Genomic DNA, 57,671 nt, shown 5'->3' on the forward strand with positions numbered 1-57,671 from the left:
CACGCACTCACCATCTCCCAGATTTTCATCTGTTCGATCGGCGAGGCAACTTTTCCAGCTTAGCTCAACCATCGGACCCGAACCAAATCGGGGTCTCGGTCGAACCAGTGTGAGCGTCAGGCGCTCCCCGTACTACCTCGTTGTCCCCTTGCCTCTCGGCCCGGGGTTGGTGTCCGTGTCGCTCTGACCTGGAATAAGTTACGTGGCGGTTGATTCTATGTCAAATCGCCTGGTCAGGAAGGTCTTTCGGATGTACGGCGGACTACGCCGGCGTTCCGACCCGTTCCACCTCGGCGCCCAGCGAGCGCAGATTCTCGACGAAGTCGGGGTAGCCGCGGTCGATGTGGAAGACGTCGTGCACCTCGGTGACGCCGTCGGCGACGAGACCCGCGAGCACCAGACCCGCGCCGGCGCGGATATCGGACGACCACACCGGCGCACTGGACAGCCGCGGGATGCCGCGAACCACGGCGTGGTGGCCGTCGGTGCGGGCGTCGGCGCCCAGGCGGATCATCTCCTCGACGAAGCGGAAGCGCGCCTCGAAGATGTTCTCGGTGATCATGGACGTCCCGTCGGCGATGGTCGCCAGGCCGATCGCCATCGGCTGCAGATCGGTGGGGAAGCCCGGGAAGGGCAGGGTGGAGAAATTCACCGCAAGCGGCCGCTCCGGTTGTTCCACCCGGAAACCGTTGGGTTCGAACGTGATTCGCGCGCCCGCCGAACGCAGCTTGTCCAGCACCAGCGAGAGGTGTTTGGGGTTCAGGCCGGTGACGCGGACGTCACCCCTCGTCATCGCGGCGGCGATTCCCCAGGTCGCGGCGACGATCCGGTCGCCGATCACCTGATGGGTGGTGGGCGCGAGTTTGCGCACGCCGGAGATGGTGAGGACCGAGGTGCCGGCGCCGTCGATACGGGCACCCATCCGGGTGAGCATGGTGCACAGGTCGACGATCTCGGGTTCGCGCGCGGCGTTGTCGATCACCGTCTCCCCCTCCGCGAGGACCGCGGCCATGAGGATGTTCTCGGTCGCACCGACCGAAGGGAAATCCAGCCGGATCCGCGCACCCTGCAGCTCGTCCGCGCGAGCGACCAGGCAGCCGTGCTCGATTTCGCTGGTCGCGCCGAGCAATCTCAGGCCGGCCTGGTGCATATCGAGCGGACGGGAACCGATCGCGTCGCCGCCGGGCAGGGCGACGACGGCGCGCTTACACCGCGCCATCAGGGGTCCGAGGACGCAGACCGACGCGCGGAACTGAGTCACCGCCGGGAAGTCGGCGTGATATTTCGGCTCGGCCGGGGTGGTGATGGCGACCACCGATCCATCGACGGTGACATCGCAGCCCAGACCACGCAGGACCTCCGCCATCAGCGGCACATCCAGGATGTCCGGGCAGTTGGTGATCGTCGTCGTGCCTTCGGCCAACAGGGCGGCGGCCATCAACTTGAGAACGCTGTTCTTCGCACCACCCACTGCGACCTCGCCGACCAGCCGACTGCCCCCGGTCACCAGAAACCGTTCACTCACGGGGGCCAGCCTAACGGGAGGGCTGGTCGGTCGCGGCCGGTCCGCCGGTCTCCGATCCGCCGGGCCGCCACAGCACGTCGCCGTCCGGGTTGGCCACCCGGCCGAGAATGAACAGCAGATCGGAGAGCCGATTGAGGTATTTCGCGGGCAACACGCTGATGTCGTCCGGATGCGCGTCCACGGCCGCCCACGCCGCGCGTTCCGCCCGGCGCGCCACGGTGCGGGCCGTATGCAGCAACGCGGCCAACGGCGTGCCGCCGGGCAGGATGAACGAATTCAACGGAGCAAGCTCGGCATTGAACTCGTCACACCAGCGTTCCAGGCGGTCGATATAGGACTGGGTGATCCGCAGCGGCGGATATTTCGGGTCCGGCACGACCGGGGTGGACAGATCGGCGCCGGCGTCGAACAGATCGTTCTGCACCTGGCGCAGCACCTCGGCGATGCGGGCTTGCGGCTCTCCGAGAGCGAGCGCCACGCCGAGGGCGGCATTGGTCTCGTCGCAGTCGGCGTAGGCGACCAGTCGCGGATCGTTCTTCGGCACCCGGGAGAAGTCGCTCAGGCCCGTGGTGCCGTCGTCTCCGGTCCGGGTATAGATCTTGGTCAGATGCACACTCATTGCTGGTGACCACCTATTTCTGGGTCAACGTCCCGGACGGCGCCGGATGCGTTCGGAGGGCCGTGATTCGACCCAGGACAGGAATGCCGTCAACGCAGGGCGATCCAGGGCGAGTTCATAGCTGCCGTCACCGTCGGAGACCGCGATCACGACGATGTCGTCGGTCATGATGTCGTACTCGTCGCCCACCGGAGAACGCCGATCGACCACTTCGATGCCCAGCCGCCGGATGGTCGAATCCGGTCCCACTTTCAGGCTGGTGAGTTTGTAGAAGACGAGCCGGGATTCACCGTAGCGAATCAGACCGTGCCGCCACCCTTGACCACCCTGTGCCGGAAGTACCCGCAGAATCGCCGCGGTTCCACCCCGGCGCAACATGACCAGGCGATACAGCGACACCAGCGCTACGCCGACCAGCAGCAGCACCAGAATGATCAGAAGCACCATCCCGGTCCGCAATCCAGGTCCGTCCCTTCGCTTCGCCCCTGTGCCGTCGCCAGCGCCGTGCCATCCCCGAACAAGGCCGCTCCCGCAGCGAGTCTACAAACCAGGGCGCCGCGGCACACAGCCGGTACATCCGTTCCACAAACGAGGATATCCGCCGATTCGCCGATCCGGAGGAAGGTGATCAGAGGCACACTCGCACAACGGCATTCGAAGCCCGTCACGGTTGGCTGCACACGAGTTCACGGTGGGTCCCGTATTCGTGCCGGCCTGGGGTCGCGCTCGATCCATGGAAAGGGCGCATCCCGGACGATCACCATGGCCAGGGTGTGGCCGGTTCCGATCTCGGCGGTGGACTTCTTGCGCGATTCCTGGCCGTGGTCGTCCGGCACACCGCCCCGCCTCCTCACCGGATTAGAGCGAACTCCGGCAGAAACGCCGTGTGGCGGTCCGGATATCCGGACCGCCACACGGTTGCGCTATTCGGTTCTCGCCCTGAGGCGTTCGCGTCAGGCGCTCATCGCTTCCACCGCGCGAACTCGCGCGGTCGCCGCATTCTGTTCCTGCTCCGAGGCATTCGGATCGGCCAGTACCGCGCGGGCCGCGTCGATATCGATATCGCCCGCGAATTCCGCCGACTCGGCGAGAATCCGGACCGCCTCACCCGTGCACGAGAAGAAGCCGCCGTGCACGGCCGCGACGATGCGCTCGCCCTCGGTGCTGTCGATGGTCACGATCCCGCCCTCGACCAGCTGGCCGAGTACGGGCTCGTGGCCGTGCAGAATACCGATCTGACCTTCCGTGGTCTGGGCGCTGACGAAACTCGCCGTCCCCGACCACAGCCGCCGCTCGATGGCGACCAGATCAACTGACATATCCGCCATGGTGGACTACTTCCCGGCGATCTTCTTCGCGGCCGCCTCGACGTCGTCCAGGCCACCGCAGGAGTTGAACGCCTGCTCCGGCAGGTGGTCGAATTCGCCCTTGCAGACCCGCTCGAAATCGTCGATGGTCTGCTCCAGCGGCACGACCGAACCCGGCTGACCGGTGAACTTCTCGGCCACGATGAAGTTCTGGCCGAGGAACTTCTCCAGACGACGCGCCCGGCCGACGAGGACCTTGTCCTCTTCGGAGAGCTCGTCCATACCCAGAATCGCGATGATGTCCTGGAGTTCCTTGTACTTCTGCAGGATTCGCTTGACCTCGTTGGCCACCGCGAAGTGCCGCTCGCCGACGATCGAGGCCTCGAGGATTCGCGAGGTCGAGGTCAGCGGGTCGACGGCGGGATAGATACCCTTCTGCGAAATCGGGCGGGAGAGCTCGGTGGTCGCGTCCAGGTGGGCGAAGGTGGTCGCCGGCGCCGGGTCGGTGTAGTCGTCGGCGGGAACGTAGATCGCCTGCATCGAGGTGATCGAACGACCACGGGTCGAGGTGATGCGCTCCTGCAGCTGCCCCATCTCGTCCGCCAGGGTCGGCTGGTAACCGACGGCCGAAGGCATACGACCCAGCAGGGTCGAGACCTCGGAACCGGCCTGGGTGAAACGGAAGATGTTGTCGATGAACAGCAGCACGTCCTGACCCTGCACATCGCGGAAGTACTCCGCCATGGTCAGCGCGGACAGCGCGACGCGCATACGGGTGCCCGGCGGCTCGTCCATCTGGCCGAAGACCAGGGCGGTGTCCTGAAGGACGCCCATCTCCTCCATTTCCAGGTGGAGGTCGGTGCCCTCACGGGTGCGCTCACCGACGCCGGCGAACACCGACGTGCCGGAGAATTCACGCGCGATACGGGTGATCATCTCCTGGATCAGAACGGTCTTGCCGACACCGGCACCACCGAACAGGCCGATCTTGCCGCCCTTCACGTACGGGGTCAGCAGGTCGATGACCTTGATACCCGTCTCCAGGATCTCGGTCTTACCCTCGAGCTGGTCGAAGGCCGGCGGCTGGCGGTGGATGCCCCACTGCTCGCCGTCGCGGCCCAGACCCGGGGTGTCGAGGCAGTCGCCGAGGGCGTTGAACACGTGGCCCTTGGTGACGTCGCCGACCGGAACCGAGATCGGCTTGCCGGTGTCGGACACCGGGACGCCGCGGACCAGGCCGTCGGTCGGCTGCATCGAAATGGTGCGAACGATGTTGTCGCCCAGATGCTGCGCGACCTCGAGGGTCAGCGTCTTGGCCACCGACGGCAGAGTGACGTCGGCGTGCAGCGCGTTGAACAGATCTGGGATGGCGCCGCGCGGGAACTCGACGTCCACAACGGGGCCGTTGACCCGGACGACGCGGCCTGTGCCAGCGCCCGCCCGGCTTGCGTTTTCTTGCGTGACAGCTGCGGTCATTTGTTCTCTTCCATGGGGGCTAGGGCTTAGTCGCGATCCGAGGACGCAGCCAGCGCGTTCGCGCCGCCGACGATTTCACTGATTTCCTGCGTGATGTTCGCCTGCCGGATCGAGTTCGCCTGGCGGGTCAGGGTATTGACCAGCTCGGTGGCGTTGTCGGTGGCAGCCTTCATTGCGGTGCGGCGCGCGGCCGACTCCGAGGCCGCGGCCTCGAGCAACGACGAGTAGATGCGGGTGTTGATGTACTTCGGCAGCAGGGCGCCGAGCAGCTTGTCCGCATCCGGTTCGAACTCGTAGAGCGAGGTGATCTTCGCGTCCGGCGAGTCGGTGAGCATGTCCTCGCCGAGTTCGAAGTTCTCGTCGACGAAGCTCACCTGGATCGGAGCGAGCCGGCGAACCTCGGGCACCTGCGACAGCATCGAGACGAAGCGGGTGTAGACGATGTGAATCTCGTCCACGCCCTCGATGTTCCCGGTGCCGCCCGGCCCCTCCACCTCGGTGTCGGAGCCCGCCATGAACACATCCACCAGGTGGTGGCATGCGGCCGAAGCGTCGGTGTAGTGCGGCTGCTGCGAGAACCCGGTCCACGAACCGGCCAGCGGGCGGTTGCGGAAGGAGTAGTACGTCAGGCCCTTGTTGCCCATCACGTACAGCACCGGCTCCTTGCCCTCGGAGCGCAGCGTCGTGATCAGCTCTTCGGTGCGCTTGAGCACGTTGGAGTTGTAGCCACCACACATACCGCTGTCACTGGTGATCACCAGGATGGCGGCGCGGCGCGGAGTGGCCCGCTCGGTGAGCAGAGGGTGGTTGAGATTCGAGGAGGCACTGGCCAATTCGCCGAGCACCTTCGTGATCTCTTCCGCGTACGGCTTCGCGGCGGCCACCCGGGCCTGGGCCTTGCTGATTCGCGAGGTCGCGATCAGTTCCTGGGCCTTGGTGATCTTCTTGATCGAGCTCACGCCACGAATACGGGAGCGCAATTCACGCAAGTTCGCCATCAGCGGTTCACACTCCCTTCGCGTATCGAATTCGTAGGCATCGTCGGACCCGGCTTACTTCTCGACGTGCTTACGGGTGACCGACAGCGACTCGACCTCTTCGTGGTCCAGTTCACCGGCGTCGGCCTCGTTGACCACGCGGCTGCCGTCGGAGGCCAGGAAGCCCTGCTTGAAGCGCTCGGTCTCGGTCTTGATCGCGTCGGCGGCCTCGCCCTCGAGCCGCTTCGCGCCACCTTCGAGAGCATCGAAGGAGCTCTGCACCTTGTTGTGCAGGTGCTCGAGCAGCTCGGCGTTGAAGCGCCGCACATCGCCGACCGGCACCGAGTCGTAGTAACCGGCGTCGACCAGGTAGATCGAAACGATCTGGTCCTCGACCGCGACCGGCGAGTACTGGTCCTGCTTGAGCAGCTCCACCCAGCGGGCACCGCGCTCGAGCTGGGCCAGGGAGGCGGCGTCCAGGTCGGAGGCGAAGGCGGAGAACGCCTCCAGCTCGCGGTAGGAGGCCAGCTCCAGACGCAACGAACCGGCGACCGTCTTCATGGCCTTGGTCTGCGCGGCGCCACCGACACGGGAGACGGAGGTACCGACGTTGATGGCCGGGCGCACACCCTTGTTGAACAGGTCGGACTCGAGGAAGACCTGACCGTCGGTGATGGAGATGACGTTGGTCGGAATGAACGCCGAGATGTCGTTGGCCTTGGTCTCGATGATCGGCAGACCCGTCATCGAGCCGGCGCCCATCGCGTCGGACAGCTTCGCGCAACGCTCCAGCAGACGCGAGTGCAGGTAGAAGACGTCACCGGGGTACGCCTCGCGGCCCGGCGGGCGACGCAGCAGCAGCGAGATGGCGCGGTAGGCCTCGGCCTGCTTGGACAGGTCGTCGAACACGATCAGGACGTGCTTGCCCTGGTACATCCAGTGCTGGCCGAGCGCGGAACCGGTGTAGGGCGCGAGCCACTTGAAACCGGCGGAGTCGGACGCGGGGGCGGCGACGATGGTGGTGTACTCCATCGCGCCGTGCGCCTCGAGCGCGGACTTCACGCCGGCGATGGTGGAGCCCTTCTGGCCGATCGCGACGTAGATGCAGCGCATCTGCTTGGTCGGATCGCCGGACTCCCAGTTGGCCTTCTGGTTCAGGATGGCGTCGATGCAGACCGCGGTCTTACCGGTCTTGCGGTCGCCGATGACCAGCTGACGCTGGCCACGACCGATGGCGGTCAGCGCGTCGATGGCGGTGATGCCGGTGGCCATCGGCTCCTCGACCGGCTGGCGCTCCAGCACGGTCGCGGCCTGCAGCTCCAGCACGCGGCGCTCGTCGGCCTCGATCTCGCCCAGGCCGTCGATCGGCTGGCCGAGGGGGTTGATGACGCGGCCCAGGAACTTGTCGCCGACCGGCACCGAGAGCACGTCACCGGTGCGGCGGACCTGCTGGCCCTCTTCGATTCCGTCGAACTCACCGAGGATGACCGCACCGATCTCGTCGGGGTCGAGGTTCAACGCGACACCCAGCACACCGCCGGGGAACTCGAGGATCTCGTTGGTCATCGCCGACGGCAAGCCGCTGACGTGCGCGATGCCGTCACTGGTGTCGGTGACCGTGCCGATTTCCTCGATGGAGGTTTCGGGGGTGTAGCTCTGGGTGTAGCTTTCGATCGCGCTACGGATCTCATCGGGGGAGATCGTCAGCTCCGCCATGGTTCTTCCTGCTCTCGCTGTGGTCTGGAATGTCGGGGTGGGTTGCCGGGCTCGATGGCTCGGCTAGGCCAGGGCCTGGCGCAGGCGCTGCAGTCGGCCGACGGCGCTGCCGTCGATCACGTCGTCACCGATACGCACGACGACGCCGGCCAGCAATGCCGGATCGACCTGCACGTGAATGGTGACCGGCTTGTCGTAGATTCGCTGCAGCGATGCGGCGAGATGCTCCCGCTGCTGCTGCGTCAGGGCCGTCGCCGAACGAACGTGCGCGACGATCTGCTTGCGCAACGACGCCGCCAGATCGGACAACTGGTCGAAGGCGACGCCGACATCACCGCGCGACCGGCCGACCGCCTGCTCGGCCAGCTGCATGGTGACGTCCTCGACCTTCCCGGTGAGCAGCCGCGCCAGCAGATCGCGCTTGGCGGCCGCCGGCTTACCGCGATCGGTGAGCGCCTGCTCCAGATCCGGGTTGTCTTCGACGGTGCGGCCCAGCCGGAACAACTCGTCCTCGACGGCGTCGATACGTCCGCGGTCGGCCGCGGCGCGCAACAGCGCCTCCTGCCCGAGCAGCACCAGGGTGTCGACCAGATCTCGGGTACGAGACCAGTCCTGGGCGACGGCAGTGGTCAGCACGGCCTGAGTGGCCGCGCTGATCTTGCCGCCGAAAACGCGTTCGGCCAGTTCGGCACGCACCGAACTCGACACCGACTTATCCGCGAGCGCCACACGCAGCGAACGCTGGTCGTCGAGCACGGCGACTACGGCGAACAGTTCGGAGCCCGTCGTGGCGGCGACGGAGTCACTCCCGGTGAGTGCGGCCGAAAGAGCTTCCCTCGCACGGGAACTCGCCTCGCGGCTCGCTGCGTACATGATTCCCACTTTCACTGTGTTGAATTCCGGGGCCCGGAGTGGTCGGGCGCCGGTGACTTGCGTCACCGACAAGACCTCTCAGGCGCAGGTTACCTTCCGACCCCGATGCCGGCCTTCTGATCCAGCTCGGTGAGGAACCGATCGATGGACGCCGCCTGCTTGGCTTCGTCCGCCACGGACTGCCCGATGATCTTCTCCGCCAGGTCGACCGCGGTGCGGCCGAGCTCGGACCGGAGCTCGGTCACGATCTGCTGACGCTGGGCGTCGAGCTGGGCGTGACCGGCGGAGACGATGCGATCGGCTTCGGCCTGAGCCTCCGAGCGCAGCTGCGCGAGGATCTGCTGGCCCTGGGTACGCGCTTCCTCACGGATGCGCGCCGCCTCGAGCCGGGCCTCGGCCAGCTGCTGCTGGTACTGCTGCAGCGTTTCCTGCGCCTCGGCCTGCGCGGCCTCGGCCTTGGCCATGCCGCCTTCGATCTTCTCCGAGCGCTCGTCGAGCACCTTCGTCAATCGAGGAACCACGTACTTGTAGAACAGGATCCCGATGACGACAACGCACACCACCGACCAGACGATGTCGTATGGCTCCGGAATCAGAGGGTTCTTGTCCTCTGCATTCTCGGCGAGCAAGTACATGCTGTTCATCGGAATCAGAAGATGAAGCCGGCGACGAGACCGATCAGCGCGAGGGCCTCGGTGAACGCGATACCCAGGAACATGTTGGTCCGGATGGTGCCCTGCAGCTCGGGCTGACGGGCGATGCCCTCGATCGCCTTACCGACGACGATGCCGACGCCGACACCCGGGCCGATCGCGGCCAGACCGTAACCGATAGCGCCGTAGCCCTTGACCCGATCCGAGGTCTGGGCGAGTTCGGCGGCCACGTAGGAGAGGCTCATGAGATTTCTTTCCCTTTCTGTTGCCCACCCGCCCGGCGGCAGGTGGGGCAGTTCTTGTGCGGTCGTGCGGTCAGTGCGAGTCGGCGTGCTGCGCGAGGCCGATGTAGACGGCCGTCAGGAGCGCGAACACGTAGGCCTGCAGGAAGATCACCAGGAGTTCGAACAGCGTGAATCCGAATCCCGCGAGCAGGGAGAACGGCGAGAAGATCTTCATCCACGAAGCGGCGTCGAAGAGGAAGAACTGGGTGGCGCTGAAGAACAGCACCAGCATGATGTGACCGGACAGCATGTTGGCCATGAGTCGGACGGTCAGCGTGAACGGACGCAGGATGAAGGTCGAGATGAACTCGATCGGAATCAGCAGCACGTGCAGCGCGACCGGAACATTCGGCACGACGATGGACGAGCGCATGTATTTCCAGAAGCCGTACTTCCGGATACCCACGTAGTTGAAGGCGATATAGGCGATGACCGCCAGCACCAACGGCATACCGACGCGTGCGTTGGAGGAGATGTTCAAGAACGGGATGACGCTGGAGAAGTTCAGGAACAGGACCGTGAAGAAGATCGTGGCGATCAACGGGAAATACCGGCGGCCACTTTCCTTGCCGAGCACCTCTTCGCAGATCTGCTCACGCACGAACAGCAGGCCGATTTCCGCGGCGTTCTGCAGTCCGCGCGGCACCAGGCGCGGGCTCCGGAATGCGAGCAACATGACCGCGACCAGGACTGCCGCCATGATGATGCGAATGAGCATCAAACGGTCGAGCTCGAAAGGCGTCCCCTCGAACAGCACAGCTGGAGGGAAGAAGTCTTGCAGCGAAGGCGCGTGGAACTCGCCCGCCAAAGTGGTGACGCTCAGCGTTCTCTCCCGTGTTCGGGCCGCGAGACATGTTCCATCTCGCGGTTCGATCGGACATTGACGATCAGGTGGTCGACTCAGGTCGGCTCGAAGTTCGTCAGCAGCTGCGCGGGAAACCCGCCGTGGCGTCTGTACGTCGGCGACATCGTCGACGGTGCAGGGCCGGGACTTCTCACCGAAGGACCGGCACGGCAGTAAGCATAACCTCTCGCACCGGCGACGATGCGGTCGGCCCCGTTGGTTCGGATGCTTACGGTAAAGAGTTTACCAAGCTATCTACGACAACGTGTAGGGGGTCTTGCTCACGCGTTCGAACGATCTTGGTCGGCGGACCCCGCCGGCGGGTCGATCACCGGAACACGTTGGCGCAGAAGCCCGTACGTCTCGGCTCCGAGAACAATCAGCAACGCCCCCACGACGGTCAGGAAGAGAGTGCCGGGGCTGTAGAAATCGAACTGGTGCAAGATCGCGACCACGATCATCACGACCAGAATTTTGCCGATCCAGCTCGCCAGCATCACCATGCCCTGGATGCCGGAATCCAATTTCGCGCTGAACAGCACGAGAGCGGCCGTGGTGAGAATGAAGAAACCACCGATCGCGGATCCGATGAGCGCGCCCCAGAAACCGGCCCAGCCCGCGACGATCGAGCCGGCGACGACCGAAACCACCACCAGCACGCACAATCCGGCGATGCCGTAACGCAGCGCTGCTCGTAGTGGCGCGTCGGGGTGCAATTCGGGTGCCGTGCTCACGTCGAGCCACTTTACCCGTTCCTTACTTGCGGCGACCGCGGAGCCCGACCACTTCACGCAGCGATGGGACGGCCGTCACAACCAGCGCGAAAACCAAACCGGCCGCGAACAGCAGAACCACCACGCGGCGGTCCATCAAAGAGGTTCCCACGGCCGCGAATGCGAGCACGCCGACCCACAGATAGATCAACAACACCACGCGCCGATGCGAATGGCCGATCTGCAACAGACGGTGATGCAAATGCATTTTGTCGGGAGTGGAGAAACTCACACCCGCGCGCACGCGGCGCACGATTGCCAGCACCAGATCCAATACCGGAATGAACATCACCGCTCCCACCAGCAACAGCGGTGACAGCAGGCCCACGATGTCGCGCGGCCCGTATCCGGTGAGCGGAATTCGGCCGGATGCGCCGGTGGAAACCGCGGCGAGCATCAGACCGATCAACATCGATCCGGAATCGCCCATGAATATTCGGGCCGGGTGGAAATTATGTGGCAGAAATCCCAGACATCCACCCGCCAGCGCGGCGGCCAGCAGGGCGGGTGGGTAGCCGTCGGTCGCGCCGCCCTGCTGATAGAGCAAACCCACGGTGAACACGAAGACGGCGGCGGCCGCGATCAGCCCCAGCCCCGCCGCGAGCCCGTCGAGACCGTCCACGAAGTTCATCGCGTTGATCATGGTGACGGTGATGGCCACCGTGACCACCCAGCCCTGCAGCTGGTCGAGCACGACCGTGGTGTTGCTGAACGGGTTGTAGATGGCCACCCAGCTCAGGCCCATCACGGCCATCGCCCCGGCGGCCGAGATCTGGCCCACGAACTTCGTCAGCGCGTCCAGTCCCCAGCGGTCGTCGACGATGCCGACCAGGACGATCAGCGTGCCCGCGACCAGCACGGCCGGAATATCGCGCGGATAGTCGAAACCGCGGCGCAGCGCCGGCAGCTGATGGGCGAACAACACCGCGGCCAGCACGCCCAGATAGATGCCGACGCCGCCCATGCGCGGAATCGGCTCGAGATGCACATCACGATCGCGTGGCACCGCGATGGCGCCGAAACCGATGGCCAGCACCCGAATTCCGCCGGTGGACAACATCGTCACCACCGCGGACACGAGCAGCACCAGAAGCAGCTCGCGCAGCGGGACGACCGCACCCTGACTGAAAACCATCTACCGGGCCGTCAGCGGGTGGTCTCGGGCGACAGTTCGTCCGGCGCCATACCCAGCACCTCGGCAACCTGCGCGACGGTCACCGCGCCGGCCCGTAGCACCCGCGGACGGTCGCCGGTCAGGTCCACGATCGTGGAGGGCACACCGTGTTCGGCCGGACCGCCGTCCAGATACACGCCGACCTGGTTGCCCAGCTGGTGTCGCGCCTCGGTGACCGTCGTGGCGGGCGGCTGCCCGGAGACGTTCGCACTCGACACGGCCATCGGACCGACCTCGCGCAGCAGTTCCAGCGCGATCGGGTGCAGCGGCATACGCAGCATCACCGTGCCGCGGGCGTCGCCGAGATCCCAGGCCAGCGAGGGCGCCTGCTGCACGACCAGGCTCAGCCCGCCCGGCCAGAAGGCGCGGATCAGATCGCGCGCCTGCGGCTGCACGGAGAAGACGAGACCGTCGATGGTGTTCCACGAACCGACCAGCACCGGCACGGGCATGTCGCGCCCACGCCGCTTGGCCGCCAGCAGGCCGGCCACGGCCGTCGAATCGAACGCGTCCGCGGCGATTCCGTAGACCGTATCGGTGGGGATGACGGCCAGCCGTCCGGATTTCAAGGTGGTCCGCGCGGCGGTCAATCCGGCGGCACGAGAATCGGGATCGGAGCAGTCGTAGACGGTACTCACGGCGGTGAGTCTATTGAATGTGTCTCACGGCACGTTGCCCGGCTTCGCGCAAATTCTCGGCAATCGCGAGGGTCAGCGCGCGCGGCGGGCGGCGACGAAGCGCGGCCGGCCGGCCAGATCCGGGTGTTCGACGATGTCGAAGAACCGGCCGTCTCCGGCGAACAGCGCCGCGACCTGCGCACCGTGCGAATCGTCGTGTTCGACGGCGGCCACGCCCTCGGGGCGCAGCAGCCGCGCGATGGTGGCGATCATGGGGGCTATCACCTCGAGTCCGTCGGGTCCGCCGAACAGAGCGAGATGCGGATCGTGTTCGGCCACTTCGGGATCCAGCCGAGCGCCCGACGGGATGTAAGGCGGATTCGCGACGACGACGTCGACGCGGCCGTTCAGCTCGTCCAGTACTCGCGCGTCGGTGACATCGCCGGCATGCAGAACGATCGGCGTATCTCCTTGCGCGGCTTGCCGTTCGGCGTTGCGCTGCGCCCATTGCCTTGCGGTGGGATCGATTTCGACCGCGTGCACCTCGGCGTCGGGACGGGCGTTGGCGATCGCCAGGGCCAAGGCACCCGATCCGGTGCACAGGTCGACCACGATCGGGGGATGCTCGTGACCGGCCGCCTCGAGCCGGGCCAGCGCCCACGCGAAGATCAGCTCGGTCTCCGGCCGCGGGACGAACACGCCCGGTCCCACCTCGAGGTCCACCTCACCCATCGAGGCGGCGCCGGTCAGATGCTGGAGCGGCACCCGCTCGGCCCGGCGCACCACCAGCTTGTGGAACCGTTCGAGTTGTTCCGGGGTGACCATCGGAATCAGGGCCAGCCGCGAGCGCTCGACCTCGAGGACGAAGGCGGCCAGAAATTCCGCGTCGATCCGCGGGCTGTGCACCCCCGCCGCCCCGAGCGTGTGCGCGGCGTCGATGATCGCGGGACGTAGCGGCACTCGGTGCTGCCCCGCCTCGCCGGGGGCCGGCATCATTCCGCCGCAAGCCGGGCGGCGCGGTCGGCTTCGCCGAGGGCGTCCAGCAGCGCGTCCAGTTCGCCGTCCAGCACCGAGTCGAGATTGTGGGCCTTGAAGCCGATGCGGTGGTCGGTGATGCGGTTCTCGGGGAAGTTGTAAGTGCGGATGCGCTCGGAGCGGTCGACCGTGCGGATCTGGGAGGCACGTCCCGCGGCGGCGTCGGCCTCGGCCTGTTCCTCGGCCAGGCTCTGCAACCGCGCCGAGAGCACCTGCATCGCGCGGATCTTGTTCTGCAGCTGCGAACGCTCGTTCTGGCAGGTCACGACGATGCCGGTCGGCAAATGCGTGATCCGGACCGCGGAGTCGGTGGTGTTGACGCCCTGGCCGCCCTTACCGGAGGAGCGGTAGACGTCGATGCGCAGATCCGACTCGTCGATCTGGACCTGTTCGACCTCGTCGGGTTCGGGGTAGATCAGCACGCCGGCCGCGGAGGTGTGGATGCGGCCCTGCGATTCGGTGACCGGCACGCGCTGCACGCGATGGACCCCGCCCTCGAACTTCAGCCGGGACCAGACGCCGTCGCGGCTGGGCTCGCGGCTCTTGATCGAGAGCGTCGCCTCCTTGTATCCGCCCAGGTCGGACACGTTGGCATCGAGGACCTCCACCTTCCAGCCGTGCCGTTCGGCGTAGCGGATGTACATGCGGGCCAGATCGGAGGCGAACAGAGCCGACTCCTCGCCGCCCTCCCCCGACTTCACCTCGAGCACGACATCGTCGGCATCGTGCGGATCGCGCGGGGCGAGCAGATCGGTGAGCGTCTTCTCCAGTTCCTCGACCTGCTGTTCGAGGCCGGGCACCTCGGCGGCGAAAGACGAATCGTCGGCGGCCAGCTCCCGGGCGGCGGTCAGATCGTCGCGTGCCGCGGTGAGCTTGGTGTAGGTCGACATGATCGGCGCCAATTCGGCGAACCGCTTACCGACGCGACGGGCCTCACCGGGATTGTTGTGCAACGCCGGATCCGACAGCTGGGTTTCCAGGCCGGCGTGCTCGGCGAGAATGTCGTCGATGGCGGATGGGGCCGTGATCTTGTCGGCCATGGCGGTCTTGCCTCCTGCTGGGAGCTTTCGGTCACCTATAAACGCACCAACGCCCGGCCTGCGAATGCAGGACGGGCGTTGGCGGGGCAGCTACTTGGCTTCCGAACCCTCGGCCTTCTTGGCGCGCTTGCCGTAGCGGGCCTCGAAGCGGGCGACGCGACCGCCGGTGTCGAGGATCTTCTGCTTGCCCGTGTAGAACGGGTGGCACTGCGAGCAGACCTCGACGGTGATGTGGCCCGACTCCTTGGTGCTGTGAGTCTGGAAGGTGTTGCCGCAACCGCAGACAACGGTGGTCGGCACGTATGCCGGGTGAATTCCTGCCTTCATGGGTGTCCTCTCGATCTGGCCCCGGGTCGCCCCGGCCCACGGCTGTATCTGCCGTGCTGCCGTGATGGACGTGAACCGGAACCGACTAGGCGGGATGGTCTGCCGATCGCAGACGCACCGACGGTCCAGTATGCCAGAACCGCCGATACGCACTCACAACGCACCCCGTACCGGATTTGTTCCGGCATCGGCACCCCGGAAGCGGCACACCCCGGGGAAGTAGCGGCACGCGTATTCGCGGTTCTCGAGCCACGCTGAAACGAGTAGTCGGCTACTCGGGAATATGAACACCTTTGTTCGTAGATTCGTTCCAGGAAGTAGACCCGTGGCAATCGAACCGACGATCCGAGGGACAGCAGTGAATTTCCCCACCTCGCGGGGGACGAGCAGGAGATCTCGAGCCCCGGACGCCGGGCATCCCCGCCTCGGAGACCGCACCATCCGCCTGTTGCCGGGAAGTCGGCATACCAAGGAACTCGGCGCCGCGACGACATTGGCCGCGCTGGCGATCCTCGTCCTCGCCGGGTGGCTCACAGCCTCCGGCACCCCGCCCCGCGCCGCCGTCGTGACCCCCACCGGACCGGATCGACCCTACGAATTCGCCGCGACCTCGGTCTCCACCGGATCCATCACCGGTGTCACCGCGTTGATTCTGATCGGGCTGATCGCCGGTGCCGCGGTCATCGGCCTGCTGTTCTATTCCCCTACCCCGCCCCGCCCCGGCAGACGCCGTCAACGGCGTTCACGTCTCCCGCGGACAGCAATGCGGCCCCGCCGAAGCGGGGCCGCATTATCGCGAGCCGAGCGGCACCTGCGGGTGCGCGCCGGGCGGACGTACTGCTCGTCGCCTATTCGTCCAAGGCACCCGGTGCGGTCTTCGAGACCGTCATCAGGAATTCGACGTTGCTCTTCGACTTCTTCAAACGGTCGATGAGCAGGTCGATCGCCTGCTGCGAATCGAGGCCCGAGAGCACCCGGCGCAGCTTGTGGATGACCGCCATCTCGTCGGGCGACATCAGCAGCTCGTCGTGGCGGGTGCTGGACGGGTTGATGTCGACGGCCGGGAACACGCGCCGCTCGGCGATCTTGCGATCGAGTTTGAGCTCGGCGTTACCGGTGCCCTTGAACTCCTCGAAGATCACCGTGTCACCGGTGGAACCGGTCTCCACCATGGCGGTGGCGATGATGGTCAGCGAGCCGCCGTTCTCGATGTTGCGGGCCGCGCCGAGGAACCGCTTGGGCGGATACAGCGCGGTGGAATCCACACCACCGGACAGGATGCGACCCGAGGCCGGCGAGGAGTTGTTGTACGCACGACCCAGCCGGGTGATCGAGTCGAGCAGCACGACGACGTCCTGCCCCATCTCCACCAGGCGCTTGGCCCGCTCGATGGCGAGTTCGGCGACCGAGGTGTGATCGCTCGGCGGACGGTCGAACGTCGAGGCGATCACCTCGCCGCGCACCGAGCGCTGCATATCGGTGACCTCTTCGGGACGCTCGTCCACCAGCACCACCATCAGGTAGCACTCCGGGTTGTTGGTGGCGATCGCGTTCGCGATGTCCTGCAGGATCGTGGTCTTACCCGCCTTCGGCGGCGACACGATCAGCGCACGCTGGCCCTTACCGATCGGCATGATCAGGTCGATCACGCGGGTCGTGAGCTTGTTCGGTGTGGTCTCGAGCCGCAGCCGCTGGTTCGGGTACAGCGGGGTGAGCTTGTTGAATTCCGGCCGGCGGCGGGCGGATTCGACATCCGAGCCGTTGACCGTGTCCAGCCGCACCAGCGGATCGAACTTCTGGCGCTGATTGCTCTGTTCGCCCTCGCGCGGCGCACGCACCGCACCGGTGATCGCGTCGCCCCGGCGCAGGCCGTTCTTGCGCACCAGGTTCATCGACACGTAGACGTCGTTCTGGCCGGCCAGGTAGCCCGAGGTGCGCACGAACGCGTAGTTGTCGAGCACATCGAGGATGCCGGCGACCGGCTGCAGGACATCGTCCTCGCGGATCTCGACCTCGCGGCCGCCCTCGCCGCCCTCACGGTCACGTCCGCCACGACGACGCTCCCGGAACCGGCGGCCGCGGCGCCCGCGCCCACCTTCCTCGTCGTCTCCGCCACGGTCGCCACCACGGGCGGCGCCGTTCTGGCCGGACTGGTTCTGACCGCCGGACTGGTTGCGGTCGCGGCGACGATCGCCCGATTCCTGATCCGACTTGGCGTCCCCGCCCTCGGCCTTCGGTTCGGTCTTGGTCTCGGCGCGAGCCTCGCCACCGCGGTTCTCGCCACGGTTGTCGCCGCCCTCACCACGCTGGTCGCGGCCACGACGCTGGCGGCCGCGGCCGCGCTGGCTACCGTCACGGCCGGACTCGTCACCCGAATCGGCCGGGCGCGCAGCCGATTCCGCGGTTTCCGCCTTGGCGGACGAGTTCTCGGTGCCGACGCCGTCGAGAGTCTGCTGCTGACCACGCGCGGCACCGTTGCGGGTGCTCTTCGGCGCATCGTTCTTGGCGCGGCCCTTACCGGCGGACTCGGCGGCGTTCTCGGAGGTCCGAGGGGACTCGGCCTTCGCCGCCGCACCGGATTCGGTCGCGACATTCGCGGACTTCGCGGCCGGCTCGGCGCCCGCGTCCGCTTCGGCGGATTTCGTATCGCCCCGGCCACCACGCGCGGACTTGCCGGAGGAGGCCTGGTTTTCCTTGATGGCGGCGATGAGATCGCCCTTACGCATTCCGGATGTGCCTCGGATACCGAGCTCTCCGGCAAGCGCACGCAACTGCGGCAACAACATTCCAGTCAGCCCCGATCGTGCGACGTCGGTGTGTTCGCTCATCTTCGAAATCTGTCCGGAGTCACTTTCGCGGCCGTCCGAGGGATTTGCAGTGTCCACCCCGGGTGTCGCGAGCAGGTCCGTATCTGTCACGGAGATCCTTTCCTTCCCTCGATTGCCGTGTGCATATTCGAGGGTTCGTCCCGAAGCCCGATCACTGTGCCGAGCTCGGATGCCGTATCGCCTGCCCCGCCGGACCGATGGAATCACCCACCTGGTCACGGCCACCGGTTCATTGAGTGGGAGTGATCATTCCAGTCGCTGTCCCCGACGTCGAGGTCGAAGTCCCGAGTGATTCGAGCCCCCGAGCCACCGAGCTTGAGCAAGGAGCCTGCTGGAGCGATTGCCCTGATGAAGCACCGGCGTCTGACGCGCACGATGTACGGACGTGCTCAGGATAGCTCTGTCCGACCACGTCAGCAAGGCAGCCACGCCATCAATCCACGCTTACACCCGCGGAAATGTCGGGTTCGACCACGCGCAGACCGTGCTCCTCGGCGAGTTTGCGCAGGTCGTCCGGAAATTCTCCGGCACTCAGCGCCAGGATGGTCGGACCGGCGCCCGACACCATCGCGGCGAGTCCGGCGGTGCGCAGCCGGGTGATCCAGGCGGTGGTCAGCGGCAGCGCGGCGGCGCGATAGCCCTGGTGCAGGCGGTCCTGAGTCGCCGGCAGGAGCAGGTCGGGACGCTCGGTCAGGGCGACCACCGACAGCGCGGCGCGACTGACGTTGAACGCCGCGTCGCCGTGCGGGACCATCTCCGGCAGCAGGCCGCGGGTGTGCGCGGTCGAGGAGCGCTCCTGCGGGATCAGCACCGTCGCGCGCAGCCGTGGGTGCGGTTCCAGCCGCACCGCACGGTAGACGCGCTGGTGGTGCTCGACGGAACTGCTCGCGTCGAGTTCACCGGCGCGGTCGGATTCGGTCCACGACACCACGATGCCGCCGAGCACGCTGGCGGCGGCGTTGTCGGGATGCCCCTCGAATTCCGAAGCCAGTTGCACCAATTCGGCATCCGAACCCGTCAGCGCCGGGTCGAATTTCGCGGCCAGCCCGCGCGCGGCGGCGAGTCCGCCGACCGCCGCCGAGGCCGACGATCCCAGCCCTCGCGAATGCGGAATGACGTTGCGGCACACCACATCCAGCCCGTCGGCCCAGACGCCCGCGGCTTCCAGGCCGCGTTCGATCGCGCGCACCACCAGATGTGAAGGGCCCCAAGGGACGTCGTCCGCGCCCTCACCCTCCACTCGAATGGTAAGCCCGGAATCGGTGGTACGTACCACGATTTCGTCGTACAGCCCCAAAGCGATACCGAGCGAATCGAATCCGGGTCCGAGATTGGCGCTGGAAGCGGGAACCTTCGCGGTAACGGTGATACCGGGCGGGAGGGTCCGCGTCATCAACTGACCTTCGCGCGCACTCAACTCAGGCCAACTCGAGCTCGCGGGCCACCGCTACCGGGTCCACCGCGACCGCCTCCACCGCGGGCATACCCAGCAGGGCGGTGTCCGGGTCCTTCAGGCCGTTGCCGGTGACGGTGCATACGACGGTGAGACCGGAATCGAGCCAGCCCTCCTTGCGCGCGGCCAGCAGACCGGCCACGCTGGCGGCCGAAGCGGGTTCGACGAAGACGCCCTCGGTGCTCGCGACCAGGCGATACGCCGCCAGGATCTCGTCGTCGGTGGCGGCGCGGAAGGCGCCGCCGGACTGCTCCTGGGCGGCCACCGCGCTGTTCCACGACGCGGGCGCGCCGATCCGGATCGCGGTCGCGATGGTCTCCGGATCCTTCACCGGCGCACCGTTGACCAGCGGCGCGGCGCCGGCGGCCTGCACACCGAGCATGCGCGGGCGGCTCGTGGTCAGACCGTCCGCGTGATATTCGCTGTAGCCCTTCCAGTACGCGGTGATGTTGCCCGCGTTGCCGACCGGCAGGGCGTGCACGTCGGGGGCCTTGCCCAGCGCGTCGCAGATTTCGAAGGCCGCGGTCTTCTGCCCCTCGATGCGCGCCGGGTTGACCGAGTTCACGAGGCCGACCTCGGGGAAGTCCGAGGTGACCTTGCGGGCCAGCTCCAGGCAGTCGTCGAAGTTGCCCTCGACCTGAATGATCTTGGCGCCGAGCATGACCGCCTGCGCGAGCTTGCCCATCGCGATCTTGCCCTGCGGAATCAGCACCGCGCAGTGCATGCCGGCCCGGGTGGCGTAGGCCGCCGCCGAGGCGGAGGTGTTACCGGTGGAGGCGCACAGCACCGCCTTCTGGCCGCGAGCCTTGGCATCGGTCATCGCCATGGTCATACCGCGGTCCTTGAAGGAGCCGGTCGGGTTGAGGCCCTCGACCTTGAGATACACCTCGCAGCCCGTGAGCTCGGACAGGTGATGCGCGGGCACCAGCGGCGTGCCGCCCTCGTAGAGGGTGACCGGCTCCCAGTCCGCGCCGACCGCCAGGCGCTCCCGATAGGCGGCGATCAGCCCCGGCCACGGAGTGTGCACGGCCCCGGCCGACGGCGGCGCTCCTGTCTGACTCATTCCTCGGTGCCTTCCAATCTCAAGACGCTGGTCACGGATGTGACGGATTCCAGCTCGGCAAGTGCTGCCACGGTATCGGCCAGCGCCGACTCCGGCGCGTGGTGGGTGACCACGACCAGTCGGGCGCCCTCGTCGTGCCCCTCCTGGCGGACCGTCGAGATGCTGACACCGTGTTCGGCGAATTTGCCGGACACCGCCTGCAGAACCCCGGTGCGGTCGGCAACCTGCAGGTTCACGTGATAGCGGGTCGGGATGTCGCCGATCGGCGCGATCGGCAGCTCAGCATAAACCGATTCACCCGGTGCGCGGCCACCGTAGAACTTGTTGCGGGCCGCCATCACCAGATCACCCATCACCGCCGAGGCGGTCGGCGCGCCGCCCGCGCCCTGGCCGTAGAACATCAGCCGGCCGGCGTTCTCGGCCTCGACGACCACCGCGTTGAAGGCGCCGTTGACCGAGGACAGCGGATGCCGTCGCGGGATCAGCGCCGGGTACACGCGCACCGACACCCGATCCTTACCGGCGGGCGAGCTGCCCGCGTCTCCCGGCACGGCGACCGCTGATCCGTCCATCGACAGCCGCTCGCCGCCGGGCATCCGCTCGCAGATGGCCAGCAGCTTCACGGTGCAGCCGACCGCCGCCGCGGTCTCCAGATCCTCGGCGCTGATCTTCGAGATGCCCTCGCGGTAGACGTCGGCGGCGGTGACGCGGGTGTGGAAGGCCAGCGAGGCCAGGATCGCGGCCTTGGCGGCGGCGTCGTAGCCCTCGACATCGGCGGTGGGATCCGCTTCGGCGTAGCCGAGCCGGGTCGCCTCGGCGAGTGTGTCGGCGTAGTCGGCGCCGGTCTCGTCCATCGCCGAGAGAATGAAATTCGTTGTGCCGTTGACGATTCCGACCACCCGGTTCACCCGGTCGCCGGACATCGACTGGATCAGCGGGCGCACCACGGGAATGGCGCCGGCCACCGCGGCCTCGAAGTACAGGTCGGCGCGGCTGCCCTCCGCCGCCGCGGCCAGCTCACCGGTGTAGTCGGCCAGCAGCGCCTTGTTCGCGGTCACGACCGACTTGCCGCCGTTGAGGGCGGCCAGGATCAGCTTGCGAGCCGGATCGATACCACCCATCACCTCGACCACCAGGTCGACGTCGTCGCGGGCGACCAGCGCCTCGGCGTCGGTGGTCAGCAACTCGGCCGGAATGCCGCGGTCGACGTCGAGGCGCCGCACCGCGACGCCGCGCAGCACCACCGGGGCGCCCACCCGCGAACGCAGGTCGTCGGCGTGGTCGCGCAGGATGCGCACCACCTCGGTGCCGACATTGCCCATGCCGAGCACCGCGACCCCGATGGGATGTTCGATCCCGAACGCACTGCCGCGGGCCTGGTTCGTCGCCTCGGTCATGAGTGCACCTCCGTCGCTTCCAGGCTCATCAGATCCGCCACCGTCTCACGGCGCAGCAGCAGCCGCGCCTGCCCGTCGCGGACCGCGACCACGGCCGGGCGGGTGAGCATGTTGTAGCGGCTGGCCATCGAATAGCAGTACGCTCCCGTGGCCGCGACCGCAACCAGGTCCCCCGGTCCGACGTCGGCCGGCATCCAGGTGTCGCGGATGACGATATCGCCACTCTCACAATGCTTTCCGACCACACGAGCCACCACGGGGGCGGACTCGCTGGAGCGGGAGACCAGCCGGCAGTCGTAGTCGGCCTGATACAGCGCGGGACGGATGTTGTCGCTCATCCCGCCGTCGACGCTGACGTAGCGGCGCTGCGCGCCGGCGTCGAGCGAGACGTCCTTGGTGGTCCCGACCTCGTAGAGGGTTACCGTGCCCGGACCCGCGATCGCGCGGCCCGGCTCCACCGCGATGGTCGGGACGGGCAGGCCGATCTGCCCCGCCTCCACCTCGACGAGGTCGCGCACCTTCGCGGCGAAGTCGTCCAGCGGCGGCGGATCGTCGCTCGGCAGATACGAAATGCCGAGGCCGCCACCGAGATCCAGGATCGCGATCTGTTCGGTGCGCTCGACGCCGAACTTCTCGATCGCCTCGCGCAGCAGTCGCAACATGCGCCGCGCGGAGATCTCGAAACCGTCGATGTCGAAGATCTGCGATCCGATATGGCTGTGCAGGCCGACCAGGCGCAGATTGTCCGCCTCGAAGACCCGGGCCAACGCCTGCATCGCATCGCCGCCGGCGATCGAGAAGCCGAACTTCTGATCCTCGTGCGCGGTCGAAATGTATTCGTGCGTATGCGCTTCCACGCCGACCGTGACGCGGACCAGCACGTCCTGCACCACACCCGCGCGGGCGGCGACCGCCTCCAGGCGCTCGATCTCGATCAGCGAGTCGACGACGATGTGCCCGACCCCCGCCGCGACGGCCTGCTCCAGTTCGGCGACCGATTTATTGTTGCCGTGCAACGCGATTCGTTCGGCGGGGAAACCGCCGTGCAGCGCCACCGCCAGCTCGCCGCCGGAGCACACGTCCAGGTGCAGGCCCTCGTCGCACACCCAGCGCGCGATCTCGCCGCACAGAAATGCCTTGGAGGCGTAGTGAACTCGCGCGCCGGGACCGAACGCCCGAACCATGTCGCGACAGCGGGAGCGGAAGTCGTCCTCGTCGACCACGAACAGCGGGGTGCCGAATTCGGCGGCGAGCTGCGTGACGGGAACCCCGGCCAGGCGCACCACACCCGCGGCGTCGCGAGAGGCGTTGCGGGGCCACACCTTGTCGGGCAGGTCGATCATCTCGCGGGGGTCCGCGGGCCGCTCCGGCAGGTTGGGGGCGTGGGGGATCTCGGCGTGCCGAGGTCCCGCCGGATGCGCACTCACAATAATTCCTTCCTCACACGATGACCTGACCGACCGCGGTTCACATGCGCTCCGGGGCGGATACACCCAGCAGCGCCAGACCGTTGGACAGCACCTGACGGGTGGCGTCGACCAGTTGCAGGCGGGCGGCGTTGACCGGCAGGACCGGGTCGTCGTTCTGCGGCAGAATCCGCAGCGTCTTGTTGGTCTGGAAGCGGTGGTAGGCGCCCGCCAGTTCCTCCAGATAACGTGCCACGCGGTGGGGTTCGCGCAGGCTCGCCGCACTCGCCACCACGGCCGGGAATTCGCCGAGGGTGCGGATCAGTTCACCCTCCTCGTCGGCGACCAGCAGGCCGAGATCCGGTGCGACACCGGCGAATCCGAAGTCGGTGGCATTGCGGGCGACCGCGCAGGTGCGGGCGTGCGCGTACTGCACGTAGTAGACCGGATTCTCACTGCTCTGCTTGGTCCACAGATCCAGGTCGATATCGATGCTCGAGTTCACCGAACTGCGCACCAGCACATAGCGGGCGGCGTCGACGCCGATCGCCTCGACCAGATCGTCGAGGGTGACCACCGTGCCCGCGCGCTTGCTCATCCGCACCGCTACACCGTCGCGCACCAGGTTCACCATCTGGCCGATCAGCACCTCGACGGTGTTCGGATCGTCGCCGAACGCGGCCGCCGCCGCCTTCAGCCGGCCGATGTAGCCGTGATGGTCGGCGCCGAGCATGTAGATGCAGAGGTCGAACCCGCGCGAGCGCTTGTTCTGGAAGTAGGCGATATCGCCACCGATATAGGCGGACTTGCCGTCGCTCTTGATGACGACGCGGTCCTTGTCGTCACCGTATTCGGTGCTGGCGATCCACCAGGCGCCGTCCTTCTCGTACAGGTTGCCCGAGGCCTTCAGCTGCTCGAGCGCCTTCTCCACGGCGCCGGAGGCGAACAGCGAGCTCTCGTTGAAGTACACGTCGAAGTCGGTGCCGAAATCGTGCAGCGTCTGCTTGATGTGGGCGAACATCAGCTCCACACCCTCGCGGCGGAACAGTTCGTGCCGCTCGTTCTCCGGCAGACTCACCGCGTCCGGATGCGCGGCGGTGATCTGTCCCGCGATCTCGGAGATGTAGGCGCCGGCGTAACCGTTCTCCGGGGTGGGCGCGCCTGTGGCGGCGGCGACCAGCGATTCGGCGAAGCGGTCGATCTGCGCGCCGTGGTCGTTGAAGTAGTACTCGCGGGTCACGTCGGCGCCCTGCGCGGCCAGAATGCGGCCCAGCGCATCGCCGACCGAGGCCCAGCGGGTACCGCCCAGGTGGACCGGGCCGGTCGGATTGGCGGAGACGAACTCCAGGTTGATCTTGGTGCCGGTGAGCGCCTGCGCGGTGCCGTAGGCGGCGCCCGCGGCGCGGATCTGCTCCACGATGGCGCCCTGGGCGGCCGCGGCGAGGCGAATGTTCAGGAAGCCCGGGCCGGCCACGTCGGCGGATTGGATGCCGTCGGTGGCGGCCAGCGCGTCGGCCAGCAGACCGGCCAGTTCGCGCGGATTCATTCCGGCCTTCTTACCCACCTGCATAGCCACATTCGTGGCATAGTCTCCGTGTTCCGGATTACGGGGACGCTCCACCTTGACCTCGTCGGGCAGGACCGCAGGGTCGGATCCACGTTCGACGAGCACCTTCGCCGCGGTCGCACGAAGGAGTTCTGCAAGGTCAGCTGGAGTCACGAGTCTCTATCCTATGGTCCGAGCGGGTGTGCGCCGTCAGCGGGCACCTGCTCGCCGCACCCGGCGTCCGGCACCGGCGGCCCCGGCCGTCTTTCCGACACCGCGAGAACCACCGACGCACCCGAAGAGAGCGCCAACCGATGCCGAACACCAGCGCGAAATCAGCCAAGGCGATTCGTGCCGCCGCCAAATCCGCCCCCGGCGGGGCGTACAACGGCAATTCCAACCCGCCGAAGCACCGGCGTGTTCCCTGGGCGCTGGTCGGCGCGGTCGTGGTGATCGCCGTCCTGGTCGTCGCGCTGGTCGTCTATTTCGTCCCCAAGTCGCGCCACCACGCCGACAAGGAGAAGGCCGTCCCGCCCACCGGCCAGATGGACGAAGTCCCCGCGGGTATCCCCGGCATTCCCGCCATCCCCGGTATGCCGGGTGCGCCGATGCCGACGCGGTAGTGCCGTGACGCCGAACTGAATCCCTGCTCGGACCTGTCTTTTGGCGCACGCCGTGTGATGCGATACGCTTTCCCCGCCCGATCGGACGACGTAACCACTGGTGTCGACCGGGTCCAATCCCCGCCCTCGTAGCTCAGGGGATAGAGCGTCTGCCTCCGGAGCAGAAGGCCGCAGGTTCGAATCCTGCCGAGGGCACAGAACGCGAGGTCCCGACCGATCCGGTCGGGACCTTTCTCGTTTGTCGATCCGGGGGATGCTCGCGCGTCGGAGAGGTGTACGGCCCGAACAAAGGGCCCCGCCGACGAACGAAGGACATGCCATGACCACGACTCGAACCGACGACTCGACCGCCATCGCGCAGATCTTGGCCGATCAGTACAAGGCCTGGGCGGCCGGGGACGCCGACGCTTTCGTCGCGGACTACGCCGAGGACGCCACGGTGATCATGCCGGGGACCTATCGGCGCAGCAGGGCGGAGATCCGGCAGGCTATGGCGGACAGTTTCTCGACCGTTCTCGCGAACTCGACCGTCACCGACGACATCGGAGATATCCGTTTCCTCGGCGCGGACCACGCCGTGGTGGTCAGCAGGGCGGCGATTCTGTTCGCCGGCGAGACCGACGTGCCCGCCGACCGGTACGTCAACGCGACCTGGGTCCTGCATCGGCGGGACGGCAAGTGGACGGTCGCCGCGTACCACAACAGTCCCGCCGAGCCGCGCTAGCGGCCCGCACCTCACCCGAATCGAATGATCGACACCACTCCTACGATCACGCAGTACGCCGCGAACGGCAGCAGGGTCCGGGTCTGGAAGTACCGTTCGAGGTAGCGGACGGCGAGCCAGGAGGTCACGCCGGAGACGACCGCGCCGACGAGGATCGGCCCCCAGATCACCTCTGCGCGTGGGGATATCAGGTCCGGGAGGTCGACCAGCCCGGCGCCGAAGATCGCGGGGGTGGCGAGGAGGAAGGCGAATTTGGCGGCGTGTTCGTGCTCCAGGCCGCGCCAGAGACCGCCGACCATGGTGAGGCCGGCCCGGCTGAAGCCGGTGAGGAGGGCGCCGGCTTGGGCCAGGCCGATGCCGACCGCGTCCCGGGAGTCGAGGGCCGCGAGGCGTCGGTCGGATTGCGGCGAGGAAAGCGTTGTCGCCGTGCGCATCCGGCTGTTCGCCTGCTCGAGGGCGAAGCGGCGGCCGTATTCGGCGAGGGTGGGCTCGTTGCGGCGACGCAGGCCCTCGCCGACGACCAGCACCACACCGTTGACGGTCAGGAAGACCGCGGCGCACAAGGGAGCCGCGAAGACATCGTGCAGCGGATGCTCCAGCAGCGGGCCGAGAATCGCGACCGGCACGGTCGCGATCACGATCAACCAGGCCAGCCGTTGCGGAACGGTATCCAGCCGCCTGGTCCGCACCATCTCGACGAATCCGGCGGCGATCGCGCACCAGTCCCGCCAGTAGTAGATCACCAGCGCGACGGCCGTCGCCACGTGCAGAGCGACGACGAACGCCAGATAGGTTGCGGCCGACTCGGTTCCGCCCTGCCCGGGCAACGCTCCCCACCGCCCACCCAGCCAAGCCGCCACGAGCACCGAATGTCCGAGACTGGAGATCGGGAACAGCTCGGTGAAACCCTGCACCGCGCCGATGACCATCGCTTCGAAATAGGTGAGCATCGCGACGAGTTTCGCACGGCAATCATAAAGGTTCCTGTGAGTCGAATCTCGGATAAGTTACTGCGCGGCAACGAGTTTCGAATCGTCCGAAATGCCCGAAGTCGATCTTGGGTCTCGCCGATGACGGCCCTCGGGCATCCCGAGGGCCGCCACCCGGCGCTCACCGCTGCGCCCGCACACTCCGAAATGTCGACGCCACAAGCAAAGTCAGCACCGCGATCCCCGCCGCCGCGGCGAAGGCGGTCGTGATGCCGGAGACCAGCACATGCACAGCCGAGCCGGACGCGGCGCGGACAGCGGTGCCGAACACCGTGACCAGCACCGCCAGCCCCAGCGCCGCACCGGTCTGCTGCAAGGTCTGCAGCGCACCACCCGCCGCACCGGCCTCTTCGGGCGCCACATTCGCCATGATGATCACGTTCAGCGGCGAAAAGGCCAGGCCGATACCGCATCCCATCAACACCGTCGCCACCGCGAGCAGCGGGAAGTAACCGGTGTCGGTATCGAGCAGGGTGAGCAGCGCCAGCCCGGCGATCATCGCGGACGTGCCCACCAGCGTCACCGGTTTGGGACCGAGGCGCGGCAGCAGGCGCGGAATCAGGCGGATCATCGCGAACATCGTCACCGCGGTCGGGAGGAATGCGAAACCCGTTGCCAGCGCGCTCATTCCCCGCACTTCCTGCAGATACTGGGTGAGGAAGAAGAACATCGAGGTGCCCGCCATCGGACCCAGGAACATGTTGGCGTAAGCGGCGGCGCGATTGCGGTCGGCGAACAGGTGCAGCGGCAGCAGCGGTTGCGCGGCCCGGCGTTCGATCAGCAGGAACGCCACCAGTGCGAGCACACCGGCCGTCAGCGACACATCGGTCGTCACATCGTCCCAGCCGTGCGCCGCGGCGCTGATGAAGCCGTAGACCAGCGCGGCCACCGCACCCGTCGCGGTCACCGCGCCGGGCAGGTCGAGGTGGGCGCGACGGCGCGGCGCGTCGGGCAGGTACCGCGCCGCCAGCAGCGCCACGGCCAGTCCGAACGGCACGTTGATGAACAGCACCGAGCGCCAGCTCAGCCACTGGGTCAGCAGTCCGCCCAGGATCAGCCCGATCGCGAAGCCCGCACTGGACATTCCGGAGAACAGCGCGAGCACCCGGACCCGCATCTTCGGATCGGCGAAGGTGGTGGTCAGCAGGGCGAGAGTGTTCGGGCCGGCCATCGCACCGCCCAGGCCCTGCACGATCCGGGCGACGATCAGCCAGGCTGCCGACGGCGCCAGCCCGCCGCCGAGGGAAGCGAGGGTGAAGAGCACGGTTCCGAGGATGAACATGCGCCGGCGGCCGAACAGATCGCCGGCCCGGCCGCCGAGCAGCAGCAGCCCGCCGAAGACCAGGGTGTAGGCGTTCATCACCCAGGACAGGCCGGTGGCAGTGAAGTGCAGATCGTGCTGAATGCGCGGCAGCGCCACGTTCATCACGGTGATGTCGAGCACGATCATCAACTGGCAGGTCAGCAGCGTGGCCAGCACGATGCCGGAGCGCAGCCGCCCGGGCGGTGCGCCGACCTGCGTGGATGAGGAAATCGTGGAGGTAGTCAAGGGGGCTCCATCGGATGCGGAACTAAACGGAGAATGTCTCCGTTTCCAATGGAGATAGCATATGGAGAAGTTCTCCGGTTACGCAAGACTAAGCGGAGAGTTCATCCGTTTCCACTGGAGGAATCGTGAGCGCACCGTCGACACAGGGGTCCGGGCGCGCGGCGCCGCCGCGTCCGATGCGCGCGGATGCGCGGCGCAACTACGAGCGCATACTCGAGTGCGCGCGCGAGGCGTTCGCCGAACACGGCCCCGAGGCACCCCTGGACGAGGTGGCCCGCCGAGCCGCCGTGGGTCCGGGCACCCTCTATCGCCACTTCCCCAACCGGGACGCGCTCATCGAGGCGGTCTATCGATCGAGCATCGAGGCATTGGCCGAACTCGCCGCCGAGCTGACCGAAACCCTGTCCCCCCTCGACGCTCTGGAGCAGTGGTTCCGCGCGCAGGTGCGGTTCGTGATGGACAAACGCAGTCTGGCGGTGACCCTCAAGGCCGCCATCGACCGCGGATCGCAGACCTTCACGCTGTGTTCGAATCTGATCACCGACGCCGCGACGTCGATCCTGCAACCGGCCCAGGAAGCCGGGCTGGTCCGACCGGAAATCGAACCGCGCGATCTGCTGCGCCTGGGTCACGGCATCGGCGTCGCGTGCGAAACCTCACCCGATGCGGCAGAACGGCTGATCACCGTCACCCTCGCCGGGCTGCGCACCAGCGGCTGAGCCGATATTCGATTGCCCGCCGCGACCGGTGGCCGTAGCCTCGCTCCGTTTTCCGTTCATCCATTCGGAAGGAGTGAACACGTGCAACCACTGACCGAACGCGAGATCCGCTCGTCGTTCGTCAACTGTTCCAAGGGCGATGCCAAACGCATGCCGGTCCCCCGGGATCTCGACGCGCAACCCTGGGAGGACCTCGACTTCTTCGGCTGGAACGATCGGTCGATGCCGGGCCGCGCGTATCTGGTGACCCCGCAGGACGATCGGCTGGTCGGCGTGGCGATGCGCTACGAGACGGGCGGTTCCGGCCGGGCCCAGCTCTGCTCGATCTGCCTGACCACGCACACCGGCACCGGGGTGTCGCTGCTCACCGCACACAAGGCCGGCGAATCCGGGCGGCGCGGTAACTCGATCGGCATCTACATGTGCACCGATCTGGCCTGTTCGCTGTACGCGCGCAACAAGAAGCGTCCCGCGCTGGGCAACCGCTACCGCGAGGATCTGACCGACGAGGAGAAGGCCGAACGGGTGCGCACCAACCTGCGCGCATTCGTCGAGCGTCTCTACAGCTGACCGAACAGGAGAGCATCCACCCGATCGAACGGAGGTAGATGCCGTGCGCCGACACTCGAGGACCGCACCGCAGCCCTGATGCCCCGAGCCCGCACCGCCGGACCCGGGGCATTCTCATATCCGCTCCCCGCCTGTCTCAGTTCGGCACCGACACCAGATATCGCTGTACCGTCGCACCGATCTCCGCGACGATCTCCTCGGCCGTCAACGCCACCACCGGCGGCAGGCGCAATACATAGCGGCACACCGCCAGTCCGAGAATCTGCGTGACCACCAGTCCGGCTCGCCGCGGCGCGTCCGCGGGATCGCCGACGCGGGTCACCATCGGCATCAGCTGTTCGGCGAAAACGCGCTGAAACCGCTGCGCCACAGTCTCGTCCGACACCGAGGAACGCAGCAGTGTCAGCAGCAGTTCGTTACCCGGTGGCGTCTCCCACAGTTCCAGGAAGCGCCGGGCGACCGTCGCACCCAGCTCCTCCTCGGCCACCGCGGCCAGATCCGGCAGAGCCAGATCGACGTCGAGCGCCGCGTCGAACAGACCATCCTTGTTGCCGTAGTACCGCATCACCATCGACGGATCGATGCCGGCGTCGGCGGCGATCGCCCGGATGGTCGCCTTGGCGTATCCCTCGCGGGCGAAATGCCGGCGAGCCGCCTCCAGAATCGCCGCGCGAGTGGCATCCGAGCGGCGCGGCGCAGTCTCTTCTCTCATGCCCACAACTGTAGGCCAACAACTGTTGACTTTCCAGCGCATCCGCCCCTATATTTGATGACAACAGCCGTTGGCCAACATATGTTGGCACACTTGAGGGAGTAGCTATGACCAGCACCGTTCCCGCCACCGCCGCAGTGGTCATCGTCGGCGCCGGCCCCGCCGGACTGACCGCCGCGATCGCACTCGCCGATGCCGGCGCCGACGTGGTTCTGCTGGATCGACTGGCCGCCGGAGCGAACACGTCTCGCGCCGCGGTCGTCCATGCCCGGACATTGGAGGTTCTCGACGAATTCGGCATCGCCACGACCTTGCACGACCTGGGACTCGAGGTGCCGCGCTTCGTCATGTACGAAGGCACCGATCGGCTGACCACCATCGGCTTCTCCGACCTGCCGACACCGTTCCCCTACACGCTGATGATCGGCCAGGAGACGACCGAGGCCGTCCTGCTCGACCGGCTGCAGCGGGCGGGCGGAACGGTCGTGCGCCCCGTCGAGGTCACCGCGGTGAAACCGGGCGGTGAATTCGTCACCGTCGAATTCACCGACGCCACAGGGCAATCCGGATCGATCCGCGCCGACTACGTGATCGGTGCGGACGGGATGCACAGCCGGGTCCGCGAGGCGGCGGGAATCGGCTTCACCGGCGCCACCTATCCGGAATCGTTCGTCCTGGCCGATGTGCGGATGGACTGGCCCGCGTCGCGCGACGAGGTATCGCTGCACGTCTCGCCGGAGGGCATCGTGGTGGTCGCACCCCTGCCGGACACCGACCACGATCGTTTCCGCATCGTCGCCACCGTCGCCGAGGCGCCCGAACATCCCACCCGCGCGCAGGTGCAAGCGCTGCTGGATGCCCGGTGCCCCGGCGCCACGGTGCGAGAGGTGCTGTGGAGCTCACGTTTTCGCGTGCACCACCGAGTGGCCGACCGCTACCGCGCCGGGCGGATCCTGCTGGCCGGCGATGCCGCGCATGTGCACAGCCCGGCCGGTGGCCAGGGTATGAACACCGGGATCCAGGATGCGGCCCTGCTGGGCGCTCTGCTGACCCGAGTCCTGGGCGGCGAACCCGACGCGCTGCTCGACGACTACGAGCGCACCCGCCGCCCGGTCGCGCTGGACGTGGTCGCCTTCACCGATCGCATGACCCGGATGGCTACGCTGCGCCCGCGACCGGCCCGCGTGCTGCGCAACACCGCGATCCGCCTCGTCACCCGCATCCCGGCGGTGCGCACGGCGCTGGCCTACCGGCTCGCCGAACTCGCCAACCGGTGAAAAACGCTCAGGCGCAGGCCAATCCGAACTCCGCGGTCGCGGTCCGGCCGACCACCACATCGACCTTCTCAGCGGTGTCGGTGGCCAACCGGCATCCCATCGGCACCGACGTCACCTGAACCTGATAGCAGTCGGCGGCCAGATCCTGGTGGGCCTTGCCGTCGCGGCCGGTGGTCAGGGTGGCCAGCACCGATCCGGCCTGACAGGTAGTGATGCTCGCGGCGAGTCCGGCGGCGGCGTACTTCTCGGGACCGTGAGTGGCCACCACCTCGATCGTGCCGTTGGTGCCGTGATCGGCAGCCGCGGGCGCGGGCACCGATGTCTTCGCCGGTGCGCGGTCGGCCTCGGCGGAGCAGGCGAGCGCGGGTAGTACTGCGGCACACAGCGTCATCGCGAACAGTATGCGGCGCACCTGGTCTCCTCTCACCGGACGGATATCGCTCTCACTGTAGGCGACCGAGCCCTGCGGACCGGCACACGATCGCGGCGATCCCGGATTCGATTCGGTCCCGGTGAGCGGGATCGGGTTCGGCGAATCGCGAGTGCCGCGCGGTAGACGGAACTACCGTCGTCGCAGCCGAACGCAGTTCCCCGAAAGGATCCGGCATGAAATTGATGTACGCCCTCTGGGGGCCGGATCTCGCGGACACCCTGCACGCGCCGGACTTGCACCGGCGGCTGGCCGCCGCGGGGGCGACCGAACTCCAGGTCAACATCGGCGACGCCGACGTCGCGGCCGCACAATTGCGGGTGAGCACCTACGACGAACCCGTCGCGGCGATCGTCGGCGTCTGGAGCGAGGGACAGAACGGGCCGATCACCGACGTGCTCAGCGGCGTCGCGGAGCGGATCAACGGCTGGATCGTGGACGAACGCGAACCGCTCACCACCGCGCGGCCGCCGGACGGGACCCGCTACGAGGCGCTGGCCAATATCGCGCTGCTACGGATCCCGGAGGAACTGACCCGCGCCGAATGGCTGCGCAATTGGCAGGACCGGCATACCACCGTGGCCATCGAAACCCAGGCCACCTTCGGTTATGTGCAGAACACCGTGGTCGCGGCGGTCACTCCGGGCCCACGGGTGGACGCGCTGGTCGAGGAACTGTTCCCGATGGACGCGATGACCGACCAGCACGCGTTCTGGGGCAGCGGCGGTGACGACGCGGAGTTGCAGCGTCGCGCCGGTCGCATGATGGCCAGCGTCGCGACCTTCGGCGCCGATCGCGATCTCGACGTCATTCCGACCAGCAGGTACCGCTACGACCTGACCGCCTCGTAGCGGATCAGAGCAGCCCGGCCTCGCGCATCAACGCCTCGACTCGCTCCGGGTCGAGTTCGCTCGGATCCACGCGCGGCGGGTCCAGCGAATCCAGCGGCGGCAGCGCCGGATCGGCGGGGACACCGGCGGCCACCGGATACTCCATCGCCGCACCGCCGCTGAGCAGACGCTGCCCGGCCGCGGCCGTCACGAATCGCACGAACCGCTGGGCGTCGGCGGCGTGCCGGCTCGACTTCAGCACGCCCGCACCGGACAGCGAGAGGTATCCGCCCGGGTCCCCGCCGCGGAAATAGTGCGGTGCCGTGGGACCGGTGTTCCGTTCGGGCGCGAGCTGGTCGCGGTACCAGTCGGTGGCGAAGACCAGGGCGCCGCCGACCCCGCCCGCACCGACCGTCTTCAGTGCCGCGAAGCCGTTGGGCGCGACGGTGGCGTTGTCCTTCACCCCGCGCAGCCACGCGCGCGTGGCGTTCTCGCCATCGAGTTCCAGCAACGCCGCGACGATCGCCTGGAAGTCCGCGCCGTGCGAATCGGCGGTCCAGCGGCCGTGCCACCGCGGCTGTTGCAGGTCCAGCAATCCGGCGGGCAGTTCGGCGGGAGCGATCTTCGCCGGATGGAAGACGAAAGCCGTCGACCGCGCGGCGATTCCGATCCACTGCCCCGAACTCGGGCGGAACTGTTCGGACACCTGCGCCAGGGTGGCGGGGTCGAGGCCGGCGAACAGACCGGCGCGCTCCATCCGGGCCATCGCCGGTGAATTCTCGGTGAGAACCACATCGGCCGGCGATCGGTCCCCCTCGGCCAGCACCTGATCGGCGAGTTCGGCATCAGCGCCGTCGCGCAACGTCACCCGGATTCCGGTCTGCTCGGTGAAGGCGTCGGCCCACTGCCGGGTCAGGCGCGAGTCGTGGGCGTTGTAGACCACGATCTCCGGCTCGTCCGAGGACGCCGAACACGCGGTGATCATGGCCGAGGCGGCCAGCGCCACCACGCCGAGCACGAGTTTCCATCGACGTTCGTGCTGCTGCGCCGCTGCCATGGACCGTCCTTCCGATCGGAGATCGCGCCGAAGCGACCGGCTAGCCAACCTACCGGGTGAGTCGGCGGCACGGCACGCGGTATGGCGTCGGCCTGGGTAGGGTCGGTCGTGAATCGGTGCCGACCACCCATGAGGGAGCGACGATGACCTGTTGCGGGCCGAATCGACGCCGCCTGCTCGCAGCCCTGGCCGCCGCGGCCGCCGCACCGATCATGCTCCCGGGTTCGGCTCGGGCACAGGCGAATTCACTGCGCGCGACCGATCTGGAGATGGTCACCCTCACCGACACGTCGGCGATCATCACCTGGACGACACTGGCCGCCGATGCGTCGGGAGCACCCGTCCCGGCCGAGGCCGGCACCGAAATCCGCTTGGCCCCTGCCGATTCCGCCGGGCCCACCCAGCCGGTTCCCCTGGCCGGCGCCGATCGGACGCCGTATCACTACGCCCAGATCGACGGCTTGGAGCCGGGACGGCGATATCGATTCGAGGCGTGGTCGGACGGAGTGCGGGCGGTACCGGCCCCGGAGTTGGTCACCCATCTGCCCGGCGCACCCGAATGCACCGGTGAATTCACCACTCTCGTCGCTCCTCCGGGCCGGCTGCTGCGCACCCTCGCGCTCTGCAACGATGTGCACATCGGTGAGGAGACCAGCGGCATCATCGCCGCCGGACTTCCGCCGGGCGTGCGACAGGAACCGGGACTGCCGCCGTACCCCGAGGTGATGCTGTCGGCATTGCTCGACGATCTACGCCGGCCGGATCGCGGCGCCGATCATCTGATCCTGGCCGGTGATCTGACCGCGGAAGCCACCCCCGAGCAGACCCGGACAGTGCGAAACCGGCTGGACGCCTGGGGAATCGAGGGGCGGGACTGGTTCGCCGCACGCGGCAATCACGACCGTCCCCATACCGGCGCCGACTACGCCGCCTGCCCGGCGGTCACCGCCGATCACCACGACTGCTGGGGCGAATCCTTCCTTCCCCCGTAACAATTCAGCGAGCACCGGCTCGGCGGGCTGCGGCTGATCGGATTCGACACCACCGAACTGGACGGCTCCGGGGGCAGTATCGGTCCCGGGCAATTCGATCGCCTGCGCGAATCGCTGCGTCGTGACCCCGACCGGCCGACGGTCGTCTTCGGACATCATCCGGTCACCGCGGAATCGGGGCTGACCAATCTCGCCGGCCCGAATTTCGTGCTGAATCGATCGGACGCGCTGACCCTCCAGCAGCTGTATCAATCGACGCCGGGGGTGTTCTTCCACCATGCGGGCCACACCCACCGCAATCGCCGCACCCGCCCCGACATCCCGCTCCGGGTGGAATTCCTGGAAGTGGGCGCGGTGAAGGAGTATCCGGGCGGCTACACCCTGCTGCGCCTCTACGAGGGCGGTTACATGGTCAATTTCTACAAAACCCGCACCCCGGACGCGCGGCGGTGGAGCACCCGCAGCCGGGCCGAATATCTCGGACTGATGCCCGAGTACACGCTGGGAAGCACCGCCGATCGCAACCATGTTGTCCTCGGTGATCTTTCGGGACTGTCCTGAATCACCGATCCGGCGACTCCGGACCGCAGCGTGGGAGCGGGCGGGCAAATACACTCGGCGGTATGGCCGCACCCCGCCCGCTTCCGCTGGACCCCATCGAAGAGGCCCACCGCCAGTGGACCTCGCACGGCTGGGGCGATGTCGCCGACGGCATGGCCGCGGTGACCTCTCTGGTGCGGGCCCAGCAGATCGTGATGGCCCGGGTGGACGAGGCGCTGCGCCCGTCGGGGCTGACCTTCTCCCGCTACGAATTGCTGACGCTGCTCGGCTTCAGCAAGACCGGGGCACTGCCGATGGCGACGGCCAGCGCCCGGTTGCAGGTCCACCCGACGAGTGTCACCAATACCGTCGATCGGCTCGAAGCGGCCCAACTGGTCAAACGAGTACCACATCCCAGCGACCGCCGGGCAACCCTGATCGAGATCACGGCCGCCGGCCGCGATCTGGCGGCGGCGGCCACCCGGGAATTGAACGAGAAGGTCTTCGCCCGGCCGGGCCTACCTCCGGAGCGTCTCCACCTCCTGCTGCAACTGCTCGCGGAATTCCGGCGCGAGGCGGGTGACTTCGACAGCGGCGACACGCCGACCCGGTGGGCCTGAGGGTCGCCTCACCAGCATTCCGGCAGCGACATCCCGGGCCGCTGCCTTCCCATCGGCGGCCGAAAGGTTCACCATGGACGCCATGGTGCTGGTCTTGGGTGTGTCGGCGGGCGCTGGTGGCGCACGCGCCATGCTCACCCACTCCGATCAGCCGCATCTGCCGCCGATCGACCGCTGTGTGGTCGCGCGCCGCGCCGGGGCGGGGGTCGAGGAGCCGGTCTTCCAGGCCATCGACGCGATGCGGGCATCCGCGGCCGACCGCGACGAATTCGTCACCGGTATCGCCGTCACCTCCCGCTGCGCCCTGCACGCCGAGGCCATCCGGGCCGCGGCCGGGCGCAGCCGGCTGGCCATCATCGACGAACCGCCGGCCCAACTGCGGTATCTGCGGTTCAGCGGGCAGCTGCCCGACGAGGGTGCGGTGCTGCTCTACGACCTCGGCAGTTCCGGGCTCACCCTCACCGAGGCCGACTGCCGCACCCAGGCCATCCTGGCCGCCAAGCGCAGCACCCTTCTGGGCGGCGACGGCCACGACGCCCTGCTGCGCTGGCACCTCGCACACGGCGGGGTGGAGATCGGCAATGCCGCCGGGCGCGACTACAAGGAACAGCTCAGCGCCACCCGGGTGGTGACGGTCGGTGATCCCCGCTCGGGCACGCGAATCGTCGTGACCCGCAGCGATTTCCGCGATCTGGTCGCGGCCGGGATCCATCATTCGGTGTCGTATGTCCGGCAACTGATCGACGACACCGGGGTCGCGCCGCGAGCGGTGGCACTGCTGGGCGGTTGCACGCGCAGTCCGGGGATCCGGGAGTCGCTGGAGCAGCTGCTGGATCTGCCGGTGATCTACGATCCGGAGCCGGATTTCGTCTCCGCGCGCGGGGCGGTGCTGATGGCCACCGAACAGCCGGCGGCGCGCCGGGTGCGCGGTATCCGATTCGCCCCGCCGCAGTGCGGATCGGCGGCCTCGACGCCGCGACCGGCGGTATCGCGGCGCAAGGTGGTCGCCGCGCTGGCGGTGACGGCGGCGCTCGGCGCGACGGTGACCGGCTTGCTGGTCACCGGGCACGATTCGGCGCGGCCGGTGCACGACGGCACCCCGGCCCGTCCGGTGGAGGTCGCGGGCAGTAGCGCCGAACCCATTCCCGGGAAGTGACGCCGCGGATCACCCGCCGAGTTCGACGGTGGCCTTCTCGGCGTTCATCGCCCTGGGTGCAGGTTCCGGCTCGCGCCGAGCAGCGGCAGTGAACGAGATCGGCCCGGTCCCCCGTCGGCATGTACTCGCCGGATCGGCGAACACGGCGGCGGCGGCCGGGCCGTCGACTACGAGCGGTGCTCGGTGATGAGACTGCTCAGCGGTGTTCGAAGTTCGCCGCGCGCTTCTCCACGAAGGCGGTCATGCCCTCGGTCTGATCCTCGGTGGCGAACAGCGAGTGGAACACCCGGCGCTCGAAACGCAGGCCCTCGGTGAGCGTGGTTTCGTAGGAGCGGTTCACGGCCTCTTTGGCGATCATCACCGACGGCAGCGACATGCCGGCGATGGTCTCGGCGACCTCGCGCGCGGTGGACAGCAGATCCGCCGCCGGGACGACGCGGGCGACCAGTCCGGCGCGTTCGGCCTCCTCGGCGTCCATATTGCGGCCGGTGAGGATCAGGTCCATGGCCTTGGCCTTGCCGACCGCGCGGGTCAGGCGCTGCGAGCCGCCCATACCGGGAATGACACCGAGCTTGATCTCCGGCTGGCCGAACTTCGCGGTGTCGGCGGCGATCAGGATGTCGCACATCATCGCCAGCTCACAACCGCCGCCCAGGGCATATCCGGCCACCGCCGCGATGATCGGCTTGCGGAACGCGCCGACCCGGTCCCAGCCCTGGAAGAAATCGGCCAGGAACATGTCCATATAGGACTTGGACTGCATCTCCTTGATATCGGCGCCGGCGGCGAACGCCTTCTCCGAACCGGTCAGCACCACCGCGCCGATGCCCGCATCGGCCTCCAACTCGTCGAGGGCGGCGGTGATATCGACGAGCACCTGCGTATTCAACGCGTTGAGTGCCTTCGGCCGATTCAGGGTGATCACCGCGACGCGTCCGGTGCGCTCCAGCAGAATGGTTTCGAAGTCGGTCACTGTTTCCCTTTCTCGGCTACTCGCCGGAATCCTGGCCCGGCTCCGCGCCGGAACGGCGACGAATATCGGTGACGATAGCGGAGAAGTCCAGGTCCCCCGCCGACCGGTTGAACTGCTCGTAGATCTCGGCCGCCAGCAGACCGAACCGTCCCTCGACCCCGTTGTCGCGCAGGGCATTCGCGGCCAGGCCCAGGTCCTTGTTCATCAGGGCGGTGGCGAAACCGGGCTGATAATCGTTGTTGGCCGGGCTGGTCGGCACCGGGCCGGGCACCGGGCAATAGGTGGTCAGCGACCAGCACTGGCCCGAGGCGGTGGAGACCACGTCGTAGAACTTGTCGTGGGTGAGGCCCAGCTTCTCGCCCAGCACGATCGCCTCGGACAGCCCGATCATCGAGATGCCCAGCATCATGTTGTTGCAGATCTTCGCGGCCTGCCCGACGCCCGCGCCGCCGCAGTGCACGACCTTGCCGCCCATCACGTCCAGCACCGGCTGCGCCGCGGCGAAGTCCTCGGCCTCGCCACCGACCATGAAGGTCAACGTGCCGGCGGTGGCACCGCCGACGCCACCGGACACCGGTGCGTCCAGGGCCCGATGTCCCGCTGCCACAGCGACTTCCGCCGCGCGCTTGGCGTCGGCGACGTCGATGGTGGAGCAGTCGATGAACAGGGTGCCGGGTTTGGCGGACGGCAGCACAGCGTCGTAGACGTCGAGCACGATGCGGCCGTTGGGCAGCATGGTGATGACGATCTCGGCTTCCGTCACGGCCGCCGCGGCAGTGTCGAAGACCTCCGCACCGTCGGCGCGGGCCTGTTCCTGCGCGGCCGGTACGGGGTCGTAGGCCAGTACCTGATATCCGGCACGCACCAGATTCGCCGCCATCGGACCGCCCATATGCCCGAGTCCCAGGAAGGCCACCTTCGTCACGTTTGTCACTCCTGTGCTCCGCTCAGTCCGAGTTCCCGGTCGCCCAGATCGGCGAAATAGCTGTCCACCAGCGCATCCGACACCTCGGCGAGGGTGGCGGGCGCCCATTGCGGATTGCGGTCCTTGTCGACCACCTGGGCGCGGATGCCCTCCACCAGATCGTGGGTGGTCAGCGCGGCCACCGAGACCCGGTACTCCTCGTCGAGCGCCTGTTCCAGGTTCGCCGCCCGCCGGGCGTTGCGCAGGGACCGCAACGTCACCTTCAGCGCCACCGGTGATTTCGCCAGCACATCGCCGGCGGCCTTGGCAGCCTCGGGGGTGTCGTGGCGCTGCAGCCGCGCGACGATCTCCTCGACCGTGTCGGCGCTGTAGCAGGCATCGATCCAGGACCGCTGCGCGGCGAGATCGGACACCGGTGCGGGCTGCGCGAACGCCGCGATCGCGGCGTCGGCATCCGTGCGGCGCAACTGCGCCAGCAGATCCGGAATGCGTTCGGCGGGAACGAAATGGTCGGCGAATCCGGCCGCGATCGCATCACCGGCGCCCATGCGGGCCGTGGTCAGGGCGACGTGAGTGCCCAGTTCACCCGGTGTGCGCGCCAGCAGATAGGTGCCGCCCACATCGGGGATGAAGCCGATACCGGTCTCCGGCATGCCGACCATCGACCGTTCGGTCACGATGCGACGATTGCCGTGTGCGGACAGCCCCACACCGCCGCCCATCACGATGCCGTCCATCACGGCGACATACGGTTTCGGATAGTTGCCGATCAGCGCGTTGAGGATGTACTCGTCGCGCCAGAACCGGCCGCTCGGCGAATCGGCGCTGTCGTGGCGCGAAACACCGTGCGCCACAGCGTTCTTCGCGTCGTTGTGAATCGCGACGATATCGCCGCCCGCGCACAGCCCGCGTTCCCCGGCTCCGGTCAGCACCACCGTGCGGACCTCGTCGTCGTCGGCCCACTCGCGCAGGGTCGACAGAATCGCCTGTGCCATCGGATGATTGAGCGCGTTGATGGCCTTGGGCCGGTTGAGCGTGATCAGGCCCACGCCGTCGCGCTTGTCGAACAACACTTCTGCTTCGGTCATATCTTTCCTTACGCTGTATCCACTCGGCATGAGCGGGCGCCCTCCGTGGTTACGCAGGCCGCCTCCTCCGGGCGCTGACCGCTCATGCCGCGCCGACTACCGAGCGGGCCACCACGACCCGCATGATCTCGTTGGTTCCCTCGAGAATCTGGTGCACGCGCAGGTCGCGCACGATCTTCTCGATTCCGTACTCGGCCAGATAGCCGTAGCCGCCGTGCAATTGCAGTGCCTTGTTGGCCACCTCGAACCCGGCATCGGTGCCGAAACGCTTGGCCATCGCGCACAGCTCCACCTTGTCGGCGGCATCGGCGTCCAGGGCGGCCGCCGCTCGCCACAGCAGGGTCCGCGCCGCCTCCAGTGAGGTGCGCATATCGGCGAGGTCGAACTGTAGCGCCGCGTTGTCGAGCAGCCGGGCCCCGAATGCCTTGCGCTGGGCCATATATGCCACGGTCCGGTCCAGTGCGGTCTGGCCGCCGCCCAGGGAGCACGCCGCGATGTTGAGCCGGCCGCCGTTGAGGCCGTTCATCGCGATCCGGAACCCGTTGCCCTCGCCGCCGAGCAGATTCGCCGCCGGCACCCGGGCCTCGTCGAGGATGACCTGCCGGGTCGGCTGCGCGTTCCAGCCCATTTTCTTCTCGTTGGCGCCGAACGAGAGTCCGGGCGTATCCGCGGGCACGATGAACGCCGAGATACCGCGGGCGCCGGCGTCGTCGGTCCGCGCCATCAGGACATACACATCGGTGCTGCCCGCACCGGAGATGAACTGCTTGACCCCGGTGAGCAGATAGTCGTCGCCGTCGCGAACGGCCCTGGTGCTCAGCGCCGCGGCGTCCGAGCCGACGTCCGGTTCGGTGAGCGCATAGCTGGCCAGCCGATCCATCGAGGTCAGTCCCGGTAACCAGCGGTTGCGCTGGGCCTCGGTGCCGTAGCTGTCGATCATCCACGCGGCCATGTTGTGGATGGAGATGTAGGCCGCGATAGCCGGGCATCCGGTGGCGAGCTGTTCGAAGATCCGCACCGCGTCCACGCGGCGCAATCCGGAACCGCCGACGTCCTCACCGACGTAGATGCCGCCCATGCCGAGCGAGCCGGCCTTGCGCAGCACATCGATCGGAAAGTGCTTGTGCTCGTCCCATTCCAAGGCGTTCGGTGCGAGCAGCTCGTCGGCGAAACTGCGCGCGGTGTCCACGATCGCCTGTTCGTCCTCGTCGAGTACGAACATCGCCTCAGTCCATCGTCGGGATGACGAAGTGATCGGCACCGGCCCCCGCGGCCGGTTCGGTCCGCAGGCCCTGCGGCCAGCGCTGGGTGACGGTCTTGGTCTTGGTGTAGAAGCGGATCGAGTCGGGACCGTGCTGGTTCAGGTCGCCGAAGCCGGACGCCTTCCAGCCGCCGAAGGTGTGGTACGCGATCGGCACCGGAATCGGGACGTTGACGCCGACCATGCCCACCTGCACGCGCGTGGCGAAATCGCGGGCGGTGTCGCCGTCGCGGGTGAAGATCGCGACGCCGTTGCCGAATTCGTGTTCGCTCGGCAGCCGCAGCGCCTCCTCGTAGTCGGCGGCGCGCACGATCGCGACCACCGGACCGAAAATCTCCTCCTTGTAGATCCGCATCTGCGGGGTGACGCGGTCGAAAAGTGTTGCGCCGACGAAGAATCCGTCCTCGGCTCCCGCGACCTTCAGTCCCCGGCCGTCGACCACCAGTTCGGCGCCCTCGTCGACACCGATCTGCACGTAGTTGTTCACCCGGTCCACACCGTCGCGGCCGACCAGAGGGCCGAAGTCCGCGCCCGGATCGTCGGAGCGGCCGACATTGAGCTTGCCGATGCGCTCGACGAGCTTGGCGCGCAACCGATCCGCGGTCTCCTCACCGACCGGCACCGCCACCGAGATGGCCATGCAGCGTTCACCCGCCGAGCCGTAGCCGGCGCCGATCAGCTGATCGGCGACATCGTCGAGATCGGCGTCCGGCATGACGATCGCGTGGTTCTTGGCGCCGCCGAAGCACTGGGCGCGCTTACCGTTCGCGGTGGCGGTTTCGTAGATGTACTGCGCGATCGGGGTGGAGCCGACGAAGCCGACGGCCTTGATCCGCTCGTCGTTCAGCAGCGTGTCGACCGCCTGCTTGTCGCCGTTGACGACGTTGAACACACCGGCCGGCAGCCCGGCCTCGCCGAACAGTTCGGCCAGCCGCAGCGGCACCGAGGGGTCGCGCTCGGACGGCTTGAGCACGAAGGCGTTACCGCAGGCCAGCGCCGGTCCGGCCTTCCACAGCGGAATCATGGCCGGGAAGTTGAAGGGGGTGATGCCGGCGACCACGCCGAGCGGCTGGCGCATCGAATACACGTCGATGCCGGTGCCCGCGCTCTCGGTGTACTCCCCCTTGAGCAGGTGCGGGATGCCGATCGCGAATTCGATCACCTCGAGCCCACGCTGAATATCGCCCTTGGCGTCCGGGATGGTCTTGCCGTGTTCGCTCGACAGCAGCGCGGCCAGCGAATCCATCTCGTCCTGGACCAGGGCGACGAACTTCATCAGCACCCGGGCCCGCTTCTGCGGGTTGAACGCGGCCCACGTGCGCTGCGCCTCGGCCGCATTCGCGATGGCCGCCTCGACCTCGGACACACTGGCCAGCGGCACCCGCGCCTGGACCTGTCCCGTGCTGGGGTCGTAGACGTCGCCGAAGTTACCGGAGGTCCCGGGCACCTGCTGCCCGCCGATGAAATGAGTCAGTTCGCGAACCATGCCAGTCCTGTTCTCGATGCGGTCGATGCCTCCCACGCCGGAGCCGAGGCAGTACGCGGCCATCCTATAGTTGGACATCCAAGTATTGGAGGTCATGTGATTTATGCCACCGATGGCGTCGTGGTCCGCATCACAGTACAGTTGATTTGACGTCCTACTATCGGGACGCCAAGCGTAGGCGCCCGGCGGTCCCGCGCCGGCCTCTGGTGGAGGATTACATGGCCGACCTGCACGTTCCGGTCCACCCCGTCCGTTTCGTCACCTCCGCGGCCCTGTTCGACGGCCACGACGCGGCGATCAACATCATGCGGCGCATCCTGCAGTCCCAGGGCGCCGAGGTCATCCACCTGGGCCACAACCGCGCGGTACACGAGGTGGTCGACGCGGTGCTGACCGAGGACGTGCAGGGTGTGGCCGTCAGTTCGTATCAGGGCGGGCACGTCGAATACTTCGAATATCTGGCGAGCGCGCTGCGGGAGGCCGGGGCGGGACACGTCGCGATCTTCGGCGGCGGCGGCGGCGTGATCGTCGCGGAGGAGATCGAACGGCTGGCGGCGGCCGGAGTGCGCATCTTCTCTCCCGAGGACGGCCAGCGCCTGGGCCTGCCCGGCATGATCAACGAACTCGTCCGCGCCTGCGACGTCGATCTGTCGACCGAACCGGCCGCGATCGAGGCGGTTCTCGCCGGTGAACGACATGCGTTGGCGCGCACCATGACCTGCCTGCAGGCCGATGCCCTGCCCGCCGCGCATCTGGACGAACTGCGGGCCGCGGCGGCCGGCCGGACCGTTCCGGTGCTCGGCATCACCGGCACCGGCGGCTCCGGAAAGTCCTCGCTCACAGACGAACTCGTGCGGCGGTTGCGCACCGATCAGCAGGACAAACTGCGGGTGGCGATCCTCGCCGTCGATCCGACCCGGCGCCGCGGCGGCGGCGCACTGCTGGGCGACCGCATCCGGATGAACTCGCTCGACAGCGACCACGTCTACTTCCGGTCGCTGGCCACCCGCGGCGCGCACGAATTGCCGACCAATATCGACGCGATGATCCTGGCCTGCAAGGCGGCCGGATTCGATCTGGTGATTCTCGAAACGCCGGGTATCGGCCAGGGCGACGCCGCGATCATCGACCACGTCGACATCTCGATGTATGTGATGACGCCCGAGTTCGGCGCCGCCTCGCAGCTCGAGAAGATCGACATGCTCGATTTCGCCGATGTGGTGGCCATCAACAAGTTCGAGCGCCGTGGCGCCGAGGACGCGTTGCGGGACGTCTCGCGCCAGCTCGTGCGCAACCGCGAGGCGTTCGGGTCGGCCCCGGCGGATATGCCGGTATTCGGCACCAGCGCGGCGACCTTCAACGACGACGGGGTGACCGCGCTCTACCAGCATCTGGCCGGGCTGCTCGGCGCGCGCGGCCTGCCGCTGGAATCCGGGGTGCTGCCGCGAGTCGACACCCGGGCCTCCACCCGCTTCGCGCAGATCATCCCGCCGGGACGAGTGCGGTATCTGGCCGAGATCGCCGAGACCGTCCGCGATTACCATGCCGAGACGCGACGGCAGGTGGCGGCGGCGCAGCGGGTGCAGCGCTTCGAACAGGTACTGGCGGAGCTGCCGGCGGGCGCCGACGATTCGGCGGGCGCGAATACGCCCGCACCGGAGGATATGTCCGCTGCGCGGCGAACGCTGTCCGGACTACTCGCGCGCGCGAGCGCGGAGCTCACCCCGGAATCCGCCGCGCTGCTGCGAGATTGGCCTGCCACCGTGGAGTCCTATCGCGGCGAGGAACAGGTGGTTCGCGTCCGCGACCGCGAAATTCGCACACCGCTGCGACGAACCACGTTGTCGGACAACTCGATCCCGCGCGTGGCGCTGCCGCGCTACACCGACCACGGTGAGCTGCTGCGCTTCCTGCGATCGGAGAATCTGCCGGGCCGATTTCCCTTCACCGGCGGCGTGTTCGCGTTCAAGCGCGACAACGAGGATCCGGCCCGCATGTTCGCCGGTGAGGGCGATCCGTTCCGCACGAACCGGCGGTTCAAGGTGCTCTCGGAACATGCCGAGGCCAAACGCCTGTCGACCGCCTTCGACTCGGTGACGCTCTACGGCCACGATCCGGCCCCGCGGCCCGATATCTACGGAAAGGTCGGCACCTCAGGGGTTTCCATCGCCACCGTCGATGATATGAAGGCTCTCTACGACGGATTCGACCTCAGCGCGCCGAGCACCTCGGTCTCGATGACCATCAACGGTCCGGCGCCGACGATTCTCGCCTTCTTCCTCAACACCGCGATAGACCAAGCGCTGCAACGGTTTCGGGAGGACAACGGACGCGAGCCGAGCAACGACGAAGCGGCCGAGCTTCGTGCCCGCACCCTGGCCACGGTCCGGGGCACCGTGCAGGCCGATATTCTCAAGGAGGATCAGGGGCAGAACACCTGCATCTTCTCCACCGAATTCAGCCTGCGCATGATGGCCGATATCCAGGAATGGTTCGTCCGCAACGGTGTGCGCAATTTCTACTCGGTGTCGATTTCCGGCTATCACATCGCCGAGGCCGGCGCGAATCCGATCAGTCAGCTGGCGTTCACGCTGGCCAACGGATTCACCTATGTCGAGGCCTATCTGGCGCGCGGCATGGCCATCGACGATTTCGCGCCGAATCTGTCGTTCTTCTTCTCCAACGGCATGGATCCGGAGTATTCGGTGATCGGGCGGGTGGCCCGGCGGATCTGGGCGGTCACCATGCGCGACAAATACGGCGCCAACGATCGCTCGCAGAAGTTGAAGTACCACATCCAGACCTCCGGGCGTTCGCTGCACGCCCAGGAAATGAACTTCAACGACATCCGCACCACCCTGCAGGCGTTGATCGCCATCTACGACAACTGCAACAGCCTGCACACCAATGCCTACGACGAGGCGGTGACCACCCCCACCGAGGAATCGGTGCGGCGCGCCCTGGCCATCCAGTTGATCATCAACAAGGAATGGGGCCTGGCGATGAACGAGAATCCGCTGCAGGGCAGTTTCGTGATCGACGAGCTGACCGATCTGGTGGAGGAGGCGGTGCTCGCCGAATTCGAGCGGATCAGCGAACGCGGCGGGGTGCTGGGCGCGATGGAGACCGGATATCAGCGCGGGCGCATCCAGGACGAATCGATGCGCTATGAACACCGCAAACACGACGGGACGCTGCCCATCATCGGAGTGAATACGTTCCGCAATCCGAACGGCGAAACCCATCAGGTGCTGGAACTGGCCCGCGGCACCGAGGCCGAGAAACAATCGCAGCTGCGGCGCACCGAGGAATTCGTCACCGCGCACCGCGAGCCGGCGCAGGCGGCCCTGGCCCGGCTCGAGGCCGCCGCGCGCAGCGACGACAACGTCTTCGACGTGCTGATGGATGCCGCGCGGGTATGCACTCTGCAGCAGATCACCGACTGTTTCTTCACCGTCGGCGGGCAATACCGCCGCAATGTGTGACAAGGGTTCGGATGTGGCCCGCCGGTGTGTTCGCGCGTGTGACAATGCCGGAGAGCGGACAGTCGAACGCGACGGAAGGGCGCCATGGACCTCGCCGGTATCAGCGTTGTGGACGCACATATCCACCAATGGGATCCGCTGAACACACCGCGGGATTTCAGCATGCTGGCGAAGCTGTTCCGGTTCGTCCCCGTGCCGGTCGACAAGGCCGCACGGCTGGCTCCCAAACGGGACCGCGATTTCGTCGGGATTCCCGATGCCTACCTGCGGCCGTATCTGCCCGCGGATTACCGAGAGGATCTGGGCGCGGTGCCGGTGGAGGCACTGGTGCACATCGAGGTGGAATGGGCCGGGCGGGCGCCGGACGCCAAGGCCGACGAGACGCGCTGGGTGGCCAGCCTGCCCTTCGGCGTGGACACTCCGGCCCTGGGCGCGATCATCGGCAGTGGTGATCCCGCGATGCCCGGATTCGCCGAACTCATCGACAAGCATCAGTCCGCGTCACCACTGTTCCGTGGCATACGCACCATGGTCGCCCACCACCCGGACGCCGGGGTGCGGTCGTTCTGCCGGGCCGACGGCGCCTTGACCGAGTCGGCCTTCCTCGACGGCTTCGCGGTCCTGGCCGAACGCGGGCTGTCGTTCGAGGCGTGGGTCTACTCGCATCAGATCCCGCAGGTCACCGCCCTGGCCCGGCGCTATCCCGAGGTGACGATCGTGCTCAACCACCTCGGCACGCCGGCCGGGATATTCGGCCCGGTCGGCAAGAACACCGGCACCCAACCGGGCCGGCGCCGCGAACTGTTCGTGCAGTGGCGCGACGATATCGCCACACTCGCGACGCATCCCAATGTGATGGCCAAGGTCAGCGGGCTGGCCATGCCGATCCTCGGCCACCCGGTGCCGGTCCGGGGAATTCCGACCACGGTCTCCGAACTACTGGACCGCACCGCGCCGCTGCTGCACCACGCCTTCGACGTCTTCGGCGCCCAGCGTCTCATCTGGGGCTCCAATTACCCTGTGGACAAACCTATTACGAGTATCGCCAACGGCGCACAGGCGGTGGTCGACGTACTGGCCGACCGGGGCGGCAGCGCCGAGGAACTCGAACAGGTCTTCCGCACGAACGCCCAGCGCACCTACGGCATCGACGCGGAACTGCTGGCCTGACACCGGCGCGTCACTTGCGCTGTCCCTCCGGCAATTTCGCGTGCGAGCACCTGCCCGTGAGTGGTGGCGTCTCAGCCGAAGCGCAGTTCGGGAATGGTCGCCATCAGTTCCTTCCACTCCGGGTACATGGCGAGTTTGCGGTCGTTGACGGCCGAGATCTTCGCGCTCAACTCCGGGTCCGGGTCGTCGGAGACGTCGGGACCGATATGCAGCTTCGCGAAGTGCGGAATGATCTCCGGATCACCGGCCAGGTGGATCGGGTCGTGCATATACCGCTCCAGCGCCGCCAGATCCTCGATACCGAAGTAGTAGGCGTGGGTGTAGCCGTCGTCGGGGTTGTTCAGCACGGCCTGGCCGACGGCCGAGAACGACACCGACTCGACCGAAGCCGTACGGCGGATGGCTGCCAGGACCCGTTCCTTGTCCGCCTCGGACGTTTCGGGCCGGAAGGCGAAGCGCAGCGTGTGGATGATCATTCGTACCTCCTGATTGAACCAGCAAGTTCAATCTAATGAACTGATCGGGAAGTCCGCAAGAGCTGACCGAGCAGTCCATCGGATTGGACGTACGATGCGGAGGTGACGAAGGCACCGGCCACGCGGGGACGCATCGACAAGCGCCAGGCGATCCTGGACGTCGCGTTCGACGTCTTCGCCCGGCGCGGTTACGGCCGCGCCTGCGTCCAGGAGATCGCGGACGAGGCGGGGGTCGCCAAACCCACCGTCTACAACCACCTCAGCGACAAGGAGACGCTGTTCCGCAGCACGGTCGAGGCGGCCGCCGACCAGGTCGGCGCACAATGTCTCGCCGCGGTGGAGACACTGCGGGCCGCCGACGGCGACCCGGGTCCGGCGCTCACCGCCACCGCGCGCGAACTCGTGCACATCTGCGCCGGGCCGCGGTCGCACGCCTTGCGCGCATTGGCCTATGCCGAGCTGGGCACCTTTCCCGACCTGGTGCTGACCGTGCAGGAACGCACCTCGCTGCGCCTGGCGCAGACCCTCGCCGACCGGTTCGCGCGGCTGGCGCTCTCGGGCGGGCTGCGCCGATGCGATCCCGAACTCGCCGCCGAACATTTCCTCGCGCTCCTTACCGGACCGCTCGAGGCGCGTTCCCGGCTGGGCACCCGCACCCTGGCATCGGCCGAACTGGACGAGATCGCCGACGGCGCCGCCGATGCCTTCCTGCGCGCCTACGGCCCGGCCTGAGACGGCCGGGCGTTGACATCCCGGCCACCGCGCGGTTAATTGGTGGCAGGTGCGGCCAGTCAGGTGCCCTGGCCGAGGACGGCACGGGAGCAGTCATGGCCATCGACCACGAAGTGATCATCGTCGGCGCCGGATTCTCCGGTATCGGAGTGGCGATCGCCTTACGGAAGGCCGGTTTCCGGGACTTCCTGATCGTCGACGACGCCGATGGCGTGGGCGGCACCTGGCATTGGAACACCTACCCCGGCATCGCCGTGGACATCCCCTCGTTCAGTTATCAGTATTCGTTCGAGCAGAGTTCGCGGTGGTCGCGCATCTACGCGCCCGGCCGCGAACTGAAGGACTACGCCGAACACTGCGTGGACAAATACGGGCTGCGACCGCGCATCCGGTTCAGCACCACGATCACCGCCGCGCAATTCGACGAGGACACCTCGGTGTGGACGCTGCGCACCGGCGACGGGGAAACCCTGACCGCGCGCTACGTCATCGGCGCGACCGGTGTGCTGACCCGGCCGAAGCTACCGGATATCCCTGGCGTGGAATCGTTTTCGGGCCTGACCATGCACACCTCGCGCTGGGACCACGACCGCGACGTGCGCGGGAAACGCGTGGCGATCATCGGGACCGGGGCGTCCGCGGTGCAGGTCATTCCCTCGATCGCTCCGGATGTCGCCGAGCTGACGGTCTTCCAGCGCACCCCGATCTGGTGCCTGCCGCGGCCGGACGCCACGCTGCCCACGCCCGCCCGCTGGGCGCTGCGGTATCTGCCCGGCGGACAGGCGATTTCGCGTCTGGTGAGCCAGGCGTTCGTCGAACTGACCTTCCCGCTGTCGGCGCACTACTATTCGAATCTGCCCCTGGCCACCCTCGGCGAGCGCTCCGGGCTGGCCCATCTGCGGCGCCAGGTGCACGATCCGGTGGTCCGGGACAAACTCACGCCGCGGTATGCGCTCGGATGTAAGCGGCCGGGGTTCTCCAACGATTACCTGCCGACCTTCAACCGCGACAACGTGACGCTGGAGACCGATCCGATCGCCGAGATCACCCCTACCGGCGTGCGCACGGCGGCCGGCACCGAGTATCCGGCCGACGTGCTGATCCTCGCGACCGGCTTCAAGGTCATGGAATCGGGCAATATGCCGACCTTCGACATGACCGGGGTCGGCGGCCGTGACCTCGAGCAATGGTGGGACGAGAACCGCCTGCAGGCCTACGAGGGCGTCAGCGTGCCGGGCTTTCCCAACTTCTTCTCGATCATCGGACCCTACGGATACAACGGCTCGTCGTATTTCACGCTGATCGAAATGCAGACCTCCCACATCCTGCGATTGCTACGTCATGCGCGCGGTAAGCGCGCGCACCGCATCGAGGTCACCGCGGCGGCCAACGAGCGATACTTCCGGGAGATGCTGGAACGACGCGGCGGGCAGGTCTTCTGGCAGGACAGCTGCGCGGTCTCGAACAGTTACTACTTCGACAAGCACGGCGATGTGCCGCTGAAACCGATGAGTACCGTCGAAGCGGCCTGGCGCGCAACCCATTTCGATCTGAGTGACTACACCTTCGAACAGGTCACGGCTCAGCTGCCGACCGCGCGGGCCAGCTGAGCGGCCAGCCGCTCGCGCGCCTCGACCAGCGACGGGCCGTACCAGGTGAGGTCGCGGCCGCTCACCAGGGCGACGGGGATGCCCGCGAACGCCTCCGGACCATCGGTCGCGGTGAAGACGTACGGCTCGTCCGGCAGCACCGCCAGCCGAACGCCCTGCACCAGTTCCGATTCCGTCACCGTGGGATAGCGCTGCGCTCCCGTCGCGTGGACGAGGTTCAGACCCAGGCGACCGGCGAGATCCGCGGTGAACGTGTCGCGGCCGACCACCATCCACGGCTTGCGCCAGATCGGGATCACCGCATCGATCGGCGGATTCGGCGCGGGCTCGGACCAGACCGCGCGGGCCCGGGTCAGCCAGGACGGCACCGCACCACCCAGGGCGATGCGGAACAGCCGCGTCATCGAGGTGAACGCCTCGTCGACGGTGCGAATCCGGGTGACCCACACCGGAATTCCCGCCTCGCGCATTCGCTCGACATCGAGGCGGCGGTTCTCCTCTTGATTGCACACCACCAGATCCGGTGCCAGTTCGGCGATCCGGCGCAGATTCGGGTTCTTCGTGCCCCGCACCCGTTCCACCGCCAGTTCCGGCGGATGGGTGCACCAATCGGTGGCCGCGAGCAACAACTCCGGGCGGCTCACCGCGATGGCCTCGGTCAGCGACGGGACCAGCGACACCACCCGGCGCACCGGACGCCGCAGCGCAACCGCGGCATCCAGATCGTCGACGGGATCTTCGGACACCACGCCAGCATATGGTCAGCCCGAGCTCTCCAGGGCCCGGTAGAGGGTGCGAAGTTCCCGCATACCGGCCTCGGCGGCCGATTCGTCCTCACTGGTCATCCGCAACGCCTGCCGCAGGGGAATCGGATCGAGGTCCTCGATCGCCGCACGGAACTGCGGCGCCGGAAGGTCGGGCAGAACCACGTTCTCGCCGTAGATGTCGTCGGAGACCGTCGGGCCGCTGTCCTCCTGCACCCCGCGAATCAGCGTGTCGAGATCGAGGCCGCGCAGGGTCAGCATGATCGCCGGGGACTCGTCGAGGCGTTCGGCCACGATGTAGCACAGCGCGGCGACGTGTTTACAGGGCCAGCCGTCGTCCGGGCAGGTGCACGAGAAATCGAGTTCGGCGGCGGTAGCGGGCAACAGCAGCGGGCCGAGCTCCTGCGGCAGGGCGCCGGAGGCGAGCTGGGCGAGCATGCCGGGTGTGCCGCGGACCTGATCGACCAGTTCCTCCAATCGGTCGTCGCGCAACACTCGCAACGTCAGCACCGAGGTGAACGGCCGCGGTTGACTGCCCTGAACCTCGGCGGCCACCGCGCCGGGCTCGATGTGGTAGTTGACGACCTGTCCCGAGCGGGCGTAGGTGCGGCCCCGGGAGAGCCGGCCGGCGTCGGCGACCTGTTCCACGGCTTCGAGGAAGGCCCGTCCCCACCAGGATCGCGCGAAGGACCCACGGCGGCTGCGAGGTTCGACGCCGCCGCGCACCGGACGGCGCTTGCCGTAGACGCTGAAATCGGGAACCGGAAACTCGGGCGCCGGACTCATTCGCCCACCGCCTCGGCGCCGAGCATGAACAGGTCGCGCAATTCGTCGGTACTCAGTTCGGTGATCCAGTTCTCCCCGGTGCCGACGGTGAGATTCGCCAATTCCTGTTTGCCGGTGAGCATATCGTCGATGCGCTCCTCGATGGTGTCGACACAGACCAGTTTGCGCACCTGCACATCGCGGCGCTGGCCGATGCGGAAGGCGCGGTCGGTGGCCTGGTTCTCCACCGCCGGATTCCACCAGCGATCCAGGTGCACCACGTGGTTGGCGGCGGTGAGATTGAGTCCCGTACCGCCCGCCTTCAGCGACAACACCATGATCGGCGGGCCGTCGGCCTCGGCGAAGCGCTCCACCATCGCGTCGCGGCGCTTCTTGGCGACGCCGCCGTGCAGGAACGGGATCGCGGTACCGAACCGTTCGCTCAGATACGGGGTGATCAGATCACCGAATTCGCGGAACTGGGTGAACAGCAGCGCCCGCTCCCCCTCGGCCAGGACCGATTCGAGCACATCCTCGACCAGGGCCAGCTTGCCGGAGCGGTGGCGTCCCCGCCGCAGCAGTGCCGACCCGTCGCCGAGAAAGTGCGCGGGGTGGTTGCACACCTGTTTGAGCCGGGTGAGCGCGGCCAGGACCGCACCCCGGCGAGCCATGTTCACCGCGCCGGAACCGGTGGCGCGCGAGGCCTTCAGCTGCGCGAGCATATCGTCGACGACCGCCTGATACAGCGCGGCCTGTTCGACGGTGAGGTTGGCGCGCACCGTCATCTCGAACTTCTCCGGCAGATCCGAGATGACCGTGGGATCGGTTTTCACCCGGCGCAGGACGAACGGCGCGGTGACGGCGCGCAGGCGGCTGACCGCGTTCTCGTCGTGTTCGCGTTCGATCGGCACCGCGAAGCGCGCATGAAATTCCGACGGCTTGCCCAGCACGTTCGGCGCCGCGAAATCGAGAATCGACCGCAGTTCCTCGAGCCTGTTCTCCACCGGAGTTCCGGTCAGCGCCAGCCGATGGCGGGCCGGGATCGCGCGGGCGGCGCGGGCCTGGCGGGTGGCGGCGTTCTTGATGTGCTGCGCCTCGTCGAGGACGACGCGTTCCCAGGGCTGGCGTTTCAACTCCTCCACATCGCGCGCCAGCAGCGCGTAGGTGGTCAGCACCAGATCGGAATCGGCCACGGCCGCGTCGAATTCCGCGCCGGAGCGGCGCGACGAGCCGTGATGGACCAGCACCCGCAACCCCGGGGCGAAGCGCTCGGTTTCGCGCTGCCAGTTGCCGACCACCGACATCGGGCACACGAGCAGGGTCGGCCCCGGAACGGAATTCGTTGCGGCACTTTCATTCTCGTGCAGCAACAAGGCGAGCACCTGTACCGTCTTGCCGAGGCCCATATCGTCGGCCAGGATGGCGCCGCAGCCGAGACGGTTCATGGTCGCGAGCCACGACAGTCCGCGCAGCTGGTAGGGACGCAGCTGTGCCTTCAGACCGGCGGGCGGATCGACCGGGTCGCCGGAGTGGGCACCGTCGAACAGTTCCTCGACCCAGCCGGTCGCGGTGATCTCCTGGATCGGAACCTGACGCACCTGGGTGGCCGCGATCTCGCCGAGCAGCTGCGTCAGTGTCGCCGGACGTTCGTCGACCTTGCCCTCCAGATAGGCGGCCGCCGCGGCCAGGCTGCGCTGATCGGCCTGCACCCAGTGGCCGCGCAACCGCACCAGATCCGATTTGGCCTGGATCAGCCGGCCCATTTCCGCCGGTGTGAGGACCGTATCCCCCAGGGCCAGTTCCCAGCGATAGGAGACCAATCCGCTGAGGCCGACCGCGGTTTCGGTGGCGGCCGGGGACTGTACCCGCAACCGCATACTCGGCGAGACGATGCGCCATGCCCGCGGCAGCATCAGACGCACACCCGCCGAACGCAATTCGTGCGCACCGTGGGCGACCAGCTCCTGCACCACCGGCGTCGGGAGCAGGAAATCCATCCCGTACGGGTCGCGCGGTACCTGCTGCAGCCGCGGGTAGGCCTGGACCGCGGCGGCCACCTTCTCCCCGGCGAGCCGGATCAAGGCCGGGTCGCCCTGGATCGGAACCGGTTGCGGCGCTTCACCTTCCGAACGCAGACAGACTTCCAGCCGCCACAGGGCGGCGACCGCTTGCGGGTCGTCGTCGGGATCGTCGTCCGGTTCGAGCAGGCGCAGGACCAGTTCCGGTTCGCCGACGGTGAGACTCGCGCGCCACTCGTCGAGCACCGAGGCCACCCGATGCGATCCCGATTCCAGCGGGACCTCCGCGACCAATGCGGCCGTCAGCGGATGCGATGGTTCCGGGACGCTCAGCTCGAGCCGGACGAGCGGGTCGGCGAGCTCGGTGACGAAGTCTTCGAGGATCGAGGCCGCGGACCGGGCATCCGGCACCCGCAGCGCCGGTGGCATCGCGGCCGCCAGTTCGGCCAGCCAGGCCCGCTGCCGCTGCCCACCCACCAGCCGCCACCGCACCCACCACTCGCCGTCGGCGCGATGCAGTTCGGGCACGATCCGCCCGGCTCGCACCCATCGCCGCAGTCCGCGGGCCACATGGGCGAGAAAACGCAGATCCGCCGCCACCGCCGTCTCCGGCAGGGCCTGGGTGAGCACCCGGGCGGCCACCTCCGGCGCCAAGGCATGCCCGCGCACCTCGACCACTTCCGGCCCGGCTCCCCCGGGCACCAGCACCCGCACCCGATGCCGGAACCGCGCCGACCGCGCGATCGCCCCCAGCGGATCGGGCAGCTCGCCGAATGCCTCCTCCTCCGGTCGTGCCACCGACTCGGGCAGGCGCCACAGCACCAACCCCGACCCCGGCGACCACAAACCGTGCAGCATGCCTTCCATCCAATCAGCCCGCACCGACACGCCGGGTCGTGGCCGGGCGGCGGGGTGCGCTGCCCTGGGGGTGCCGCGCCGGTACGGGTCGGTCCGGCACTCCGAGGTCCGGGTGGTGCAGCTGTCCGCTCGATCGCTGCGAAGACGGCCGAGGCCGGGAAACAATCGTCACGGGCCGCCGTGCCGGAGGCGGTCACGCGGCCGCAGCGGCGCTCGATTCGTGCGTATCGAACGAACGCACCCCGTGCAGGTCTTTCGGCACCGAAGTTGTCGGGCGCGGCAGGTAGATCTGGGGTATGCGGTGGGGACGTCGGGCGGGGCGGGCAGCGGTGGTGGTCGTGGTCATGGCGATGACGGGGTGCGGCATCGTCGGCGCGCCCGACCCCGCGCCGGGCAGTCCGAGCCGGGCTCGGATCGAGCAGTTGCTGGGCGCGGTGGCCGTGGTGGCGCGGCGGCCACATCCGGGCGGGTACGACCGGGACTGCGGGGCGGGGCACGGATGTGTGTTCGGGCCGGCGTGGTCGGACGATCAGGACGGGCCGGGTGGGCACGACGGATGCGATTCGCGCAACGGCGTGCTGGCACGGCAACTGCGCGAGGTGAGATTCCGGCCGGGTACCCGCGAGTGCGTGGTGCTCGCGGGCACCCTGCGAGATCCGTACACCGGCCGCTCGATCAGCTTCGACAAGGCGCGGGCCCGGGACGTGCAGATCGACCACGTCTATCCACTGGCCGCCGCCTGGGATATGGGTGCGACGACCTGGTCGCCCGAACAGCGGGTGCGCTTCGCCAACGACATCGAATTCAACCTGCTGGCCGTCGACGGCCCGGCCAATATGGACAAAGGCGATCGCACACCCGCGGACTGGCTTCCACCCGCCGGGGCCTATCACTGCTTCTACGCCGGAAAGTACCTCACCACGGCAGCGCAGTACGGGCTGCCGATCACCGCAGCCGACCACACCGCGCTGGCTCGGATCGCACGGCAATGTCGCTGATGCGAAGGGCCTGCCGCGAACCTGGCCGGTGGGCAACGACACCGGGCGGGCCGAGCAGGATCGAGAACCGCCCCTTACGGTCGGCACGTGGGCGGCCGTCAGCGCGCGGGCGGCGAACAGACCGTGGACGGCGGCCGGCCCATGACCGGTGCATCGGCCCACGAGCGGCGCGCCGGACCGGGCCGATCCGCGCGGCGGGACCGCCGGGACCGGCGAGCCCGGCAGGTACCCGCGGGATGCGTCGCGAACCTGCCGGACTATTCGCCCGCGTCGAGTCGCCGGAGTAGCTGCTGGGCGGCGGCGCGCAGCACAGCGGGGTCGTCGGTGACGCCGAGCAGGCGCAGCGCCGCGTCGGGGATGCTGGTTTCCGCGTAATCGGGTGCGACGCCCTCGTCGGAGCGGATGTTGATGACCGTCTCCACCATGCGGAACGGCAGCACGTGCGCGCCGGGGACGCCGGTGGGTGCGGCCTCGATCGCCGCCGCCGCGAGGTCCTCGTAGTGGCGCCGCAACCGGGCGCGGCGGCTCCGGAAGTCGGCGAATCGGTCGCTGCGCAGTTCGGGCAGCAGATACAGGGCACCGAGATTCCACTTGGCGGCGCAGAGCTGGCGCACGTCGGCGCGGGCCAGGGCGTACAGCCGAACCGCCGCCGGCTCGGGTTCGGCGCGCAACCGCTCGGCCAATTCCAGTGCGCCGGTGATGGTTTCGGCGAGCAGCGCGTCCAGGATGTCGTCCTTGGCGGCGAAGTGGTGGTAGAGCGAGGCCTGCCGGATACCCACCGCATCGGCGATACCGCGCGTGGATGTGCTGCCGTAGCCGTGGGCGGTGAACAATTCCGCTGCGGCGTCGAGGATCTCGGCGCGCGGCGTCCGCCCGCGACGGCTGCGCTGATCGACGCGAGGACGGCCCGGACCCAGGTGTGTCACCGCCTCATCCTGCCACCGTCGCCGCGCCGCGGACCGGCACCGTGGCGCGCACCGTGTCCCACCTGCGGTTGTGAAATATCTGTCACTCGATAGAAATACCGGCAACGCAGACGTTACGCGGGTTCCCGCAAGCGATACACAGCCGTCACCGAAAGCGCGATCCGGCCCGCAAAACTGTCACCTGATAGATATTGGCTGCCACGCCGAAGGACCGCCCATGGCCATCGCACTCGATCCACCCTCGCAATCCCCGACCGGTGACAGCGCCGATCTCGAACGCTTCGGATATCAGCCGGTACTGCATCGCAAACTCGGCCGCTACGCCTCGTTCGCCGCGGGATTCTCCTTCGTCTCGATCCTCACCACCATCTTCCAATTCTTCGGATTCGGTTACGGATTCGGCGGCGGCGCGTTC

The 57,671-nt window shown here is 67.7% G+C and carries 55 protein-coding genes and 1 tRNA gene (1 of these 56 running past the window's edge); 17 read left to right on the plus strand and 39 right to left on the minus strand.

The annotated features are described in order from the left end of the window. Positions 1–262: 262 nt before the first annotated feature. The 24 genes from murA to argS all read right to left on the minus strand — a co-directional run bounded on the left by murA (position 263) and on the right by argS (position 25,107). A complete protein-coding gene (murA, locus tag NMI01S_RS00005) occupies positions 263–1,525 on the minus strand; it encodes a UDP-N-acetylglucosamine 1-carboxyvinyltransferase (RefSeq protein WP_062994000.1) in 1,263 nt (420 codons plus the stop codon). Between the two features lie 10 nt (positions 1,526–1,535). Then, the gene (locus NMI01S_RS00010) at positions 1,536–2,144 is read right to left on the minus strand and encodes a cob(I)yrinic acid a,c-diamide adenosyltransferase (protein ID WP_062994001.1); all 609 of its coding nucleotides are present in this window, start codon (positions 2,142–2,144) and stop codon (positions 1,536–1,538) included. Between the two features lie 24 nt (positions 2,145–2,168). Next, the gene (locus NMI01S_RS00015; protein ID WP_062994002.1) at positions 2,169–2,591 is read right to left on the minus strand and encodes a DUF2550 domain-containing protein; all 423 of its coding nucleotides are present in this window, start codon (positions 2,589–2,591) and stop codon (positions 2,169–2,171) included. Between the two features lie 239 nt (positions 2,592–2,830). Further along, positions 2,831–2,980 carry a hypothetical protein gene (locus tag NMI01S_RS34625; protein ID WP_157125981.1) on the minus strand — a complete coding sequence of 50 codons (150 nt, stop codon included), beginning with the start codon at positions 2,978–2,980 and terminating at the stop codon, positions 2,831–2,833. A gap of 117 nt (positions 2,981–3,097) precedes the next feature. Next, positions 3,098–3,472: a F0F1 ATP synthase subunit epsilon gene (locus tag NMI01S_RS00020; RefSeq protein WP_062994003.1), complete on the minus strand. Its 375-nt coding sequence runs from the start codon at positions 3,470–3,472 to the stop codon at positions 3,098–3,100. A gap of 6 nt (positions 3,473–3,478) precedes the next feature. Further along, positions 3,479–4,927, minus strand: a complete 1,449-nt coding sequence (gene atpD / locus NMI01S_RS00025) for a F0F1 ATP synthase subunit beta (RefSeq protein WP_039776817.1) — start codon at positions 4,925–4,927, stop codon at positions 3,479–3,481. 26 nt (positions 4,928–4,953) lie between these two features. Continuing rightward, a complete protein-coding gene (locus tag NMI01S_RS00030; protein ID WP_062994004.1) occupies positions 4,954–5,925 on the minus strand; it encodes a F0F1 ATP synthase subunit gamma in 972 nt (323 codons plus the stop codon). Positions 5,926–5,979: 54 nt separating this feature from the next. Continuing rightward, positions 5,980–7,620 carry a F0F1 ATP synthase subunit alpha gene (gene atpA, locus NMI01S_RS00035; protein ID WP_062994005.1) on the minus strand — a complete coding sequence of 547 codons (1,641 nt, stop codon included), beginning with the start codon at positions 7,618–7,620 and terminating at the stop codon, positions 5,980–5,982. 63 nt (positions 7,621–7,683) lie between these two features. Next, positions 7,684–8,493 (minus strand): F0F1 ATP synthase subunit delta, encoded by an 810-nt coding sequence (locus NMI01S_RS00040; RefSeq protein ID WP_039776815.1) that lies wholly within the window; start codon positions 8,491–8,493, stop codon positions 7,684–7,686. Positions 8,494–8,582: 89 nt separating this feature from the next. After that, entirely contained in the window at positions 8,583–9,137 is a 555-nt protein-coding gene (locus NMI01S_RS00045; protein WP_039776814.1) for a F0F1 ATP synthase subunit B, read from the minus strand. 5 nt (positions 9,138–9,142) lie between these two features. Beyond that, positions 9,143–9,391, minus strand: coding sequence for an ATP synthase F0 subunit C (locus tag NMI01S_RS00050; protein WP_025347580.1), 249 nt, complete (start codon positions 9,389–9,391; stop codon positions 9,143–9,145). Between the two features lie 70 nt (positions 9,392–9,461). Then, positions 9,462–10,238: a F0F1 ATP synthase subunit A gene (gene atpB / locus NMI01S_RS00055; RefSeq protein ID WP_081879867.1), complete on the minus strand. Its 777-nt coding sequence runs from the start codon at positions 10,236–10,238 to the stop codon at positions 9,462–9,464. Positions 10,239–10,555: 317 nt separating this feature from the next. Beyond that, positions 10,556–11,008 (minus strand): Cg1360 family ATP-synthase-associated protein, encoded by a 453-nt coding sequence (locus NMI01S_RS00060; RefSeq protein WP_062994006.1) that lies wholly within the window; start codon positions 11,006–11,008, stop codon positions 10,556–10,558. A gap of 22 nt (positions 11,009–11,030) precedes the next feature. Continuing rightward, complete coding sequence (locus NMI01S_RS00065; protein WP_030518282.1) at positions 11,031–12,182, minus strand: MraY family glycosyltransferase; 1,152 nt, start codon at positions 12,180–12,182, stop codon at positions 11,031–11,033. An 11-nt stretch (positions 12,183–12,193) separates the two neighbouring features. After that, positions 12,194–12,859, minus strand: a complete 666-nt coding sequence (locus NMI01S_RS00070; protein WP_036498542.1) for an L-threonylcarbamoyladenylate synthase — start codon at positions 12,857–12,859, stop codon at positions 12,194–12,196. Positions 12,860–12,931: 72 nt separating this feature from the next. Then, positions 12,932–13,831: a peptide chain release factor N(5)-glutamine methyltransferase gene (gene prmC, locus NMI01S_RS00075; RefSeq protein ID WP_062994007.1), complete on the minus strand. Its 900-nt coding sequence runs from the start codon at positions 13,829–13,831 to the stop codon at positions 12,932–12,934. Continuing rightward, the gene (gene prfA, locus NMI01S_RS00080) at positions 13,831–14,913 is read right to left on the minus strand and encodes a peptide chain release factor 1 (RefSeq protein ID WP_062994008.1); all 1,083 of its coding nucleotides are present in this window, start codon (positions 14,911–14,913) and stop codon (positions 13,831–13,833) included. The genes prmC and prfA overlap by 1 nt, the downstream gene beginning before the upstream one ends. A 90-nt stretch (positions 14,914–15,003) precedes the next feature. Then, positions 15,004–15,240, minus strand: a complete 237-nt coding sequence (gene rpmE, locus NMI01S_RS00085; protein WP_030518286.1) for a 50S ribosomal protein L31 — start codon at positions 15,238–15,240, stop codon at positions 15,004–15,006. An 848-nt stretch (positions 15,241–16,088) separates the two neighbouring features. Continuing rightward, the gene (gene rho, locus NMI01S_RS00090; protein WP_157125982.1) at positions 16,089–18,068 is read right to left on the minus strand and encodes a transcription termination factor Rho; all 1,980 of its coding nucleotides are present in this window, start codon (positions 18,066–18,068) and stop codon (positions 16,089–16,091) included. Between the two features lie 433 nt (positions 18,069–18,501). Next, a complete protein-coding gene (gene thrB / locus NMI01S_RS00095; protein WP_062994009.1) occupies positions 18,502–19,461 on the minus strand; it encodes a homoserine kinase in 960 nt (319 codons plus the stop codon). A 25-nt stretch (positions 19,462–19,486) separates the two neighbouring features. After that, complete coding sequence (gene thrC, locus NMI01S_RS00100) at positions 19,487–20,584, minus strand: threonine synthase (protein ID WP_062994010.1); 1,098 nt, start codon at positions 20,582–20,584, stop codon at positions 19,487–19,489. Next, on the minus strand, positions 20,581–21,981 hold the full coding sequence (locus tag NMI01S_RS00105) for a homoserine dehydrogenase (protein WP_062994011.1): 1,401 nt from the start codon (positions 21,979–21,981) through the stop codon (positions 20,581–20,583). Before NMI01S_RS00105 ends, thrC begins: the two co-directional genes overlap by 4 nt. Then, a complete protein-coding gene (gene lysA, locus NMI01S_RS00110; RefSeq protein ID WP_062994012.1) occupies positions 21,978–23,408 on the minus strand; it encodes a diaminopimelate decarboxylase in 1,431 nt (476 codons plus the stop codon). Before lysA ends, NMI01S_RS00105 begins: the two co-directional genes overlap by 4 nt. Positions 23,409–23,448: 40 nt before the next feature. After that, positions 23,449–25,107 (minus strand): arginine--tRNA ligase, encoded by a 1,659-nt coding sequence (gene argS, locus NMI01S_RS00115; RefSeq protein ID WP_062994013.1) that lies wholly within the window; start codon positions 25,105–25,107, stop codon positions 23,449–23,451. Positions 25,108–25,247: 140 nt separating this feature from the next. Here argS and NMI01S_RS00120 point away from each other — a divergent pair, with 140 nt between their 5' ends. The 3 genes from NMI01S_RS00120 (at position 25,248) to NMI01S_RS00130 (ending at position 26,280) form a co-directional block, all read left to right on the plus strand. Continuing rightward, positions 25,248–25,556, plus strand: coding sequence for a hypothetical protein (locus tag NMI01S_RS00120; protein WP_062994014.1), 309 nt, complete (start codon positions 25,248–25,250; stop codon positions 25,554–25,556). A 122-nt stretch (positions 25,557–25,678) separates the two neighbouring features. Beyond that, positions 25,679–25,751 (plus strand) — tRNA-Arg (locus tag NMI01S_RS00125). A 124-nt stretch (positions 25,752–25,875) separates the two neighbouring features. Next, complete coding sequence (locus tag NMI01S_RS00130; protein ID WP_062994015.1) at positions 25,876–26,280, plus strand: SgcJ/EcaC family oxidoreductase; 405 nt, start codon at positions 25,876–25,878, stop codon at positions 26,278–26,280. An 11-nt stretch (positions 26,281–26,291) separates the two neighbouring features. On the opposite strand, the gene NMI01S_RS00135 is transcribed toward NMI01S_RS00130, so the two are convergent. Both NMI01S_RS00135 and NMI01S_RS00140 read right to left on the minus strand, forming a co-directional pair. Further along, on the minus strand, positions 26,292–27,230 hold the full coding sequence (locus NMI01S_RS00135; RefSeq protein WP_062994016.1) for an undecaprenyl-diphosphate phosphatase: 939 nt from the start codon (positions 27,228–27,230) through the stop codon (positions 26,292–26,294). A 160-nt stretch (positions 27,231–27,390) separates the two neighbouring features. Then, complete coding sequence (locus NMI01S_RS00140) at positions 27,391–28,818, minus strand: MFS transporter (protein ID WP_245716634.1); 1,428 nt, start codon at positions 28,816–28,818, stop codon at positions 27,391–27,393. Between the two features lie 125 nt (positions 28,819–28,943). Between NMI01S_RS00140 and NMI01S_RS00145 the strand changes: the two genes are divergently transcribed. Then, positions 28,944–29,537, plus strand: a complete 594-nt coding sequence (locus NMI01S_RS00145; RefSeq protein WP_245716635.1) for a TetR/AcrR family transcriptional regulator — start codon at positions 28,944–28,946, stop codon at positions 29,535–29,537. Between the two features lie 81 nt (positions 29,538–29,618). After that, complete coding sequence (locus tag NMI01S_RS00150; protein WP_062994018.1) at positions 29,619–30,107, plus strand: FBP domain-containing protein; 489 nt, start codon at positions 29,619–29,621, stop codon at positions 30,105–30,107. 136 nt (positions 30,108–30,243) lie between these two features. Here NMI01S_RS00150 and NMI01S_RS00155 read toward each other — a convergent pair whose 3' ends face one another. Continuing rightward, on the minus strand, positions 30,244–30,819 hold the full coding sequence (locus tag NMI01S_RS00155) for a TetR/AcrR family transcriptional regulator (protein ID WP_062994019.1): 576 nt from the start codon (positions 30,817–30,819) through the stop codon (positions 30,244–30,246). A gap of 107 nt (positions 30,820–30,926) precedes the next feature. On the opposite strand from NMI01S_RS00155, the gene NMI01S_RS00160 reads away from it, so the two are divergent. Continuing rightward, a complete protein-coding gene (locus NMI01S_RS00160; protein WP_062994020.1) occupies positions 30,927–32,096 on the plus strand; it encodes an FAD-dependent oxidoreductase in 1,170 nt (389 codons plus the stop codon). 7 nt (positions 32,097–32,103) lie between these two features. Here NMI01S_RS00160 and NMI01S_RS00165 read toward each other — a convergent pair whose 3' ends face one another. Beyond that, positions 32,104–32,508: a hypothetical protein gene (locus NMI01S_RS00165; RefSeq protein ID WP_062994021.1), complete on the minus strand. Its 405-nt coding sequence runs from the start codon at positions 32,506–32,508 to the stop codon at positions 32,104–32,106. Between the two features lie 194 nt (positions 32,509–32,702). Here NMI01S_RS00165 and NMI01S_RS00170 point away from each other — a divergent pair, with 194 nt between their 5' ends. Beyond that, a complete protein-coding gene (locus NMI01S_RS00170) occupies positions 32,703–33,377 on the plus strand; it encodes an EthD domain-containing protein (protein WP_062994022.1) in 675 nt (224 codons plus the stop codon). 4 nt (positions 33,378–33,381) lie between these two features. Here the strand turns inward: NMI01S_RS00170 and NMI01S_RS00175 are convergent, their stop codons facing one another. Further along, entirely contained in the window at positions 33,382–34,413 is a 1,032-nt protein-coding gene (locus NMI01S_RS00175) for an extracellular solute-binding protein (protein ID WP_157125984.1), read from the minus strand. Positions 34,414–34,556: 143 nt separating this feature from the next. Between NMI01S_RS00175 and NMI01S_RS35690 the strand changes: the two genes are divergently transcribed. The 4 genes from NMI01S_RS35690 (at position 34,557) to NMI01S_RS00190 (ending at position 37,721) form a co-directional block, all read left to right on the plus strand. After that, entirely contained in the window at positions 34,557–35,405 is an 849-nt protein-coding gene (locus NMI01S_RS35690) for a metallophosphoesterase (RefSeq protein WP_245716636.1), read from the plus strand. Positions 35,406–35,612: 207 nt separating this feature from the next. Continuing rightward, entirely contained in the window at positions 35,613–35,966 is a 354-nt protein-coding gene (locus tag NMI01S_RS35695; RefSeq protein ID WP_245716637.1) for a hypothetical protein, read from the plus strand. A 62-nt stretch (positions 35,967–36,028) separates the two neighbouring features. Then, positions 36,029–36,565 (plus strand): MarR family winged helix-turn-helix transcriptional regulator, encoded by a 537-nt coding sequence (locus tag NMI01S_RS00185; RefSeq protein WP_039782371.1) that lies wholly within the window; start codon positions 36,029–36,031, stop codon positions 36,563–36,565. A gap of 73 nt (positions 36,566–36,638) precedes the next feature. Then, on the plus strand, positions 36,639–37,721 hold the full coding sequence (locus NMI01S_RS00190; RefSeq protein ID WP_062994023.1) for a DUF7159 family protein: 1,083 nt from the start codon (positions 36,639–36,641) through the stop codon (positions 37,719–37,721). A 196-nt stretch (positions 37,722–37,917) separates the two neighbouring features. Here the strand turns inward: NMI01S_RS00190 and NMI01S_RS00195 are convergent, their stop codons facing one another. The 5 genes from NMI01S_RS00195 to NMI01S_RS00215 all read right to left on the minus strand — a co-directional run bounded on the left by NMI01S_RS00195 (position 37,918) and on the right by NMI01S_RS00215 (position 43,454). Beyond that, positions 37,918–38,694: an enoyl-CoA hydratase gene (locus tag NMI01S_RS00195; RefSeq protein WP_062994024.1), complete on the minus strand. Its 777-nt coding sequence runs from the start codon at positions 38,692–38,694 to the stop codon at positions 37,918–37,920. A 16-nt stretch (positions 38,695–38,710) separates the two neighbouring features. Beyond that, entirely contained in the window at positions 38,711–39,619 is a 909-nt protein-coding gene (gene mmsB / locus NMI01S_RS00200; RefSeq protein WP_439956212.1) for a 3-hydroxyisobutyrate dehydrogenase, read from the minus strand. A 5-nt stretch (positions 39,620–39,624) separates the two neighbouring features. Next, positions 39,625–40,707, minus strand: a complete 1,083-nt coding sequence (locus tag NMI01S_RS00205) for an enoyl-CoA hydratase/isomerase family protein (protein ID WP_062994026.1) — start codon at positions 40,705–40,707, stop codon at positions 39,625–39,627. 82 nt (positions 40,708–40,789) lie between these two features. After that, positions 40,790–41,929, minus strand: a complete 1,140-nt coding sequence (locus NMI01S_RS00210; protein ID WP_062994027.1) for an acyl-CoA dehydrogenase family protein — start codon at positions 41,927–41,929, stop codon at positions 40,790–40,792. A 4-nt stretch (positions 41,930–41,933) separates the two neighbouring features. Next, positions 41,934–43,454, minus strand: coding sequence for a CoA-acylating methylmalonate-semialdehyde dehydrogenase (locus NMI01S_RS00215; protein WP_062994028.1), 1,521 nt, complete (start codon positions 43,452–43,454; stop codon positions 41,934–41,936). A gap of 218 nt (positions 43,455–43,672) precedes the next feature. Between NMI01S_RS00215 and icmF the strand changes: the two genes are divergently transcribed. Beyond that, positions 43,673–46,939: a fused isobutyryl-CoA mutase/GTPase IcmF gene (gene icmF / locus NMI01S_RS00220; RefSeq protein WP_062994082.1), complete on the plus strand. Its 3,267-nt coding sequence runs from the start codon at positions 43,673–43,675 to the stop codon at positions 46,937–46,939. Positions 46,940–47,023: 84 nt separating this feature from the next. After that, positions 47,024–48,109 carry an amidohydrolase family protein gene (locus NMI01S_RS00225; protein WP_062994029.1) on the plus strand — a complete coding sequence of 362 codons (1,086 nt, stop codon included), beginning with the start codon at positions 47,024–47,026 and terminating at the stop codon, positions 48,107–48,109. 71 nt (positions 48,110–48,180) lie between these two features. On the opposite strand, the gene NMI01S_RS00230 is transcribed toward NMI01S_RS00225, so the two are convergent. Beyond that, the gene (locus tag NMI01S_RS00230) at positions 48,181–48,585 is read right to left on the minus strand and encodes a Dabb family protein (RefSeq protein ID WP_062994030.1); all 405 of its coding nucleotides are present in this window, start codon (positions 48,583–48,585) and stop codon (positions 48,181–48,183) included. Between the two features lie 102 nt (positions 48,586–48,687). On the opposite strand from NMI01S_RS00230, the gene NMI01S_RS00235 reads away from it, so the two are divergent. Both NMI01S_RS00235 and NMI01S_RS00240 read left to right on the plus strand, forming a co-directional pair. Beyond that, a complete protein-coding gene (locus tag NMI01S_RS00235) occupies positions 48,688–49,317 on the plus strand; it encodes a TetR/AcrR family transcriptional regulator (protein WP_062994031.1) in 630 nt (209 codons plus the stop codon). 95 nt (positions 49,318–49,412) lie between these two features. After that, positions 49,413–50,927 carry a flavin-containing monooxygenase gene (locus NMI01S_RS00240; RefSeq protein WP_062994032.1) on the plus strand — a complete coding sequence of 505 codons (1,515 nt, stop codon included), beginning with the start codon at positions 49,413–49,415 and terminating at the stop codon, positions 50,925–50,927. Here NMI01S_RS00240 and NMI01S_RS00245 read toward each other — a convergent pair. From NMI01S_RS00245 to NMI01S_RS00255, 3 genes are read right to left on the minus strand one after another with little or no spacing between them, the layout of a single operon-like run. Then, on the minus strand, positions 50,900–51,673 hold the full coding sequence (locus tag NMI01S_RS00245; protein ID WP_062994083.1) for a helical backbone metal receptor: 774 nt from the start codon (positions 51,671–51,673) through the stop codon (positions 50,900–50,902). The two genes, NMI01S_RS00240 and NMI01S_RS00245, sit on opposite strands and share 28 nt — an antisense overlap. A 15-nt stretch (positions 51,674–51,688) precedes the next feature. Continuing rightward, positions 51,689–52,477 (minus strand): SWIM zinc finger family protein, encoded by a 789-nt coding sequence (locus tag NMI01S_RS00250; protein WP_062994033.1) that lies wholly within the window; start codon positions 52,475–52,477, stop codon positions 51,689–51,691. Continuing rightward, complete coding sequence (locus tag NMI01S_RS00255; protein WP_174554410.1) at positions 52,474–55,332, minus strand: DEAD/DEAH box helicase; 2,859 nt, start codon at positions 55,330–55,332, stop codon at positions 52,474–52,476. The genes NMI01S_RS00250 and NMI01S_RS00255 overlap by 4 nt, the downstream gene beginning before the upstream one ends. Before the next feature lie 296 nt (positions 55,333–55,628). Between NMI01S_RS00255 and NMI01S_RS00260 the strand changes: the two genes are divergently transcribed. After that, the gene (locus NMI01S_RS00260) at positions 55,629–56,330 is read left to right on the plus strand and encodes an HNH endonuclease family protein (protein ID WP_062994035.1); all 702 of its coding nucleotides are present in this window, start codon (positions 55,629–55,631) and stop codon (positions 56,328–56,330) included. 257 nt (positions 56,331–56,587) lie between these two features. Here the strand turns inward: NMI01S_RS00260 and NMI01S_RS00265 are convergent, their stop codons facing one another. Continuing rightward, positions 56,588–57,256, minus strand: coding sequence for a TetR/AcrR family transcriptional regulator (locus NMI01S_RS00265; protein ID WP_062994036.1), 669 nt, complete (start codon positions 57,254–57,256; stop codon positions 56,588–56,590). Between the two features lie 217 nt (positions 57,257–57,473). On the opposite strand from NMI01S_RS00265, the gene NMI01S_RS00270 reads away from it, so the two are divergent. Further along, positions 57,474–57,671 carry the beginning of an amino acid permease gene (locus NMI01S_RS00270; protein WP_062994037.1) on the plus strand. 1,326 nt of this gene lie beyond the right edge of the window, so the window shows 198 of its 1,524 coding nt (coding positions 1–198); it begins with the start codon at positions 57,474–57,476; its stop codon lies beyond the right edge, outside the window.

It is taken from the genome of Nocardia mikamii NBRC 108933 (assembly GCF_001613505.1).
GTDB classification, from domain to species: domain Bacteria; phylum Actinomycetota; class Actinomycetes; order Mycobacteriales; family Mycobacteriaceae; genus Nocardia; species Nocardia mikamii.

Bases quoted from the DNA above. Each gene is read 5' to 3' on its own strand.
- NMI01S_RS00010 (WP_062994001.1), bottom strand. From the start codon at position 2,144: ATGAGTGTGCATCTGACCAAGATCTATACCCGGACCGGAGACGACGGC.
- NMI01S_RS00015 (WP_062994002.1), bottom strand. From the start codon at position 2,591: ATGGTGCTTCTGATCATTCTGGTGCTGCTGCTGGTCGGCGTAGCGCTG.
- NMI01S_RS00020 (WP_062994003.1), bottom strand. From the start codon at position 3,472: ATGGCGGATATGTCAGTTGATCTGGTCGCCATCGAGCGGCGGCTGTGG.
- atpD (WP_039776817.1), bottom strand. From the start codon at position 4,927: ATGACCGCAGCTGTCACGCAAGAAAACGCAAGCCGGGCGGGCGCTGGC.
- NMI01S_RS00030 (WP_062994004.1), bottom strand. From the start codon at position 5,925: ATGGCGAACTTGCGTGAATTGCGCTCCCGTATTCGTGGCGTGAGCTCG.
- atpA (WP_062994005.1), bottom strand. From the start codon at position 7,620: ATGGCGGAGCTGACGATCTCCCCCGATGAGATCCGTAGCGCGATCGAA.
- NMI01S_RS00040 (WP_039776815.1), bottom strand. From the start codon at position 8,493: ATGTACGCAGCGAGCCGCGAGGCGAGTTCCCGTGCGAGGGAAGCTCTT.
- NMI01S_RS00045 (WP_039776814.1), bottom strand. From the start codon at position 9,137: ATGAACAGCATGTACTTGCTCGCCGAGAATGCAGAGGACAAGAACCCT.
- NMI01S_RS00050 (WP_025347580.1), bottom strand. From the start codon at position 9,391: ATGAGCCTCTCCTACGTGGCCGCCGAACTCGCCCAGACCTCGGATCGG.
- NMI01S_RS00065 (WP_030518282.1), bottom strand. From the start codon at position 12,182: ATGGTTTTCAGTCAGGGTGCGGTCGTCCCGCTGCGCGAGCTGCTTCTG.
- prmC (WP_062994007.1), bottom strand. From the start codon at position 13,831: ATGCCGGCCCCCGGCGAGGCGGGGCAGCACCGAGTGCCGCTACGTCCC.
- prfA (WP_062994008.1), bottom strand. From the start codon at position 14,913: ATGGCCGACAAGATCACGGCCCCATCCGCCATCGACGACATTCTCGCC.
- rpmE (WP_030518286.1), bottom strand. From the start codon at position 15,240: ATGAAGGCAGGAATTCACCCGGCATACGTGCCGACCACCGTTGTCTGC.
- rho (WP_157125982.1), bottom strand. From the start codon at position 18,068: ATGAGCGAACACACCGACGTCGCACGATCGGGGCTGACTGGAATGTTG.
- thrB (WP_062994009.1), bottom strand. From the start codon at position 19,461: ATGACGCGGACCCTCCCGCCCGGTATCACCGTTACCGCGAAGGTTCCC.
- thrC (WP_062994010.1), bottom strand. From the start codon at position 20,584: ATGAGTCAGACAGGAGCGCCGCCGTCGGCCGGGGCCGTGCACACTCCG.
- NMI01S_RS00105 (WP_062994011.1), bottom strand. From the start codon at position 21,981: ATGACCGAGGCGACGAACCAGGCCCGCGGCAGTGCGTTCGGGATCGAA.
- NMI01S_RS00120 (WP_062994014.1), top strand. From the start codon at position 25,248: ATGCCGAACACCAGCGCGAAATCAGCCAAGGCGATTCGTGCCGCCGCC.
- NMI01S_RS00130 (WP_062994015.1), top strand. From the start codon at position 25,876: ATGACCACGACTCGAACCGACGACTCGACCGCCATCGCGCAGATCTTG.
- NMI01S_RS00135 (WP_062994016.1), bottom strand. From the start codon at position 27,230: ATGCTCACCTATTTCGAAGCGATGGTCATCGGCGCGGTGCAGGGTTTC.
- NMI01S_RS00155 (WP_062994019.1), bottom strand. From the start codon at position 30,819: ATGAGAGAAGAGACTGCGCCGCGCCGCTCGGATGCCACTCGCGCGGCG.
- NMI01S_RS00160 (WP_062994020.1), top strand. From the start codon at position 30,927: ATGACCAGCACCGTTCCCGCCACCGCCGCAGTGGTCATCGTCGGCGCC.
- NMI01S_RS00170 (WP_062994022.1), top strand. From the start codon at position 32,703: ATGAAATTGATGTACGCCCTCTGGGGGCCGGATCTCGCGGACACCCTG.
- NMI01S_RS00175 (WP_157125984.1), bottom strand. From the start codon at position 34,413: ATGGCAGCGGCGCAGCAGCACGAACGTCGATGGAAACTCGTGCTCGGC.
- NMI01S_RS35690 (WP_245716636.1), top strand. From the start codon at position 34,557: ATGACCTGTTGCGGGCCGAATCGACGCCGCCTGCTCGCAGCCCTGGCC.
- NMI01S_RS00185 (WP_039782371.1), top strand. From the start codon at position 36,029: ATGGCCGCACCCCGCCCGCTTCCGCTGGACCCCATCGAAGAGGCCCAC.
- NMI01S_RS00190 (WP_062994023.1), top strand. From the start codon at position 36,639: ATGGACGCCATGGTGCTGGTCTTGGGTGTGTCGGCGGGCGCTGGTGGC.
- NMI01S_RS00205 (WP_062994026.1), bottom strand. From the start codon at position 40,707: ATGACCGAAGCAGAAGTGTTGTTCGACAAGCGCGACGGCGTGGGCCTG.
- NMI01S_RS00210 (WP_062994027.1), bottom strand. From the start codon at position 41,929: ATGTTCGTACTCGACGAGGACGAACAGGCGATCGTGGACACCGCGCGC.
- NMI01S_RS00215 (WP_062994028.1), bottom strand. From the start codon at position 43,454: ATGGTTCGCGAACTGACTCATTTCATCGGCGGGCAGCAGGTGCCCGGG.
- icmF (WP_062994082.1), top strand. From the start codon at position 43,673: ATGGCCGACCTGCACGTTCCGGTCCACCCCGTCCGTTTCGTCACCTCC.
- NMI01S_RS00225 (WP_062994029.1), top strand. From the start codon at position 47,024: ATGGACCTCGCCGGTATCAGCGTTGTGGACGCACATATCCACCAATGG.
- NMI01S_RS00230 (WP_062994030.1), bottom strand. From the start codon at position 48,585: ATGATCATCCACACGCTGCGCTTCGCCTTCCGGCCCGAAACGTCCGAG.
- NMI01S_RS00240 (WP_062994032.1), top strand. From the start codon at position 49,413: ATGGCCATCGACCACGAAGTGATCATCGTCGGCGCCGGATTCTCCGGT.
- NMI01S_RS00250 (WP_062994033.1), bottom strand. From the start codon at position 52,477: ATGAGTCCGGCGCCCGAGTTTCCGGTTCCCGATTTCAGCGTCTACGGC.
- NMI01S_RS00255 (WP_174554410.1), bottom strand. From the start codon at position 55,332: ATGCTGCACGGTTTGTGGTCGCCGGGGTCGGGGTTGGTGCTGTGGCGC.
- NMI01S_RS00260 (WP_062994035.1), top strand. From the start codon at position 55,629: ATGCGGTGGGGACGTCGGGCGGGGCGGGCAGCGGTGGTGGTCGTGGTC.